This window comes from Paenibacillus oryzae, from assembly GCF_001675045.1.
GTDB classification, from domain to species: Bacteria; Bacillota; Bacilli; order Paenibacillales; family Paenibacillaceae; genus Pristimantibacillus; species Pristimantibacillus oryzae.
This window is the reverse complement of record NZ_LYPA01000079.1, coordinates 1-57,671: the sequence shown is the minus strand read 5'-3', so window position 1 is coordinate 57,671 and position 57,671 is coordinate 1. Positions and strand designations below refer to the sequence as shown.

The 57,671-nt window shown below is 50.4% G+C and carries 54 protein-coding genes and 1 rRNA gene (1 of these 55 running past the window's edge); 5 read left to right on the top strand and 50 right to left on the bottom strand.

The window, feature by feature from the left end:
* The 12 genes from yabQ to urtA all read right to left on the bottom strand — a co-directional run.
* Nucleotides 1-248: the start of a spore cortex biosynthesis protein YabQ gene (gene yabQ / locus A7K91_RS23990; protein ID WP_068687022.1), read on the bottom strand. It extends 370 nt beyond the left edge of the window; 248 of the gene's 618 nt are visible here — the first part of the coding sequence; the start codon lies at nucleotides 246-248; the stop codon falls past the left edge of the window.
* Nucleotides 245-529, bottom strand: a complete 285-nt coding sequence (gene yabP / locus A7K91_RS23985; RefSeq protein ID WP_068687021.1) for a sporulation protein YabP — start codon at nucleotides 527-529, stop codon at nucleotides 245-247. The genes yabQ and yabP overlap by 4 nt, the downstream gene beginning before the upstream one ends.
* A gap of 684 nt (nucleotides 530-1,213) precedes the next feature.
* Complete coding sequence (locus A7K91_RS23980; RefSeq protein WP_068687020.1) at nucleotides 1,214-1,492, bottom strand: RNA-binding S4 domain-containing protein; 279 nt, start codon at nucleotides 1,490-1,492, stop codon at nucleotides 1,214-1,216.
* A 4-nt stretch (nucleotides 1,493-1,496) separates the two neighbouring features.
* Nucleotides 1,497-1,769, bottom strand: coding sequence for an HU family DNA-binding protein (locus A7K91_RS23975; RefSeq protein WP_068687019.1), 273 nt, complete (start codon nucleotides 1,767-1,769; stop codon nucleotides 1,497-1,499).
* Nucleotides 1,770-2,069: 300 nt separating this feature from the next.
* The gene (gene yabN, locus A7K91_RS23970; RefSeq protein WP_068687018.1) at nucleotides 2,070-3,593 is read right to left on the bottom strand and encodes a bifunctional methyltransferase/pyrophosphohydrolase YabN; all 1,524 of its coding nucleotides are present in this window, start codon (nucleotides 3,591-3,593) and stop codon (nucleotides 2,070-2,072) included.
* A gap of 14 nt (nucleotides 3,594-3,607) precedes the next feature.
* Entirely contained in the window at nucleotides 3,608-5,740 is a 2,133-nt protein-coding gene (locus tag A7K91_RS23965) for an oligosaccharide flippase family protein (RefSeq protein ID WP_068687017.1), read from the bottom strand.
* Nucleotides 5,741-6,065: 325 nt separating this feature from the next.
* Nucleotides 6,066-6,608: a stage V sporulation protein T gene (gene spoVT, locus A7K91_RS23960; RefSeq protein ID WP_068687043.1), complete on the bottom strand. Its 543-nt coding sequence runs from the start codon at nucleotides 6,606-6,608 to the stop codon at nucleotides 6,066-6,068.
* A 358-nt stretch (nucleotides 6,609-6,966) separates the two neighbouring features.
* Nucleotides 6,967-7,662 carry an urea ABC transporter ATP-binding subunit UrtE gene (gene urtE, locus A7K91_RS23955; protein WP_068687016.1) on the bottom strand — a complete coding sequence of 232 codons (696 nt, stop codon included), beginning with the start codon at nucleotides 7,660-7,662 and terminating at the stop codon, nucleotides 6,967-6,969.
* Nucleotides 7,640-8,416, bottom strand: coding sequence for an urea ABC transporter ATP-binding protein UrtD (gene urtD, locus A7K91_RS23950; RefSeq protein WP_068687015.1), 777 nt, complete (start codon nucleotides 8,414-8,416; stop codon nucleotides 7,640-7,642). The genes urtE and urtD overlap by 23 nt, the downstream gene beginning before the upstream one ends.
* Nucleotides 8,413-9,576, bottom strand: a complete 1,164-nt coding sequence (gene urtC / locus A7K91_RS23945; protein WP_082967716.1) for an urea ABC transporter permease subunit UrtC — start codon at nucleotides 9,574-9,576, stop codon at nucleotides 8,413-8,415. Before urtC ends, urtD begins: the two co-directional genes overlap by 4 nt.
* 159 nt (nucleotides 9,577-9,735) lie before the next feature.
* Nucleotides 9,736-10,641: an urea ABC transporter permease subunit UrtB gene (urtB, locus tag A7K91_RS23940; RefSeq protein WP_068687014.1), complete on the bottom strand. Its 906-nt coding sequence runs from the start codon at nucleotides 10,639-10,641 to the stop codon at nucleotides 9,736-9,738.
* A gap of 672 nt (nucleotides 10,642-11,313) precedes the next feature.
* Entirely contained in the window at nucleotides 11,314-12,585 is a 1,272-nt protein-coding gene (gene urtA, locus A7K91_RS23935) for an urea ABC transporter substrate-binding protein (RefSeq protein ID WP_068687013.1), read from the bottom strand.
* Between the two features lie 340 nt (nucleotides 12,586-12,925).
* On the opposite strand from urtA, the gene ureA reads away from it, so the two are divergent.
* On the top strand, nucleotides 12,926-13,549 hold the full coding sequence (gene ureA, locus A7K91_RS23930; protein WP_068687012.1) for an urease subunit gamma: 624 nt from the start codon (nucleotides 12,926-12,928) through the stop codon (nucleotides 13,547-13,549).
* Nucleotides 13,546-15,258 (top strand): urease subunit alpha, encoded by a 1,713-nt coding sequence (ureC, locus tag A7K91_RS23925; protein ID WP_068687011.1) that lies wholly within the window; start codon nucleotides 13,546-13,548, stop codon nucleotides 15,256-15,258. The genes ureA and ureC overlap by 4 nt, the downstream gene beginning before the upstream one ends.
* Before the next feature lie 117 nt (nucleotides 15,259-15,375).
* On the opposite strand, the gene A7K91_RS23920 is transcribed toward ureC, so the two are convergent.
* The 5 genes from A7K91_RS23920 to A7K91_RS23900 all read right to left on the bottom strand — a co-directional run bounded on the left by A7K91_RS23920 (nucleotide 15,376) and on the right by A7K91_RS23900 (nucleotide 20,100).
* A complete protein-coding gene (locus A7K91_RS23920; RefSeq protein WP_068687010.1) occupies nucleotides 15,376-15,831 on the bottom strand; it encodes a DinB family protein in 456 nt (151 codons plus the stop codon).
* 110 nt (nucleotides 15,832-15,941) lie between these two features.
* A complete protein-coding gene (locus tag A7K91_RS23915; protein WP_068687009.1) occupies nucleotides 15,942-16,124 on the bottom strand; it encodes a type II toxin-antitoxin system antitoxin in 183 nt (60 codons plus the stop codon).
* 12 nt (nucleotides 16,125-16,136) lie between these two features.
* The gene (locus A7K91_RS23910; protein WP_068687008.1) at nucleotides 16,137-17,012 is read right to left on the bottom strand and encodes an SPFH domain-containing protein; all 876 of its coding nucleotides are present in this window, start codon (nucleotides 17,010-17,012) and stop codon (nucleotides 16,137-16,139) included.
* A gap of 179 nt (nucleotides 17,013-17,191) precedes the next feature.
* Nucleotides 17,192-18,961, bottom strand: coding sequence for a dihydroxyacetone kinase subunit DhaK (dhaK, locus tag A7K91_RS23905; protein WP_068687007.1), 1,770 nt, complete (start codon nucleotides 18,959-18,961; stop codon nucleotides 17,192-17,194).
* Nucleotides 18,958-20,100, bottom strand: a complete 1,143-nt coding sequence (locus tag A7K91_RS23900) for a glycerol dehydrogenase (protein ID WP_068687006.1) — start codon at nucleotides 20,098-20,100, stop codon at nucleotides 18,958-18,960. The genes dhaK and A7K91_RS23900 overlap by 4 nt, the downstream gene beginning before the upstream one ends.
* A 278-nt stretch (nucleotides 20,101-20,378) precedes the next feature.
* Here A7K91_RS23900 and A7K91_RS23895 point away from each other — a divergent pair, with 278 nt between their 5' ends.
* Nucleotides 20,379-21,416: a PocR ligand-binding domain-containing protein gene (locus tag A7K91_RS23895; RefSeq protein WP_068687005.1), complete on the top strand. Its 1,038-nt coding sequence runs from the start codon at nucleotides 20,379-20,381 to the stop codon at nucleotides 21,414-21,416.
* A 105-nt stretch (nucleotides 21,417-21,521) separates the two neighbouring features.
* Here A7K91_RS23895 and A7K91_RS23890 read toward each other — a convergent pair whose 3' ends face one another.
* The 22 genes from A7K91_RS23890 to A7K91_RS23780 form a co-directional block, all read right to left on the bottom strand.
* Nucleotides 21,522-22,631 carry a peptidylprolyl isomerase gene (locus A7K91_RS23890; RefSeq protein WP_068687004.1) on the bottom strand — a complete coding sequence of 370 codons (1,110 nt, stop codon included), beginning with the start codon at nucleotides 22,629-22,631 and terminating at the stop codon, nucleotides 21,522-21,524.
* Between the two features lie 217 nt (nucleotides 22,632-22,848).
* A complete protein-coding gene (locus A7K91_RS23885) occupies nucleotides 22,849-24,927 on the bottom strand; it encodes a serine hydrolase domain-containing protein (protein WP_068687003.1) in 2,079 nt (692 codons plus the stop codon).
* A gap of 116 nt (nucleotides 24,928-25,043) precedes the next feature.
* Nucleotides 25,044-27,116 (bottom strand): serine hydrolase domain-containing protein, encoded by a 2,073-nt coding sequence (locus tag A7K91_RS23880; RefSeq protein ID WP_068687042.1) that lies wholly within the window; start codon nucleotides 27,114-27,116, stop codon nucleotides 25,044-25,046.
* 239 nt (nucleotides 27,117-27,355) lie between these two features.
* Nucleotides 27,356-30,928: a transcription-repair coupling factor gene (gene mfd, locus A7K91_RS23875; protein WP_068687002.1), complete on the bottom strand. Its 3,573-nt coding sequence runs from the start codon at nucleotides 30,926-30,928 to the stop codon at nucleotides 27,356-27,358.
* A 118-nt stretch (nucleotides 30,929-31,046) separates the two neighbouring features.
* The gene (fin, locus tag A7K91_RS23870) at nucleotides 31,047-31,277 is read right to left on the bottom strand and encodes an anti-sigma-F factor Fin (RefSeq protein WP_068687001.1); all 231 of its coding nucleotides are present in this window, start codon (nucleotides 31,275-31,277) and stop codon (nucleotides 31,047-31,049) included.
* A 54-nt stretch (nucleotides 31,278-31,331) separates the two neighbouring features.
* On the bottom strand, nucleotides 31,332-31,892 hold the full coding sequence (gene pth, locus A7K91_RS23865) for an aminoacyl-tRNA hydrolase (protein WP_068687000.1): 561 nt from the start codon (nucleotides 31,890-31,892) through the stop codon (nucleotides 31,332-31,334).
* Nucleotides 31,893-32,827: 935 nt separating this feature from the next.
* Nucleotides 32,828-33,382, bottom strand: a complete 555-nt coding sequence (gene ssuE / locus A7K91_RS23855) for an NADPH-dependent FMN reductase (protein WP_068686998.1) — start codon at nucleotides 33,380-33,382, stop codon at nucleotides 32,828-32,830.
* A gap of 20 nt (nucleotides 33,383-33,402) precedes the next feature.
* Nucleotides 33,403-34,323, bottom strand: coding sequence for a cysteine synthase A (gene cysK, locus A7K91_RS23850; RefSeq protein WP_068686997.1), 921 nt, complete (start codon nucleotides 34,321-34,323; stop codon nucleotides 33,403-33,405).
* Between the two features lie 215 nt (nucleotides 34,324-34,538).
* Complete coding sequence (locus A7K91_RS23845) at nucleotides 34,539-35,192, bottom strand: 50S ribosomal protein L25 (protein WP_068686996.1); 654 nt, start codon at nucleotides 35,190-35,192, stop codon at nucleotides 34,539-34,541.
* A gap of 206 nt (nucleotides 35,193-35,398) precedes the next feature.
* Nucleotides 35,399-36,796 (bottom strand): bifunctional UDP-N-acetylglucosamine diphosphorylase/glucosamine-1-phosphate N-acetyltransferase GlmU, encoded by a 1,398-nt coding sequence (glmU, locus tag A7K91_RS23840; protein ID WP_068686995.1) that lies wholly within the window; start codon nucleotides 36,794-36,796, stop codon nucleotides 35,399-35,401.
* A 162-nt stretch (nucleotides 36,797-36,958) separates the two neighbouring features.
* Nucleotides 36,959-37,240 carry a septation regulator SpoVG gene (spoVG, locus tag A7K91_RS23835; RefSeq protein ID WP_068686994.1) on the bottom strand — a complete coding sequence of 94 codons (282 nt, stop codon included), beginning with the start codon at nucleotides 37,238-37,240 and terminating at the stop codon, nucleotides 36,959-36,961.
* Nucleotides 37,241-37,370: 130 nt separating this feature from the next.
* Nucleotides 37,371-37,772 carry a RidA family protein gene (locus tag A7K91_RS23830; protein WP_068686993.1) on the bottom strand — a complete coding sequence of 134 codons (402 nt, stop codon included), beginning with the start codon at nucleotides 37,770-37,772 and terminating at the stop codon, nucleotides 37,371-37,373.
* A gap of 654 nt (nucleotides 37,773-38,426) precedes the next feature.
* Nucleotides 38,427-39,254: a pur operon repressor gene (gene purR / locus A7K91_RS23825; RefSeq protein WP_068686992.1), complete on the bottom strand. Its 828-nt coding sequence runs from the start codon at nucleotides 39,252-39,254 to the stop codon at nucleotides 38,427-38,429.
* Between the two features lie 83 nt (nucleotides 39,255-39,337).
* Nucleotides 39,338-40,192 carry a 4-(cytidine 5'-diphospho)-2-C-methyl-D-erythritol kinase gene (ispE, locus tag A7K91_RS23820; RefSeq protein WP_068686991.1) on the bottom strand — a complete coding sequence of 285 codons (855 nt, stop codon included), beginning with the start codon at nucleotides 40,190-40,192 and terminating at the stop codon, nucleotides 39,338-39,340.
* A 139-nt stretch (nucleotides 40,193-40,331) separates the two neighbouring features.
* Nucleotides 40,332-40,517 carry a small, acid-soluble spore protein, alpha/beta type gene (locus A7K91_RS23815; RefSeq protein ID WP_068686990.1) on the bottom strand — a complete coding sequence of 62 codons (186 nt, stop codon included), beginning with the start codon at nucleotides 40,515-40,517 and terminating at the stop codon, nucleotides 40,332-40,334.
* A gap of 269 nt (nucleotides 40,518-40,786) precedes the next feature.
* Nucleotides 40,787-41,062, bottom strand: a complete 276-nt coding sequence (veg, locus tag A7K91_RS23810; RefSeq protein ID WP_068686989.1) for a biofilm formation stimulator Veg — start codon at nucleotides 41,060-41,062, stop codon at nucleotides 40,787-40,789.
* 177 nt (nucleotides 41,063-41,239) lie between these two features.
* Nucleotides 41,240-42,094: a sporulation peptidase YabG gene (yabG, locus tag A7K91_RS23805; RefSeq protein ID WP_068686988.1), complete on the bottom strand. Its 855-nt coding sequence runs from the start codon at nucleotides 42,092-42,094 to the stop codon at nucleotides 41,240-41,242.
* A gap of 72 nt (nucleotides 42,095-42,166) precedes the next feature.
* A complete protein-coding gene (rsmA, locus tag A7K91_RS23800; RefSeq protein WP_068686987.1) occupies nucleotides 42,167-43,087 on the bottom strand; it encodes a 16S rRNA (adenine(1518)-N(6)/adenine(1519)-N(6))-dimethyltransferase RsmA in 921 nt (306 codons plus the stop codon).
* Entirely contained in the window at nucleotides 43,088-43,642 is a 555-nt protein-coding gene (rnmV, locus tag A7K91_RS23795; RefSeq protein WP_068686986.1) for a ribonuclease M5, read from the bottom strand.
* Between the two features lie 284 nt (nucleotides 43,643-43,926).
* Complete coding sequence (locus A7K91_RS23790) at nucleotides 43,927-45,075, bottom strand: resuscitation-promoting factor (RefSeq protein WP_068686985.1); 1,149 nt, start codon at nucleotides 45,073-45,075, stop codon at nucleotides 43,927-43,929.
* A gap of 455 nt (nucleotides 45,076-45,530) precedes the next feature.
* The gene (locus A7K91_RS23785; RefSeq protein WP_068687041.1) at nucleotides 45,531-46,298 is read right to left on the bottom strand and encodes a TatD family hydrolase; all 768 of its coding nucleotides are present in this window, start codon (nucleotides 46,296-46,298) and stop codon (nucleotides 45,531-45,533) included.
* Nucleotides 46,299-46,319: 21 nt separating this feature from the next.
* Nucleotides 46,320-47,618 carry an HD domain-containing protein gene (locus A7K91_RS23780; RefSeq protein ID WP_068686984.1) on the bottom strand — a complete coding sequence of 433 codons (1,299 nt, stop codon included), beginning with the start codon at nucleotides 47,616-47,618 and terminating at the stop codon, nucleotides 46,320-46,322.
* A 265-nt stretch (nucleotides 47,619-47,883) separates the two neighbouring features.
* Here A7K91_RS23780 and A7K91_RS23775 point away from each other — a divergent pair, with 265 nt between their 5' ends.
* The gene (locus tag A7K91_RS23775) at nucleotides 47,884-48,138 is read left to right on the top strand and encodes an AbrB/MazE/SpoVT family DNA-binding domain-containing protein (protein ID WP_028609554.1); all 255 of its coding nucleotides are present in this window, start codon (nucleotides 47,884-47,886) and stop codon (nucleotides 48,136-48,138) included.
* A gap of 173 nt (nucleotides 48,139-48,311) precedes the next feature.
* On the opposite strand, the gene rsmI is transcribed toward A7K91_RS23775, so the two are convergent.
* From rsmI to A7K91_RS23725, 10 genes are all read right to left on the bottom strand, one after another.
* On the bottom strand, nucleotides 48,312-49,205 hold the full coding sequence (gene rsmI, locus A7K91_RS23770) for a 16S rRNA (cytidine(1402)-2'-O)-methyltransferase (RefSeq protein WP_068686983.1): 894 nt from the start codon (nucleotides 49,203-49,205) through the stop codon (nucleotides 48,312-48,314).
* Nucleotides 49,202-49,927 (bottom strand): tRNA1(Val) (adenine(37)-N6)-methyltransferase, encoded by a 726-nt coding sequence (locus A7K91_RS23765; RefSeq protein ID WP_068686982.1) that lies wholly within the window; start codon nucleotides 49,925-49,927, stop codon nucleotides 49,202-49,204. Before A7K91_RS23765 ends, rsmI begins: the two co-directional genes overlap by 4 nt.
* A 99-nt stretch (nucleotides 49,928-50,026) precedes the next feature.
* On the bottom strand, nucleotides 50,027-50,419 hold the full coding sequence (locus tag A7K91_RS23760) for an initiation-control protein YabA (RefSeq protein WP_068686981.1): 393 nt from the start codon (nucleotides 50,417-50,419) through the stop codon (nucleotides 50,027-50,029).
* A 32-nt stretch (nucleotides 50,420-50,451) separates the two neighbouring features.
* Nucleotides 50,452-51,255 carry a PSP1 domain-containing protein gene (locus A7K91_RS23755; protein WP_068686980.1) on the bottom strand — a complete coding sequence of 268 codons (804 nt, stop codon included), beginning with the start codon at nucleotides 51,253-51,255 and terminating at the stop codon, nucleotides 50,452-50,454.
* A gap of 3 nt (nucleotides 51,256-51,258) precedes the next feature.
* Nucleotides 51,259-52,245, bottom strand: a complete 987-nt coding sequence (gene holB / locus A7K91_RS23750; RefSeq protein WP_068687040.1) for a DNA polymerase III subunit delta' — start codon at nucleotides 52,243-52,245, stop codon at nucleotides 51,259-51,261.
* A 36-nt stretch (nucleotides 52,246-52,281) separates the two neighbouring features.
* Nucleotides 52,282-52,725 (bottom strand): YaaR family protein, encoded by a 444-nt coding sequence (locus tag A7K91_RS23745; RefSeq protein WP_068686979.1) that lies wholly within the window; start codon nucleotides 52,723-52,725, stop codon nucleotides 52,282-52,284.
* A 16-nt stretch (nucleotides 52,726-52,741) separates the two neighbouring features.
* Nucleotides 52,742-53,071: a cyclic-di-AMP receptor gene (locus A7K91_RS23740; RefSeq protein ID WP_068686978.1), complete on the bottom strand. Its 330-nt coding sequence runs from the start codon at nucleotides 53,069-53,071 to the stop codon at nucleotides 52,742-52,744.
* Nucleotides 53,072-53,126: 55 nt separating this feature from the next.
* Entirely contained in the window at nucleotides 53,127-53,816 is a 690-nt protein-coding gene (gene tmk, locus A7K91_RS23735; RefSeq protein ID WP_068686977.1) for a dTMP kinase, read from the bottom strand.
* 187 nt (nucleotides 53,817-54,003) lie between these two features.
* On the bottom strand, nucleotides 54,004-55,533 hold the full coding sequence (locus A7K91_RS23730; RefSeq protein ID WP_068686976.1) for an aminotransferase class I/II-fold pyridoxal phosphate-dependent enzyme: 1,530 nt from the start codon (nucleotides 55,531-55,533) through the stop codon (nucleotides 54,004-54,006).
* 97 nt (nucleotides 55,534-55,630) lie between these two features.
* Nucleotides 55,631-55,822: a sigma factor G inhibitor Gin gene (locus A7K91_RS23725; RefSeq protein WP_068687039.1), complete on the bottom strand. Its 192-nt coding sequence runs from the start codon at nucleotides 55,820-55,822 to the stop codon at nucleotides 55,631-55,633.
* Nucleotides 55,823-56,051: 229 nt separating this feature from the next.
* Between A7K91_RS23725 and A7K91_RS23720 the strand changes: the two genes are divergently transcribed.
* On the top strand, nucleotides 56,052-56,582 hold the full coding sequence (locus tag A7K91_RS23720) for a hypothetical protein (protein WP_068686975.1): 531 nt from the start codon (nucleotides 56,052-56,054) through the stop codon (nucleotides 56,580-56,582).
* A gap of 832 nt (nucleotides 56,583-57,414) precedes the next feature.
* Here the strand turns inward: A7K91_RS23720 and rrf are convergent.
* Nucleotides 57,415-57,531, bottom strand: a 5S ribosomal RNA gene (gene rrf, locus A7K91_RS23715).
* Between the last annotated feature and the right edge of the window lie 140 nt (nucleotides 57,532-57,671).

Here is a 57,671-nt window from a genome sequence, read left to right as displayed (position 1 = left end):
TGAAGAATAGCGCCAAGTGCCAGCCCCAGAAACACATAGGCCCTCACTTCACCGTTATTGCTGGCGTACAGCATACGGAAAACGACTACAGCGGCAAGCGCCCAGTAGGCCACATCCATCAACGGCAGCCACCAGCGCGGAAAACGCAGCTCGCTGGAAATAACGCGGTAACCGTCGAACACCGCCCCCATGCCGGCGCCGCAAGCCAGCATAAAGGCGACGGTGAGCCATTGAACCTCCAACGTCATTTGAACAGCTTCCCGAACAATCCTTTGGACTTGCTTGCGGCCGCGCCGTCCAGATAAGCGAGCGAATGCACGAGTCCTTCAATCGAAACCAGCCCTTGCTCCAGGCTAAGCAGCTTGATGTGCAAATTTTGCCCCGTTATGGTCAAAAAACCAAGCTCCGTTTCCAGCAAAAATTCCTCGCTGTCGAAGCTTTCCACGTTAATGACTCCCGTCAGCTCCAGCATTTTGCGATTAATCAGCTTGATGTCCCCGCTCTTGTGCCCTTTGCCCTGTTCCGCCATATGGCACTCCCCCGCTTCCCTAATATTCTCTACTAATCTATGGGGGCCGGACAAGGATTAGAACAACCGAACCGAAACGGAACTGGCTGCAAGCCTTGAGGCATAAGCTTGCAGGTTAAGCTTGAGTGTAGGTTTTGCGGCATGGGCTTGCTCGTTATGCGTGTGCATGAGCTTTGCGGCATGCGCTTGCTCGTTATGCGTGTGCATGAGCTTTGCGGCATCAGCTTGAAGAACGTTCCGGTCATCGGTGTCCGTTAGGAGCCATTTTAAAGGAGAACTATGTTTCTAAAGGACACCCGTGACCGTAACAGCAATTTTTTACCCGTTAAAAGCCAATTTCGAGCTTGTAAAGGACAGAAGTGACCGTTGTTTGGGGCAAAACCCGCTATTTGAGGCTCTGACGGTCATAAATGTCCGGCAAACTTTTGCCAAGGTGAAAAATAGCGAAAGATAAAGATGCTGGTGTTGGTGTTGGTGAAAGATACCTGTCAACGTTGATCTCCGAAATTCCAGAATTGCAAAGTTCGAGTGACTGGCATAAGCATCTGCTAAGCAGTTGTTTCGATCGATGTCAGATCGGCGTGCCTGAACACTTATACTTTCCCAAGGGATATAGAAAAAAACAGGCCAAAGACGGCATCTGCCTTCTTGGCCTGTTTTTATGCTTTTAGAAGGAAAGCTGCGTTACCAATCGAGATCGTTCTCGCGTGGGCGCTGCTCTTCCTTTACCAAGGTATACAGCTCGCCGGCTTCATCCTTACGGGTCGTTTCCGCGATGCGTTCAACGCGAACGGTAACGATTTTCTGGCCGTATTGGATTTGGAGCTCGTCCCCGACCTTAACGGAGCTGCTGGCTTTCGCCTCGCGGCCGTTAATCCAGACGCGCCCTTGCTCGGATACATCCTTTGCAACGGTGCGCCGTTTGATCAGTCGGGATACCTTAAGAAATTTATCAAGCCTCATTTTATTACTTAATAGCTTCTTTCAGCTTGTTGCCTGCTTTGAAAGCAGGAACTTTGGATTCAGGAATTTCGATTTCTTTGCCAGTTTGCGGGTTGCGACCGATACGGCCGGAACGTTTGCGAGTTTCAAAAGTACCGAAGCCGATCAATTGTACTTTGTCACCGCTGGCAAGAGCGTCAGTTACTTCGCCCAGAAAACCGTTCAGAACGGCTTCTACATCACGTTTAGTCAGGCCGCTCTTCTCTGCAATATTGTTGATCAGATCTGTTTTGTTCATTGTAATTTTCCTCCTATGTTATGGAAACATTATAGTGGCTGCAGCCCTGAGGCCGCATGCCCGTTGGCATTATTTGCTCTCACGAAGAATACTTATTCTGCTCGTGAGATGAAAATCCTGCCGGGAGTTTCAAATTTTTTTGGGATTTGTGTGGAATGAAGACGAACGGTGACGAATGCAAATTCACAAATGTTCAGAAATTGTTCAGAAGCATAAATCCCGTTCTACCATTCTAAGCGATACTAGGCGTCTGCGTCAAAGAAACAATTCCGGATTCTCCCAGCTGCCCTGCAACTAGCGCTATTCCTGACGTTTTGCCTCCTCCCACCAAGCATCCATTTCTATTAAATCAGTTTGGTCAAAGGTTTTGCCGTTTATACGAAGCTTCTCTTCTATATATTGAAATCTATGCTTGAATTTCCGGTTGGTTCGAGAGAGAGCCTCTTCGGGATCAGCATCAATAAAGCGCGAGGCGTTAACGACGGCGAACAACAAATCTCCCAATTCGTCCGCCCCCTTCTCCAGGTCATTCTCTGCTATCCGCTCTCTCAGCTCCGCTAGCTCCTCCTCGATTTTGGACAAAACGGGTTCAATTTCGCCCCAATCGAAGCCTACTTTAGCCGCTTTTTTCTGAATTTTATAAGCCTTCATCAAAGCAGGCAGGTCAGGCGGTATGCCATCCAGCATGGACGGCGCTTGTTCCGCGCCTTTTCTCCGTTTTTCCTCCGCCTTCATGGCCTCCCAATTGACAAGCGCTTCCTCCGAATTTCCGGCGTTGGAATCGCCGAACACATGCGGATGGCGAAAAATTAATTTTTCGTTAAGCGACTGAATTACGTCGAACACGGAGAAAGCGCCAACCTCCTCCTCCATCTGGCTATGCAGCATGACCTGCAAAATAACGTCTCCAAACTCCTCCTGCATGCCAACGGGATCATCATTGTCCAACGCTTCAAGCGCTTCATACAGCTCCTCGATAAAATTTTTGCGAATGGAGCTATGGGTTTGCTCGCGGTCCCAAGGACATCCCTCCGGGCTGCGAAGGATTGCCACGATTTCATGCAGCCGCTCGAAGGTCCGGTTCCGGAGCGCCGGGTCCAGATTACGCGGCACATAAATTAAGGACAAATTGCCGTAGCCATTGTCGCGGTCGAGCTCGTATAGCGGCATTCTTAATATTTTTTCCTGACCCTGAACGCCAAGCGCATGTCCAACCAGAACCTCGTAATCATCGGGATAAACCTCCATTAGCGCCAGCTTGACGTCGGAGGCGGTAAAGGCATCATAAACCTGTCCGATCAGTGTATGAAGCCGTGGCTGAAGCAGGGAGGCTGAAAGCTCGGCCGCATCCAGCAGAGCAAAACCTTCAATGGGGTCCATGCCAAAGGAAGAAAAAGCAGCATCCAGAAAGCTTTCCCCGCCCGTGATGCGCAGCTCCAATCCAGTGCCGGCGCAGCGCTCGCGAAGAAGCTGCACAGTACGCTCCGCAACCATGGGATGGCCTGGTAAAGCGTAAATCAAAAACTCGGAGGTCAGCGGACCTCCCTCCTGCCCATGCTCCTTTCCATCCGGGCCGGTAGCTGCGGCCTTCATCAGCTCGTCAACTATAGCCTCATAGACCTGAGGGAACGAATCGTATTTTTCGTACAGATGATCAAAGGTAGTGTAAGCAATTCCATTATTGTCCAATAGATCCATGACGGGATGTTGTTTGGTCCGGGTAATTATTTTGGATGCCTGCTGCAGCTTCCGCAAAACGCCAAGCGTTAGCTGGTCGGGATCGCCAGATCCAAGACCGACGACTTCAATGCCGCTATAGTACATGATAATTCCTCCCTTTATTGAGGCGGCAACAGCCGCCAACGTCTAAGGCGAGCGGCCAACGCCTCGCCGCCAGGCAGCGCGCGCCATTCGCGCGCGCCAATAACGCCGCAGCGCAGCACGCCTGCGGCAAACACACAAGCGCCGACAGCTACGCCCGTCAGCGCCAGCACAGCCGCTGCCATACGCGGCGGCAGCGAATGACTGAGCGCGGGAGCAAGCCCGCGCTCCAGCAGCCACAGCGCCGCCGCCATCGCTGCGAGCGCAAGAGCTGCGCCTGCGGCGGGGCGTATGCCGCTGCCCGCCCCCGCCTCAGGCCGAACATGAGGCGGCGCTCCGGCGCTTGCCGCCGCCCGGCGAAGGGCCGCGGCGCCAAGCATCGCCGCGGCACTCAGCGCAGCAACGCCGGAGATGGCCGCTCCCTGGATGCCCAGGGACGGGACTAGCGCGGCGTTGAGCACGCCCTTGAGCAAGGCGGCGAGCAGCAGCAGAGCCGCCGGAACCCGGGTTGCGCCCAGCGATTGCAGGGCGGGCGCGGATGCAGCGCTGACGCAGCCGGCCAGCGCGGTCAACCCAGTCAGCGCAAAGGCGACCGTGCCTTGTGCGTCCTTGTACAGCATAATGTTGATAGGCTCGGCCAACATCGCCAGCCCAAGAGCGGATGCCGCTCCGATGATCCAGGAGATGCGCATGAGCAGCGACAATCGCAAGCCTGCATCCAGAAACTGCCCCGACTGCTTGGCGGCCACAAAACCCGGTACCAGAGCAGCGGAAGCCGCCCCGGCGGCCATAATGACTAACTGAACCAGCGGCTGGGCGCGGCTGTAGATGCCAAACATCTCCATGGCAGAAGCTTCTGCATGTCCATCAAGCAGCAGAAAGCGCGGCACCGTAAACACATCCACGACGCCAAGCGCAGGCACAACGATAGCGGCAAGCGCTGCGGGCAGCGCCAGTCCCGCAAGCTCCTTGACCTCCAGCCAAAGACGGCCAAGCCTCTTCCGCAGGCTGCTTCCATTGGAACTGTTGGAAACAAGTCCTGATTTCGCTGTTCCTGCCAGCATTATCCCAGCACTGTCTTCACTTGATGCCTTGCCAGCTCTCGCAACTCTGTCTTGTCTTGCAGTTCTGTCTTCACTTGCAGCTCTTTCTTTGCTTATAGATATGCCAGCTCTTGCAGCTCTGTCTTGTCTTGCATTTCTGTCATCTCTTGCAGCTTTGTCTTTGCTTTCAGATATGCCTGCTCTTGCAGCTCTGTCTTGCCTTGCATTTCCGTCATCTCTTGCAGCTCTGTCTTGCCTTGCATTTCCGTCATCTCTTGCAGCTCTTTCTTTGCTTTCAGATATGCCTGCACTTGTAGCTATGTCTTGCCTTGCACTTCTGTTATCTCTTGCAGCTCTTTCTTCTCTCGCATTTCTGTCTTCTCTCGCAGAAGCAGCCTCTGCATCATGGACCGATCCGTCTCCAAGCGAGAGGCTGCCCTTCCGCAGCCTGCTCAACATCAAGCCAAGCAGCAGCAAGGCGGCTCCCGCTCCGGCAGCGGAGCCGCTCATTACGGCAGCGGCCAGCGCAGCCTCGCTCCAGCCCGCGACCAGGCCTGCGCCAAGCGCGGACAGCATCACCGCAACCCGAACCAATTGATCCGCCACCTGCGACAGGGCGGAATACGTCATAAGCCCCCGCCCCTGCATAAAGCCCCGAAGCGCCGCCGCCAACGGAGACAGCAGCAGCGCAATGGCAAGCATTCGGATCGCAGGCGCCGCAGAGGCATCTCCAATCCATGCCGCAATCCGGCTTGCGCCTGCCCACATCAGCAGAAACGAAACCGTTCCACTAACGCCAAGCAGCAGCAAGGCGGCCAATAGTGCCAGCCGCTCCCCGCGCGGCCCGCCGTCCTCCGCCGCTTGTGCGCGGCGCGCAATTACGATGGAAACAGCCGTTGGCAAACCCGCGGTTGCCAAAACAGCAACCAGCTGATACAGCGGGTATACGGCATTGTACAAGCCAAATACCCGGTCGCCCGCCATATTTTGCAGCGGTATTTTTTGCAAGGAGCCAATCAGCTTGGACAGCAGCGCCGCTCCTGTCATCGCCACCACGCCGTTCCTCCAAAACGCCGCCGGTTTGTTTCCGTCCATCCTCCGGCTCATTTCCCACGCTCCCGCATCTGGTGCACTATCAATATGTCATCCATAATGCATCCATTATAGCGCAAAAGCGGAAATCAGAACATTTTGCCATAGGGAGCTCCATTCGCATCATTGCTTGCACGGGGGCAGCAAGCATCATTCCAGCCCTAACACAAAGAGACCTCCTGGCGGGTTTGACTTGCCTTCCCCGCCGCAGAAGCCTCTGCTGCCTGTATTAAGCTACTCTGTTTTCTGATTGCTTGCTGGCCCAGGCTCAACCAGTTACTTAGTGTTACTTAATGTTCCCTGGCTTTGATGCCCTTTATACACGCTTTCCGCTGTACCTCTACTGCTCCATCTGCTTCGCCAGGAAGCCTGCGGCCGTTTCCGCCATTTTGGTTTCCATTTGCGCCATTTTGACGGCATCATCCTTGCTGAGGAGAACGACTGTGCCAATTGGATCGCCGCCCGCAATAATAGGCGCTGCAACAAAGGAGCTGAATGTGTCCTGCACATCCTTAACGATTTCATACGAGCCGCCGCTGGTTTCGGAAACCGTTTTGCGGCTATCCATGCAATTTTCCAGCGTTGCGCCAATCGGCTTGTCCATTAATTCCTTTTTGGACGCTCCGGCCACGGTAATGATCGTATCCCGGTCCGAGATAAGCGTCATATGGCCCGTGCTTTCAAATAGCGACTCCGCGTATTCCTTGGCAAAATCGCCAAGCTCGCCGATCGGCGAATATTTTTTCAGAATAACCTCGCCGTCGCGATCGACGAATATTTCCAGAGGGTCGCCTTCGCGAATACGCAATGTACGACGGATTTCCTTAGGAATGACCACTCGTCCGAGATCATCAATGCGACGAACTATTCCAGTTGCTTTCATTTCTTGTTGCCCCGCTTTCCCTAGAGGATTTTGAATACACTGGATGTAAAATGCTTCCTGTACACCTAATCTATTCGCATTGATTTTGCGCTTTGATGGGGTGGGTGCTTCCATGCGCCTTGCTGTAAAAATGGCTGCTGCTTCAATGCTGCTTTTGAATCTGACCATAGTATTCATCCGCTCCCATTTTCTTATACACAGCGCCAGCCCACCCAAATCATTCCTTGAGCAAAATAAATATCCTTCAAGCGGAGCGTCCCTTCGCGCAAAGGCATTCTTTAAACATGGACCTTCCGCCTTCCTGCCACGGGGCGCAGCAGAAAGGCGGAAGCCGCCGCAGATTTCACCGGAAACACGGCTATACCGTCAAGTATTGGCGCACGACCTCTTCCGTCAAAGCCTCCGGTTCCCCCTCCCAGGCAATACCGCCCTTGTCGATGACGTAAAAATAATCCCCGACATCCTTCACAAATTCCAGACTTTGCTCCACCAGCAAAATGGCAGTCCGGCCATCCCCTTTAATGGAGCGGATAACCTCGCGAATATCGTCGACAATGGAGGGCTGAATGCCCTCGCATGGCTCATCCAGGAGCAGCAGCTCCGGCTTTGAAACCAACGCTCTGGCAAAAGCAAGCTGCTGCTGCTGTCCTCCGCTGAGATCGCCGCCGCGCCGCCCGAACATGGCCGGCAGGACGGGAAAACGCCGGTGCGCTTCCTCCGGTAGTTGGACCGCTCCGTCACGTGATGCCTCAAGCCCCAGCAGCAAGTTTTCATATACGGTGAGCTGAGGAAAAATCTCTCTACCCTGCGGCACGTACCCTATACCCGCCCGCGCCCGCAAGCCAGGAGCCTTTCGGGTCATGTCGGCGCCGTTGTAGCGAACCTCCCCTTTTCTGACCTTCAGCAGCCCCATGACGGTTTTCATCAACGTTGTTTTCCCTACGCCGTTGCGGCCCAGCAGGCAGACGACCTGGCCCGCCCTTACGCGCAGACTGATATCCCGCAGTATGACGCTTTCGCCATAGCCCGACTCAAGCTGTTGAACGGCTAGCATAGTCATCCCGCCTTTTGCCCAAATAAACCTCCGCCACCCGCTCGTCGCCCTGCACATCCTCCATAGAGCCTTCCTTCAGCAGCTTGCCCTCGTGCATAACCGTCACCTTGCTGGCAAAATTGCGCACAAACTCCATGTCATGCTCCACAACCACCACGGAGCGTTTAAGCGCAATTTCATGCAGCAGCTCGCCCGTTTTGTCGGTTTCCTTGTCCGTCATGCCCGCCACCGGCTCATCCAGCAGCAGCACCTCTGGCTCCTGCAGCAGCATCATGCCGATTTCCAGCCATTGCTTCTCGCCATGCGACAAGCCGCCTGCCCGATGCCCGCTTTTGTCCCCCAACCCGATCATGTCTAGCTGATGATGCAGCCGGTCCTTGGCCTCACTGGATAGCCGCGCAAACAGGGTAGCTGCTACCGAGCGCTTTTGCCGCATCGCAATTTCGAGATTTTCCAGCACCGTCATGGACGAAAAAATGGACGGGGCCTGAAATTTGCGCCCGATACCCATCTCCGCGATTTGATGCTCCGGCTTTTTCGTAATATCCACCTTTTCCCCGAAGGTGACCCTGCCGGAGGACGGCTTTACCTTGCCGCAGATGACATCCAGCATCGTCGTTTTGCCCGCCCCGTTAGGGCCGATCAGAAACCGCAGCTCCCCTTTGTGCAAATCCAGATTCATGCCTTGAACCGCCTTGAAGCCGTCAAACTCCACCGTTACGTCCCGACATTGCAGGATTTCATTTTGACTCATTCCGCTTGCCTCCTTACGGACTGGATTGACTTGCCGTTATCCTTCTTTCGCAGCAGGCGAAGGAGAGGGCCGCCGCGCGTCCCGCTTCCTCCGTTCCTTACGCGGTCCAGCAGCTTGCCGGGATTCAGCCAGGGAGGCGGAGACTGGAACAATCCCGCCACCCCCTTCGGCAGAAACACAACAACAATCACAAACAACGCGCCCATAAAAAACAGCCAGCCCTCCGGATACGCGGTACTGAATTCACTTTTGGCCCAGTTCATCAAAATTGCGCCAAGCGCAGCTCCGATCAAAGTCCCCCTGCCGCCAATAGCCACCCACAGCACCATTTCAATAGAAGGCACGATGCCAAGCATAGACGGGGAAATGATGCCGACATGCAGGACAAACAGCATACCGGCCAATCCCGCTATACCCGCAGATACCGTAAAAATGACCGTCTGATATAATGCCGGATTGTATCCGATAAACCGAACCCGGTTTTCACCGTCCCGAATAGCCCGCAGCACCTTTCCGAACCGGCTGCCCGTCAAAAAGCGGCAGAACAGGAAAACGCCCAGCAGCGCCGCCGCCGTAACCCAGTACAGAACCCGCTTGGTATCGGGTGAAGCCAGCGAATAGCCTAACAACGTAGAATATCCCGTCACCCCGTTTGTTCCCCCGGTAAAAGCCTGCTGCCCCACCAGCAGCGTAGTGACTATAATAACCAGCGCCTGGGTCAAAATCGTAAAATAAACGCCCCTGATTCGGTTGCGGAAGGTAAAAAAACCAAGCCCCAAGGCCAGAAGCGCCGGAATCAGAAGCCCCAGCGCCACGGCCGCGCCAAACGGCTCAAACAGCTTCCAGAACAAGGGCAGCTCCTTCAACCCGCTCCAGCTCATAAAGTCGGGCAGTTTTCCGCCGCTGGCCTCCAGCTTGAGATACATGGCCATGGCATACGCGCCAAGTCCAAAAAAGATGCCGTGTCCCAGGCTCAAAATGCCCGTATAGCCCCAAATCAAATCCAGTCCCAGCGCCACGATGGCGAAGGCCAGAAATTTTGCCAGCAGATTGAGGCGAAAATCGCTAACAAACAGCGGGGCAGCGAACAAAACCGCCGTCGCGACCGCATATCCCCCCAAAATCCACCATTGCCTGGGCGTCCACTGTCTCCACGCCATGCTTGCACCCCCTCTGTCCTTGCTTGCCCGCACCTGCTCAACTGATCTTGCCTTTGCTTGCATCATGCATCTGCGCTTTTGCCCTTGTGTCTCTACATCTGTACTTTTACGATCGCACTCTCGCCTCTATATTGCATCCGTCTCTGACAATTCCCCTGCTTAATCCAGCGACCTTGTGCGCATAGCGACAAAACCGGAGGGCTTCCATTGCAGGAACGCTACGATACAGACAAACACCAGCACCTTGCCGAGCGATGCGTTCGTCCAGTATTCAAACATCGTATTGAACATACCGATGCCCGTTGCTCCCAATATGGTTCCGACAAGCTTGCCGACGCCACCCAGCACAACGACCATAAAGGCATCCACGATATAATAAGTGCCAAGCGACGGGCCGATTGGCCCCAGCAGGGTCAAGGCGCATCCCGCAATACCCGCAATGCCGGAGCCAATAGCGAAGGTCATCCGGTCGACTCTTCTCGTGGAGATACCGAGACAAGCAGCCATTTCCCGGTTTTGCATAACGGCCCGCATCCGCCTTCCTTCGTTGCTTCTGTAAATATAGAGATACATCGCAACAAGACAGGCGATAACCAGCGCGATAATAAACAGCCGTTTGTAGGGCAGCAAGGTGCCGCCCATCACAACCATGCCGCCATCCAGCCAGGCTGGACTTTTGACCGCAACATTAGGCGCTCCAAAAATCGTTCTCGCCAATTGCTGAAGAACCAAACCCACGCCCCAGGTAGCCAGCAGACTATCCAATGGCCGGCCGTACAGGAAGCGGATCAGGCCCGCCTCCAGCACCATACCGATTAGAAAAGCAATACCGAAGCTAACCGGCACCGCCAGTACAAAATACCAGTCAAAAAGCTCCGCTGGCATATAAGAGATAAACAGATTTTGCGTTAAATACGTGGCATAAGCCCCAATCATAATCAGCTCGCCGTGAGCCATATTGATAACCTTCATAAGTCCAAAAGTAATCGCCAGTCCAAGCGCAACCAGCAGCAGAATTGAACTGATGCTCAGCCCATTGAATAATTGCAGAACAAAAAGCTCCATAGGAACGCTCCCAACTTTGACTTTTTGAACAGACCGGAAGTTTCGGTTGAATTTCATATTCGACGCCAGCCATGCCCCCAGGCATGTTCTGTAATGGGAAGCGGACCTTTTGAGCATCCTCTTTAAATGAAAGTTCAAAAAGTCCGGTTTCCAGTACCAAGAAGATGGAAAGAAGCTAGAAATAGAGGACCGGAGCGTAGTGATAGCTACGTGAGGACCGGATATTTCGGCTGAATTCCATATTCGACGCCAGCCATGCCCCCAGGCATGTTCCGCAATGGGAAGCGGACTTTTTGAGCATCCTCTTTAAATGAAAGTTCAAAAAGTCCGGTTTCCAGTACCAAGAAGATGGAAAGAAGCTAGAAATAGAGGACCGGAGCGTAGTGATAGCTACGTGAGGACCGGATATTTCGGCTGAATTCCATATTCGACGCCAGCCATGCCCCCAGGCATGTTCCGCAATGGGAAGCGGACTTTTTGAGCATCCTCTTTAAATGAAAGTTCAAAAAGTCCGGTTTCCAGTACCAAGAAGATGGAAAGAAGCTAGAAATAGAGGACCGGAGCGTAGTGATAGCTACGTGAGGACCGGATATTTCGGCTGAATTCCATATTCGACGCCAGCCATGCCCCCAGGCATGTTCTGTAATGGGAAGCGGACTTTTTGAGCTACCGCTAAGGTTGGATGGAGGTTGCCCAGTCGTAGTTTTTCAAAAACGGATCCGGCTTGACGGCTTCTCCCGAGTTCCAGAGCTCCTTGAACTGGCCATCGCTTTGCACCTCGCCGATCCGGACCGTTTTGTAAATATGCTGGGTTTCGCCGTCGATCTTGACCTTGCCGCTTGGGGCTTCCCACTCCAATTCCTTAGCCGCTTCCTTAACTTTGTCCACGTCGGTGGAGCCTGCCTTCTCCACAGCCGCTGCCCACAAATAAACGGCGGTATAGCCAGCCTCGATGGGGTCAGCCGTTACTCGATCTGCTCCGTATTTCGCCTTGTAGCTTTCCACGAAGGCCGGATTGGTTGGCGTTTCCGTCGTCTGGTAATAGTTCCAGGAAGCCAGATGGCCTTCCAGCACCGATACGCCGATGCCGCGAATCTCCTCCTCCGCAACCGATACCGACAGCGTTGTTATGTCCTTTGCGGTAATGCCTGCATCCTTCAATTGCTTGAAAAAGGCAACGTTGCTGTCGCCGTTAAGGGTGTTGTACACGATATCGGGGTCGGCAGCTTTTATTTTGCTAATAATAGTGCTGTAATCCGTATGTCCAAGCGGGGTATATTCCTCTCCAACCAGCTCGCCGCCCTCCGCCTTCAGCTGCTCCTTAATGATCAGATTGGCTGTGCGGGGGAAAACATAATCGGAGCCAAGGAGGTAAAATGTTTTGCCGCGATTTTCGAGCAGCCATGTGACGGAAGGCACGATTTGCTGGTTAGTGGTTGCGCCCGTGTAGAATATGTTTGGGGAGGACTCCAGTCCTTCATATTGGACCGGATACCATAAAAGACCGTTTAGCTCCTCGAATACAGGAAGCATTGCTTTGCGGCTGGCGGATGTCCATCCGCCAAATACCGTCGCAACTTTGTCCTCCGATATCAGCTTGCGCGCCTTTTCTGCAAAGGTCGGCCAGTCGGAAGCGCCGTCCTCCAGCACCGGAACGATTTTTTTGCCCAATACGCCGCCGGCTGCATTGATTTCTTCAATCGCCATCAGCTCGGAATCAATAACCGACATTTCGCTGATCGCCATCGTTCCGCTCTGCGAATGAAGAATGCCAACCTTGATTTCGCCCTCCGTATTGCCTGCGCCGCCAGCTTCGGTTGAAGCCCCTGGTGTTGCCGTGCCGCCGGAAGCCGGCTCTGCTCCCTTTCCGCCACAGCCTGCCAGTGCCAGACATATGGCAATCATCAATAACCCCCACATGCTTAATAAACCCTTCCTTTTCATCCCACCACTCCCCGCCTCTATTTTTCTGCCGAACATTTCCATGGATTGTGTTTCCAATGTTCGTGGTTACAGTATATTCGCACAGCTTTTTACATGTCAATATATATTACATAAAACAACGATTTCGAACCGATTGATGAATTATACGTTATTTTTATTAACTCGTTATTGACATGAAATTTAGGCTGATGCTACAGTTGTGACATGAGATTTACAGAAAGATCCTGTTTTATGATGGTTAGCCGCTATTTCAAGGAGATTTCTGTCGAATGATGTTGTTTTTTGTATATTGTATTCAAATCCACTATTTCATTATGGTCCCGAGAGGAGAGAGTGCATCATGCATCTTACGTATCAGGAACGTGACAAGCTGCTGCTATATGTGGCTGCTGATCTTGCCCAGAAGAGGCTGGCGCGGGGAGTAAAGCTCAATTATCCGGAGGCGGTGGCCCTTATTTCCGGGTATGTCATGGAGGGGGCAAGGGACGGCAAGTCCGTTGCGGCGCTTATGGAGGAAGCCCGTCACCTTCTAACACCGGACCAGGTAATGGACGGGATCTCTTCCCTATTGTCCGAGGTACAGGTGGAAGCTACCTTTCCCGACGGCACCAAGCTTGTATCGGTACATGATCCTATTGGGGATAACAGCGGCTTGATTGCGGGCGAATATGATTTGCTGGAAGAGCCGATTCAGCTATTGCCGAATCGTCCCCGCATCAACCGGGAGGTCACCAATACCGGAGACAGGCCGATTCAGGTTGGTTCCCATTTTCACTTTTACGAGAGCAACCCGGCGCTTTCTTTCCACCGTGAAGGCACTCAGGGGTATCGGCTTGATATCGCTTCGGGGCTTTCCATAAGATTTGAGCCCGGTGAAACCAAAAGCATCGGTCTGGTTCAGATTGGCGGTAGCAAGGAAATTTATGGATTTGCAGGATTAACAAACGGGGAGGTTAAACCATGAGCACAATTGATCGCGCAACCTATGCCAGCATGTACGGCCCAACGACGGGCGATCGCGTCCGCCTGGGAGACACCTCTCTCTGGATAGAAATCGAAAAGGACTATACGGTTTATGGCGATGAATGCGTGTTTGGCGGAGGCAAGGTCGTCCGGGACGGCATGGGACAACATCCGCTGGCTACAAGAGATGAAGGCGTGCTGGATCTGGTTATTACCAATGCCATCATCATTGATACATGGGGAATTGTAAAAGCAGATATCGGCGTAAAGGACGGCAAAATTGCAGGTATCGGCAAAGCGGGCAATCCCATGGTGATGGACGGGGTTACGCCGGGGATGATTATCGGGGTCGGAACCGAGGTTATTTCTGCGGAAAATATGATCGTTACGGCCGGGGGCGTTGATTCCCACGTGCATTATATCAGTCCCCAGCAGGTCGAAATCGCACTGCAAAGCGGGGTTACTACATTTGTTGGAGGCGGCACGGGACCTGCTACCGGAACGCTTGCAACCAACTGCACCTCAGGCGTCTGGAATTTGCAAAGAATGCTGAAGGCGACCGACGCTTTGCCGATCAACATGGTATTTCTGGGCAGGGGCAACAGCTCCAGGCCGGAAGCTCTGATCGAGCAGGTCCAGGCAGGGGCCGCAGGACTCAAAATTCACGAGGATTGGGGCAGCACTCCTTATGTCATCGACAAATGCATGGATGTAGCGGAAGGACTGGATGTCCAGGTTAATATTCATACGGATACGCTTAATGAGGCAGGGTTTGTTGAAGATAGTCTTCGTTCCTTCAAAAATCGCACCATTCACACCTACCATACGGAAGGAGCTGGAGGCGGACATGCGCCCGATTTGCTGCGCGTAGCGTCCATGCCGAATGTGCTGCCTTCCTCCACCAGCCCGACAATGCCTTATACCGTCAACACCATTGACGAGCATCTGGATATGCTGATGATTTGCCATCATCTTGATCCCCGCATACCCGAAGATGTAGCCTTTGCCGCTTCCCGCATCCGTTCCGAAACCATCGGGGCCGAGGATATTCTGCATGATATTGGCGCAATTAGCATGACAAGCTCAGACTCCCAGGCTATGGGAAGGGTTGGAGAGGTTGCTATCCGCACCTGGCAAACAGCCGACAAAATGAAGCAGCAGCGCGGTCCGCTTGGCTCTGACACACGATCTGACAACTTCCGCGTCAAACGATACATTGCCAAATATACAATCAATCCCGCCATTACACACGGCATATCGACCTATGTCGGTTCTATCGAGGTTGGCAAAATTGCCGATTTGGCATTATGGAAACCTGCGTTTTTTGGAGCCAAGCCGGAAATGGTGCTTAAAAGCGGTTTTATTGTCCATGCCGGCATGGGCGATCCCAACGCGTCGATTTCAACGCCTCAGCCCTATATGTACCGGCCTATGTTCGGCAGCTATGGCGGCGCGCAGGCCGAGCTCAGCATAACCTTTGTATCCAAGGCGTCGCTGGAGAGCGGATCGCTTGCGCCGCTTGGCTTGCGCAAGCAGCTCCTGCCCGCATTCAACTGCCGCAATTTGACCAAATCGCAGATGGTGCTTAATGGTGAAATGCCTGACATTATGGTTGATCCCAAAACCTATGCCGTTAGTGTCAATGGCGAGCGCCTGACGTCGGCCCCTGTAGATTTTCTTCCGCTGGCTCAGCGATATTTTTTGACTTAATCATTTAATCAGTAATAAGCAGCAGCCATGGACGAAATATACAAAGTCCTTGACTGCTGCTTTTAATGGTAATGAAGTGCGGAATACTTGAACCCCTGCATCCAGGTACTGTTACTGTTAGAGCCTCGCAAATTTGATGTAATCAACCGGGGCAGGCTCTGCCGACTCGCTCCGAAGCGCCCGGTTAATTTGCCCCCGGTGGTATTGACCATGCAAGAGCACCTGCAGAAGGATGTCCCGGACGGAAGTTCGGAACGGAACACCGCTTTGGTTGGCATAATTGATCATCTCGTCCAACTGAGATTGATCGAGCCCTTCGATGTAAAGCTGATATTGCTTGGCGTTCTCTTCAAACATCGTCCGGAGAGCGGTCGGGTCTTCCGCTTCCTCCCACAGCGAATATTTCGCGCTGCCCTTGCCGTTCAGTCGCAAGAGCCAGACTCTTTCCGCAATCGCAACATGCCGAACCAGCTTAAGAAGCTCCTTGTTCTTCGTCCCACTCCGCTCAAGCGCATCCAAGATTACCCCATCAGCCCAGTACATGTGATCCATCATGCTTTTGATTGTCTTCATTTTGATTTCCCCCTCTTCTCTGCAACTCGTTTATTCAATTATATAGGTTCTAAAAAACCTGCCAAAGCAACATTGGCAGGTCCTTTTGGTACAGAGTGCTGTCTGCACATTTACTCTTCATCAGTAGGGGGGCGTCCTGGCCTCTTTAATCTGCCTGCCTTGCTTAAAGCTTCTCTGAGCAAATATTCAATATGGCTGTTGACGCTGCGGAATTCGTCACCTGCCCATTGCTCCAGCGCCTTATGAATCTCGGGGTCAAGACGCAATGGAAATGCTTTTTTTTCTTTAGCCATACCGGCTTACCCTCAGCTATACAGCGATCCTGTATTAATAACCGGCTGGGCAGCGCGATCAGATACAATAGAAACCATCAGGTTATTGATCATAGCCGCCTTCCGCTCCGCATCAAGCTCAATTCCGGCACCCTCCAGCTGCTTCAAAGCGGCATCCACCATGCCTACAGCGCCTTCTACAATTTTCTGACGGGCCGATACAATTGCCGTGGCCTGCTGCCGCTGGAGCATTGCGCTGGCAATTTCCGGCGCATACGCCAAATGGGTAATGCGGGTTTCACGCAGCTCCACGCCAGCTACATCCAGACGATCCTGCAGCTCTCTTAGCAATTCTGCAGCCACTTCATCCGCATTGCCTCGAAGCGATGCCACGGTATCATCCTCAAAGGTGTCATAGGGGTATTTGGCCGCAATATGACGGATAGCCGTTTCACTCTGAATTTCGACAAACCGCTCGTATTGATCAACGTCAAAGCTTGCCTTGGCCGTATCCACCACTTTAAATACGATAACGGCGCCGATTTCAACCGGATTGCCCCCCGCATCGTTTACCTTCAGCTTCTGGCTATTGAAGTTCCGAACCTTCAGCGAAACCGTTGCTTTTACCGTAAGCGGCAATACCATCCACAATCCGCTTTGAATAACCGTACCGACATAGGTACCAAAAAAGGTAATAACCTTTGCTTCATTCGGCTGCACAATAGTGAGGGAGGAAGCGATAATTGCCGCGAGTCCTACCAGTACCACACCGACTACAAACTTGGAAATCGATGGATCATCGGATATTTTCAATTCCGTCGCAATCATCGCCACTCCGCCGATGGTTGCGGCAAACCCTATCAGCAGGGCCAGATAACCATTTAGATGAAAAGCTTTTTTTTCATTCATGCTGGATCATCTCCTATATCTCTTTGATATTTTTATGATATCACTTTTTACAAATATAAGCAATCTCCTTTTTTGCCTAAAATACATAGCTATGGCTTATTAACAACAACAAAAAGACCCACCCTCCGCCTAATCGGGAGGATGGGCCATAGATGGGCCGTTGTTGCTGTAGAATGGAATTACTTCAACGACTCCGACAGCTCGGTGAAAATAACGCCAAGCGCATAAGCGCCCGCATCGGGATGGCCCAGGCTGCGTTCCCCAACCGTTCCCGCACGGCCCATGCGCGCCACAATTTTTTCTGTCGCTTTAGCGCCTTCGACGGCTGCCGCCGCGCCTTTGGCAAAGGCGGCTTTAATGTCCAGCCCGGACTTAGCGCTCTCCGACCATGCGTCGGCGCATGGCACAAGCGCGTCAATCAGCGTCTTGTCTCCTACAACCGCACCGCGGCCAAAGGAGCGTTCGCCCGTGGCCTGAATGCCTTTGACAGCGGCCTGGATCATTTCTGCAAATTGCGAAACATTCAGCTCCAGCTTATCTCCGGCAGATTTACCCGCTGCGCGGAACGCCGAGCCCCAGATGGGACCGGAGGCTCCGCCGCAATGCTCCATAATGATAAGGGAGCATGCGTCCAGAAATGAACCGATCGTTCCTTTTTCCTCGTTGACGATATGATTCCATTCCCGCTTGAGCTGGCGGAAGCCTTTGGCTACGCTCATGCCGAAATCGCCATCACCCGCATGGGAGTCCAGCTCGCAAAACGGTACTTCGTTGCGGATAATGATCTCGCTCATCTTATCTACCAGATAAACGACATTATCCAGAGTCACGGCATCGCCCTGGATAACCGCCGCTTCCGTTGATGTCTGCACGTCATAGGAGACAGCAACATCCTCCTGAACCGATGCCTCTATCGCTTCCGAATAACTAATTGCAGCGGCCGGCGGACCGGATATTTTGAATGCCGGCGTATCGCTTTCCCGGAACAACAGCTCCTTCAGCTCGTCATCCAGCTTCAGAATGGTCAAGGAGGCTCCCGACATATCAATGCTGGTCATATAGTTGCCAACAAAGGTGACTGCAATGGACAAGCCCGTCCGTTTTGCCAGCTCGCGCTGGACCGAATTGTTCAGCACATACAGCTCCTGCTGCGGGGTTGCGCCAAAGCCATTGACCAAAACGGCAATTTCCGCCGTCTCTCCGTCTGCCAGCCTCAGATCGGCCAGCAAGGATTGCGTCATGCGCGCGGCAAGCTCATCCGCCGTTGCGATTTTTTCACGCCGGATGCCCGGTTCGCCATGAATGCCTACGCCGTATTCCATCTCGTCTTCGGCAATGGCGAAGGTTGGCGTTCCTTTTGCAGGCACGGTGCAGGAGGTAAAAGCAAATCCGATGCTGCGCACATTCTGCGCCGCTTTTTCCGCGGCGGCCTTGACATCGGCAAGGCTCCGTCCCTCTTCGGCTGCGGCTCCGGCAATTTTGTGAACCAGCACCGTTCCCGCCACGCCGCGGCGGCCTACCGTGTACAAGCTGTCCTGAACAGCGATATCGTCCTCAACCTTCACATATTGCACCTGAATGCCGTCTTCTTCTGCGAGATGCGCCGCGTTTTTAAAATTCATCATATCGCCGCTATAGTTTTTAATAATGAGCAATGTGCCTTTGGTGCTAGCCGTCGCTTTAATCGCCTGGTACACTTGGATTTGCGAAGGGGATGCAAACACATCGCCGCATACGGCGGCATCCAGCATGCCTTTGCCGACATAGCCCGCATGAGCGGGCTCATGCCCGCTTCCGCCGCCGCTAATCAAGCTCACCTTGTCCGCACGAATAGCTCTGCGCTTGATTACTTTATATTTTTTTAGAAATTCCAGCTCCGGATGCGCTAACGCAATCCCGTTGCACATCTCCATAACAACGTTTTCGGCCCCGTTGATGATTTTTTTCATGACTTCGCACCTCGGCTGGCTTTATAAGCACGGCCGATCCGGTCAGCCGTTGCGATCGCTCCCGCAACCTCGGCTACTGTAAACGGGAATGGCATCGCATGAATGGACTCCTCCGGAATACACGCTTTTTCCGCTACCTCCAGCAGCTCCTCCTGCGTAATGGCTTCTACGCCGATATCGGCAAGACAAACGGGCAAACCGACATCAAGGCAGAAGTCCAGCACCTGATTCAACTCCTCCGTCGGCGCATTTTCAAGCACAAGCTGGGCGATTGTTCCAAAAGCAACCTTTTCGCCATGGAAATAATGATGCGTGCCCTCCAGAATCGTCAGACCGTCATGAATAGCATGCGCTGCCGCCAGGCCGCCGCTTTCAAAACCAAGGCCGGACAGCAAAATGTTTGTCTCCACTATGTTTTCAAGCGCCTGCGTGACCATGTTGCTATCACTTGCAGCCTTAGCCTTTACGCCGTCGCGCAGCAGCATCTCGTAGCACAGCTTGGCAAGCGCAAATGCCGCGTTTGTGCCAAATGCAGGAGGCGTAAGGCCTTCGCGGGCGCCCATCGGCAAGCTTGCATTTACGCGCGAATAGGAACGGGACGTTGCTCTCGCTTCAAAATAAGTAGACAAAGCGTCTCCCATGCCGGATACAAGAAAACGGGTTGGCGCGTTGGCAATAACAGTCGTGTCGATCAGCACCACGCTTGGGCTTTGCTTGAAATAAGCGTAGTCATCGAACGCGCCGTCCGGCGTATACAAAACGGCAGAATGGCTGGTCGGCGCATCTGTCGCCGCAATGGTCGGGCAAATAATAAGCGCTTCGCCTTCCGCGACGCATTTGGCCGCATCAATAGCTTTGCCGCCGCCAAGCCCGATTGTACAGTCGCATTTATTATTACGGGCGATTTCCTGCAAGCGCGCAACCTCCTCGCGCGAGCATTCTCCTTTAAAACCGCTTTCAACAAATGTAATTTGGAAGGTCTCTGCTGTTGCATCAAGCTTTGCTTTTACACGCTCAACATCATCAGGATGGGCAATAAGGAGAGCGGATTGACCAAAGGAACGGACGAAATAACCCAGATTCAGCAATTCATCCTCGCCTTGCACATATTTCGTTGGGCTAATAAACGCTTTTCTCATTTGTAAAACCTCCTAGAATGGTTTGGAGCATTTACTATCAATATATAACAGGTCTATGGGGCAAGCAGTGGACAATGATAACAAATTATTATAATTTTCAATCGTAATTTTTTGCTTTTTAACTGAAACATGGTATCTTATTGTCATGCGGTCCCCATAACCGGACTTCTTCAACTCCTATAGATTACCCAGCACGGCATGATTTTACTAAAACGCCAGGAATGGAATCATCGCTTTTAAAAGCATAACTTGATATTGCTTCAGAGGAGGCGGCCGGCTTGTTCAGGGAATATTTACAGCTCAACAAAATACTGGATTTGCAAAAGTGGAAACGGCTGCAGGATTCCCTTGCCAGCGTCACCAAGCTGGCTATTCTCACCGTCGATTACAAAGGCAATCCCGTCACCAGCCACAGCAGCTGCCAGTCATTCTGCAATAGCGTACGCAAGGACCCCGAGCTTCTTCCCTATTGTCAAAAATGCGATTCGCGGGGCGGTCTGGAGGCGGTTCGCCTTAATGAGCCTTATATTTATCTTTGCCATTTCAATATTATTGACATCGCGATCCCCATTACTATTGATGGCAAGTACATTGGAGCAGTCATGGCCGGCCAGGTCAAGCTATCGGATTCCGATAAATCACGCGGGCTGGAGCAAATCGTTGTTTCCCAGGACCCGCACATGCATGAAACCAAGCTGGAGATGCTGCGGAGTTCTTATGACCAGCTTCCTGTCATGACTTATGAAGAGATCGTAACCATCTCCAACATGCTGTCGCTGCTTTGCAACTACATCGTAGAAGAAGCGCTGGACAAAAATCTGCTGATCGAGATGTTTAGCCAATCGTCCGGCTCCGACCAGAACGGCAAGCTCAACTTATCCGCCATTCTTCCCGGTTATTCCATCCGCAATATCGAGTCCATCAAAAGGGAAATGACCAACGCCATTGCCGACGCCTATCTCAGCAGCAGCCCGGAGGAGAGAGAAATTACGAATCCCGTGCTTCAACCGGCCCTGGATTACATTCATACTCACAAAAGCGAGCAGGTTACGCTCAAGCAAGCGGCTGAGCTATGCCATCTTAGTCCGAGCTATTTCAGCAGATTATTTGCCAAGGAAACGAGCGAAAACTTCACGGTTTATCTGGCGCGTTTGAAAATCAAATGGGCCAAAAAGCTGCTGGAGGCAACCGATATGCCGATTTCCCAAATCAGCGATGAGCTTGGCTTTAATGAATCGGGCTATTTTATAAAAACTTTCAAAAAATACGAAGATATCACGCCTGCTGTTTACCGAAAATATATGCAGAAGCAATAACCGGGGCAATCCAAACAAACCTCTATTTATAATAAAAACACCTTGCGTACCAGATCGAGAAAGCTTTTGCCCGTCTCGCTGCTGTTCGCAAGGTGTTTTTTCTTATTATTCAGTTGTGCTTTCAGTGCTTTCAGGCGATGGAGTTGGGCTTGCTTCTCCTGTTGCTTCGCCTTCACCCGAGCCTTCAGCTGTTGGCGATGGCTGCGGAAGGGTAACCTTCAGCTCCTGCTTAGGCATCTCATCCTTCATAAAAGCTTCCAGGTATTTGTACGCCGCCGCTTGTTTAATTTGTTCCTTTTGCTCGTCCGTAATTTGATCATACGTTTTCACTTCACGCTTGTCGACCTGAATGATGTGGTAGCCAAAATCGGATTTCACCGGCTCGCCAACGACGCCGATTTCCTGTTCAAAGGCTGCGAGTCTAAAGGGCTCAACAAAGGTGCTGCCCGCTTTGTCCTTATAGAGGCCGCCGTCCTCCTTGGAGCCCGGATCATCGGAATATTGCTTGGCAAGCTCCGTCCAGTCGCCTCCGGCCTTCAGCTTGTCCTTCACTTCATTGGCGCGGGCCAACGCTTCCTCATCCGTACGGATGTCTTTGGATTCGCCTGTTTTTTCATCCTTTTCCTTTGTAGCCACCAGAATATGACGCACATCGAAAACGGCAAAGTTAGATTCGGCATCCTTAAACGCCGCAGCAGTATCGGTGTCCGTTACCAGGGAGTTCACATAAGCCACAACAGCGGATTGAAGCAGCAGGAACGTAGCCATATCCTCGTCGCGGATATTTTTTTCCTTCACCTTAGCGGCTATGCTTTCGTCGGAATTCACATAGTCCTTATAATCCTTCAGCTGCTTATCCACTTCCCCACGAGCCTTCTCCAGGTCATCCTCTGATGCTCGGGAAGCCAGCACCTTATATGAAACATATTGTTCCACGATCATTTCCTGGAACTGTGGAATAGATAAAACTTGCTCGTAAGCAGGCTGCGTAATCCCGATGATCGCCAAATATTTGTCCAGTTCCTTCTGCGTGACCTGGCCATCCTTGTAGGTAGCGACCACCTCGCCTCCATTCACATCTTTAAATTCAAGCGAATGCTTGCCGCCCTTGCCGTTGCCTCCGCCGCACGCGGCAAGCAAGGTCATTGCAAGCACGGCTGCAATAACAAGCAAAACGCTTTTGCGCCATACCGGCTTGCGTGTTGAGTAAAACATGCCAAATCCCCTTTCAGAATATAAACTTGCTTACATTGTAGCAGAAATGATTCCACAAAAGCGAATCGTGCATACCTGTGAGCAAAAAGACTGCTCTCTCACCCTGTACAACAAAAAGCCTTCACCCGCAGCGACATGCAGGGAAGGCCTCCTTGTTTAATTTATGGTTTTAAAAAAACTTCCTGCTGTAAGCTAATTATAACGCCCTTTATCCCGCTTATTTCAAAGAAAGCTGGAAGACAGTGCCCGGCTCTCCAACAAAAACAACCTTTCCGTTTGGCGGCAGCTCTATGGCACGGTCCTCATCAACCTGTGAAAAAAACACGCATATGCCGGATGCGTCATAAACGGCAAAGGAGCTTTGAGCCGGGCGGCTGACGGTTAACCTTTTCCCTGCAGCGGCTTCGGGAATGGCGAACCATCTGGCGAGCCCATCCTCAAGAATAGTCGCTTTTGATTTTTGTCCCCCGTATATTGATTTGATTCCGTCTTCATGTATAAAAAGAAAGCTCTGTACTTTCAGATATTCCGTACCGTTGTCCTGATAGAACTGGTATGGCATATGATCGCGGCCATTCAGGCCCGGAATTTGAATATCGTTTTTGGAGCTATTTGGTCCCGTTATTTTTTGAGAAGCATTATATCCCGGGACATCCTCCATTAATTGAACGGTGGTAGCCATGTTTGCAAAATATAAGGCGGACGTAAACTTCTCATTCAAAATATAATAGATCTTTCCGTCCCGCTCCGCCCATTTTTCCGCCGTTTCACTGGAAATTTCATTTTTATCCAGCTTTTCCGCATCATAATATGTTGCAACGGTTTGACCCAGACCAGGGAGGGAGATATACTGGCTAATCCACAAATATACCCTGTCGTTTGTCTCTTCAACAAAACGGACCTTTGTCGTTCCGTCCTGGCTTATATAATCGCCACTCTCCGTAAAGACATATTCAGCTGCCCCTGTTCCCGGCTGCAAGGCGTTCGACAATAGCAGCTTGCCTTCCGGTGTGATCCCGATCTGGTAAACCGTTTGAAAATTCCCATAAACGCCTGCATAGTCTAGCTGCTTCTGCGGCGGAGCTGCCGCAATCGGTTCGCCAAAAGATTTTGGAGACGGCAAATGCTGAATATCTCCCCGTTCCTTAAGTGCTTGCAGCAGGAGGTCGGAAGCAAAAACTGAATTAAAAATACTCGATCCTCCCGAAGAGAGTACAGCAGCTGTCATTCCTTGCTCCGGCAGTACGATCAGCTGTGCATGATAAAAGAGCGTATCTCCGCCTTTGGTAAGCGCCTTGATTCCGTAATCGCCAAAGGGAGCCAGATGAACCGAATCCCACCCCAGCCCATAGTTGAACATGTCGCTTCCTTGCTCAGGCCATAATCCGCGCTTATATTCCTCTTGCGCCATTTGGGTGACGGCTGTATCCGATAAAAGCCCCTGTCCATAACCTGCAAATAATCCGCCAAAAAGAGCCAGTTCCTCTGCCGTAGAATAGATGCCCCCGCTGCCGATAGCATTGTCTATTCCCAGCGGCATTTGCCCCTCCCGCATCGGAGAATAGAGCGCAGCAGCCGCTTCCTCGTTCAGCTCCTCGCTGGCTGTATAGGTTCGGGATAAAGCCAATGGCTCAAAAAAAGCATGTTGAATGAATTCGGTAAAGCTCATGCCGCTCACTTCCTCTACCAGCAGCTCAGCCAATGTGAAGCTGTCATTGCTGTAGACCGAATAAGCGCCGGGATCGGCTTTAAGCTCCTGCTGCGCCAAATCCTCCAGAAAATGATCATGCGCATAAGTGTCATTGTCGCGATACAAAATACTATTCGTTAACGTCGAGCCGTTCAAGCCGGAGGAATGGTTGAGCAGCATTCGGGGCGTAATCTGCTTGTAGCGGCTATCCTTCATCGTAAAAGCCGGAAGGTAGCTGACTACCGGTTCGTCGAGCTTCAGCTTGCCTTCATCAACAAGCCTCATAACGGCGGCAGCAGCATAGACTTTGGCAACGGAGCCAATGCCGTATACCGTATTGTTGTTTAACGGAATGATGCCTTGCTCGTCGTTTATTCCAGCCTGTCCCGACACGGCAATCCGGCCGTTATCGAATAATGCGTATTGCACGCTGGTTACTCCATAGTCTTCCGTCAGCAAAGCTGCTTTTTTCGCTGCGGACTGCCTGGTCGCCGAATAGGATTGTGTTCCTCCCGATTCCTCTTTGGCCAAAACCGCTGCTGAAGGAATAAGCAGCGCAATAGCCAGTATCGCGGTTGCGGATCTTTTAAACAATTTAATCCCCATCGTTTTCACCTCAACATTCAGATTAATAGAGGCTGCCCAGCCCAAAAAGCCGGTCAGTAGCTTTCTTTTCCAAGTGTAATACCTGACGTTGCGTCATGAGCAAGCGCTATTATCAATCAACGAAGGGAAATTTGGAAAACGGAACCAGGATCTCCGGCAAAAACAATCTTTCCGTTAACCGGCAGCTCGACTTCACGGTTATCTTCAACCTGCGAGAAATATACGCATGTTCCAGCAGCGTCATATACGGCAAAGGAGCTTTGAGCCGGGCGGCTGACAGTCAACATTTTTCCAGCAGCGGCTTCCGGAATTTTAAACCATCTGGCAAAGCCGTTGTCCGCTATTGTAACTCTGGACTTTTTACCCGCATAGATAGCTGATACGCCATCCTCGCTTATCATCACAGAGCCTTGCGACTTCCCGTATTCAATCCCGTTTTCGGAATAGAATTGTAACGGAGAGTGGTCGCGGCCGCTCATGGCAGGAATGCTGATATCGCTTCTGGAGCTATTGGGGCCCGTTATTTTTTGGTCCATAACATAGCCGGGTGCTTCATCCAGAAGGTGAATGGCCATACCCGTATTTTGCAAGTATAAGACGGACGAAAATTTTTCACTAACGACATAATACAACTTGCCATCCCGTTTTTCCCACGCTTTGGCTGTTGCATCGGTAATCGCATTAGGACCAAGCTTCTCCATGGCATAATGGCTCAGCTTAGTTTGACCAATGCCCGGAAGCTGCAAATAATCACTGGTCCACAAATAAACGTTTCCGTTTTTTTCTTCCACAAAACGGGCTTTCATCATGCCGTCGGCGCTAATATAGTCACCGTTTTCGGTATAAATATATTCCACCGATCCTGCGGCAGGCTGACTAGCGCTGGACAAAAGCAGCTTGCCCTCAGAGTCAAGGTCAATCTTGTATACTTGCGAGGTTCCGGCATAAAGGCCGCCATATTTAAGCTGCTCCTGCGGCAGTTGGGCCGCTTTTGGTTCGCCAAACGACTTAGGCGCCGGCAGCTCGTCGATTTTGCCGCGCTCCTTGAGCGCCTGTAGAAGAAGATCCGCCGCAAACACGCCATTGTAGGTGCTTGCGCCGCCTGACGAGAGGACAGCCGCCGCCATCCCTTGCTCCGGCAGCACAATCAGCTGCGCATGATAGAACAAGGTGTCTCCGCCCTTGGAGAGGGCCTTCATATCATAATCGCCAAACGGAAACAACGATACGGAATCCCAGCCCAGACCATACGCGAACATGTCGCTTCCTTCCTCCGGCCAAAGGCCCCGCTTGTATTCCTCTTCTCCCATAAGGGAAACCGATTTTTTCGATAAAACAGTTCCTTCATAACCGGCAAACACCCCGCCAAAAATGGCAAGCTCCTCGGCTGTGGAATAAATGCCCCCGGTGCCGATGACATTAACAACCTCTGACGGCATTTGACCTTTCTTCAATGGCGAATAAAGAGCAGCCATCTTATCGTTGTCAAGTCCATCGCCTGATGTTTGGGTATGGGAAAGTCCAAGCGGCTTCGTAATATATTGATGAATATAGTCCGTAAAGCTCATGCCGCTTACTTCCTCAACCAGCAGCTCGGCCAGTGTAAAGCTGTCATTGCTATATACGGAATACGCCCCCGGATCAGCCTTCAATTCCTGCTGCGCCAGAGAGTCCAGCAGCTGGTCATGCGGGTAGGAGTCATTGTCTTCAAACAAAAAGGCGTTGGTCAACGATGAGCCGTTCAACCCGGAGGAATGATTAAGCAGCATCCTTGGCGTAATTTGCTTGTAACGGCTATCCTTCATCGTAAATTCGGGCAAATAATTAACCAGAGGCTTGTCCAGCTCCAGCTTGCCTTCATCCACAAGCGTCATCACCGCGGCAGCGGTGTACACCTTGCTTACCGAACCAATGCCATAAACCGTCTCGTTCGTCAACGGGAGTTGGCCCTGCTCGTCATTAATGCCCGCTTGACCGGAAACGACAATCCGGCCTTGATCAAACAGAGCATATTGCACGCTAGACACTCCGTAGCTGCTCGTCAGCAACGCCGCTTTCGCTTCCGCAGCCTGCTTGGTTACCGAGTAGGATAACTCGGCTTTTGATTCCGCTGCCGACACAGCAGCCGCAGGAATCAGCATAGCAACCGTCAAAACGGCAGCAAGTGATCGCTTGTACCATCTTTTCATCATTTTGTCAGCTCACCTCTTCTATTGGAATGGGCAATATCCAAATATCGCCAAATCTATCTTCTCCTCTAGCATACCAGTTGACGCTGCGTCATGGGCAACCTTTTTAGGAGATTTTAGGTGAAAAATAATCGACAGAGCTGTTACAGCAGTTAAAATTAGGGAGTTAAACAGAAAAAACCTCCCTGATCCGGATAATCCAGAGTCAGGGAGGCTGTTGTAAAAATGTTCGATATCAATCAGGCTTGCGAGGTTGCGTTCTGAAGCTCCTGCTTCTCTGCTACTGCTTCGCGGTAGCCGTCCAGAAACCGTTCCGACAAATGCAGCTTTTGCTCCATGTTAAGCCCTTTGCCCCGCAGCATAATGGTTGGCGGAGCTTCATGCTCGCTGCCTTGCTTGAAGCGGTTTTCGAATTTCAGGCATAAGCCGTCTACCCGCTTGCGGGCCATCTTGCCAGTCAGCGGAGCTGCCAGCTTGAAGATCAGATCGTCGCCTTTTTGACTGATAGATTCAATTCCGCAAAGGGATCCGTATATTTTGAGCCGGGCCACGGATAAGAGATTGCTGACCGCTTGAGGCAAGTCGCCGAAGCGATCCACCAGCTCATCAATCAAATCGTCAGTTTCTTCAAAGGTGCGAACGGCTGCGACCTTTTTGTAAATTTCTATTTTTTGAATGCTGTCGTAAATATAATCGGATGGCAGGTAGGCATCCACGCTAAGATCAATCAGCGTTGTTACTATCTTCTCGACAGCTACTGGTTCGCCAGTCATCTCCGCTTTACGTTTGCCGATTTCCTCGGCAAGCATCTGGGAGTACATATCGAATCCGACGGACGCGATAAAGCCATGCTGCTCCGCGCCCAGCAAATTGCCTGCTCCCCGGATAGCCAGGTCTCGCATCGCAATTTTGAAGCCGGAACCAAGCTCAGTAAACTCCTTGATGGATTGCAGCCGCTTCTCCGCCACTTCCGTCAGCACCTTGTCCCGCTGATAGGTAAAGTAGGCGTACGCGATCCGATTGGAGCGTCCTACTCGACCGCGCAGCTGGTACAGCTGGGAAAGTCCCATTTTGTCTGCGTCATGGACGATCAGCGTATTGACGTTGGGAATATCGACCCCGGTTTCAATAATGCTGGTGCTGACAAGCACATCGGATTCGCCGTCGAGGAAATCCAGAATCGTTTTCTCCAGCTCCTGCTCCGACATCTGCCCATGGCCTACCGTCACCCGGGCATCCGGCACCAGCGCATTAATCGCTTCCGCCATCTGATAGATTCCCTGAACGCGGTTGTAGAGATAATAGACCTGTCCGCCGCGCGCAAGCTCGCGCTCGATCGCTTCACGCACCAGCGCCGGGCTATATTCCACAACGTAGGTTTGCACCGGAAAGCGGTTTTCCGGCGGCGTCTCGATAACCGACAAATCCCGCACGCCAAGCATAGACATATGAAGCGTTCGCGGAATCGGAGTTGCGGTCAGCGTCAGCACATCGACGTTATTTTTCAGCTTTTTCAGCTTTTCCTTGTGGGATACGCCAAAACGCTGCTCCTCGTCGACGATAAGCAAACCTAGCGATTTAAAAATCATATCCTGCGACAAAAGCCGATGAGTACCGATGACAACATCTACTGTACCGTTTTTTAGTCCCTTGATCGTTTCATTCTGCTCCTTGCGGGAACGGAAGCGGCTCATAACCTGAACATTGATTGGATATCCCGAAAAACGCTCGCGGAAGGTTTCGTAGTGCTGCTGCGCCAGAATCGTGGTGGGCACAAGCACGGCCACCTGCTTGCTGTCCATAGCCGCCTTGAAAGCAGCACGAACCGCCACCTCGGTTTTGCCGTAGCCCACATCGCCGCAAAGCAGCCGGTCCATCGGCTGGGTTTTCTCCATATCTTTTTTGATTTCTTCAATGGCCCGCAGCTGATCCCGCGTCTCATCATAAGGAAACATTGCTTCAAATTCCTGCTGATAGCTGGTATCCGCTCCAAATGCATAACCGGGGCTGGACTGCCTCTGCGCATACAGCTTGATCAGGTCCTCTGCAATATCCTGCACCGAAGCCCTTGCTTTGGTTTTGGCTTTTGTCCATTCCGTACCGCCAAGCTTGTTAACCTTAGGCTCCTTCTCCTCCGAGCCGACATATTTCTGAATCATATCGATCTGCTCGATCGGCACGGACAATTTGTCCCCGCCCGAATAGAGAATATGCATGTAGTCGCGATGGATGCCGCCTATTTCCAACGTGCCGATGCCGACGTATTTGCCGATGCCATGGTTGTGGTGAACGACAAAATCGCCGATTTTCAGCTCGGTATAGCTTTTGATCCGCTCCGCATTGTCCAGCTTCCGGTCAACCCGGCGCTGCTTGCGCTGCTTCTGCGAAAACATCTCGCCTTCCGTAATGACCACCAGATGGGAGGATGGCAGCTCAAAGCCCTGCTGCAAATTGCCCTCCAGCAGATTTGGCGGCTCGATGCCGTAATCGTCCAGCACCCGTCTCATCCGCTCAATGCGCTCCGCATTGCCGGCCAGCATAATGACCGTAGCGCCGATCTTTTTCCAACGCTCCATCTCGGACTTGAGCACGTTCATTTGTCCATGGAAATTTTGCATGGTGCGGCTGGTCATGTTCAAAATATTTTGCGGCTGAGAATGAGGAATCTGCCTTAAGAACAAGGAAAGGAACAAGGTCGGGAAGGGACGGTGATGCAAAATTTCTTCCGTATCTTTCGCCAGCACAAAGCCGGGCAATGACTTTCCGTTCTGAAGCAGATGTATGGCCCATTCCGCTTCATCCCGCTCCAATTGCTTGGCCGTTTCCAGCAAGCGGGTCGGTTCGTCCAGAATAAGAAGCGTATCCTCCGGCATGTAGTCCATAATCGTTTGGCGCTCAGGGTAGAGCAATGAAATATATTTATAGATTTCCGGAAAATAAAAGCCTTCTCGCAGCTTCTCCAGTTCGCCGCCGATTTCTGCTCGCAGTCGTTCCTTTGCCGTCCGGTCCGTCATTTTCTCCAGCTGCCGCTCCAGCAGCCCATTGCCTTGATCCGCTGCGGACGACATCCTCGTCCGATCCGCGATAATCTCCTGACAAGGAGGAATGATGCATTCCTGCATCACATCGCTGGAACGCTGCTCCGCCGGATCAAAGGCCCGAATGGAATCAATTTCGTCGCCGAACCATTCAATGCGGCAAGCCTGGTTCCAGGTTAACGGAAAAAAATCAATAATGCCGCCACGTACGCTCATCTCGCCGCGCGATTCTACACGGTCAACGCGCACATAACCCAGCGCCGTCATGCGGCGCAGGAAATCCTCCAGAGCTAATGTATCGCCTACCTTGACGGCTATTTGCGCTTCTGCCATCACTTGGCCAATAGGCAAATATCGGCGAACGCCGGAAAAGGGCACAACAATAATCCCGCGATAGCCGCGGGACAGCTGTATGAGCACATCCATTCGCTGCGCCAGCGTCTCGGGGCTCGAAATTGCCGCTTCCGCTGCCATTAGCTCGTTTGCAGGATAGAGCAGCACCTTTTCGGGGGACAAACATTCCTGCAGGTCCTCCGCTATCTTCTGGGCAGAGAACATATTATGCGTCACAACAAGCATCGGACGCTCCACCGCTTCCTCCAGCGCAGCAATCAATACCTGGCGGGAGGAGCCCGCGAGCCCGGATATCATCTGCTCTCGCATTCCTTTGCGGATTCCAGACAGGATCGACTGGACATCGTTATCCGCTGCAAAGCTTTGAATTAGCGCTTTCAACGTTTGCGGCACCTCATTTCTATATGACAATCTATACATACTAGCGTAGTTCTCGATCAACCTTGAGCCAACTGCACAATCAAGCCCACGCAAAAACAGCTACCGCCATCATCCTCTGGCATAGCCTGCTCCTGCATCATCCTATTATCGTCTTCATTCATTGAAGCGGATTTCCAACCATCATCAAATCAGGGTTGCTTTGCAGCGCTTCATTGCAATAATCACAGACGATTTTTACCGTTACATCGCCGTTTGAGTCATACGCTATTATATCGCTGCGCTCCTCAAGGGTCAAGGAATGAAAGCCTAGCTGCTGCTCGGTTACAGCAGCCGCATTTATAGAGCCAATGGACGTTTTGCAATGTCTGCAGATATAGTTTACAGCCATATGTATGCCTCCCGGGGATAGGTTATACACCCAGTATGCCCACATCGGCGGCTTTTAATGATTAAACTTTGCCATCGTTTGCTCAAACGGCGATTTCAGTCCAAATTCCACTGCGTCAGCAGCCTTTTCGATCATCTCGGCCAGCTTGTCCCTGTCTTTCTTGGGAAAGGTCGACAACACATAATCCGAAATGACCATTCCAGGCTCAGGGCGGGAAATGCCCATCCGAATCCGGTTAAAGGTCTGCGTATTCAAATGCTGAATCAGCGATTTAATGCCGTTATGGCCGCCCGCGCTCCCTTGATACCTCAATCTCAGCTTGCCGATCTCCGTATCCAGATCATCGTAAACAACAATGCCGTCCTCCAGCTCCGCTTTAAAATAATCCATAAACGCACGCACCGACTCGCCGGATAAATTCATATAGGTCATCGGCTTAATAAGGACAACCTTGACGCCCCCCACATTGCCTTCGCCAATCAACGCCTTGCATTTGCTGGTTGTGACGGAGATCCCCCAACGCTTCGCAAGCTCATCCACCACCATAAAGCCTACATTATGCCGTGTATCTTTATAAGCAGGGCCGGGATTTCCCAACCCGACAATCCATTTCATCCTTATTCCACTCCCTTTCTTACTGCGGTTCCTGTGCTTACTTTTTAATGTCTGTTTCAGTGACTGCAGCAATGCTCTACGTCGATTCTATCCTTTTTTCAGTTATTTTCATAGCACGCCCATAGCAATCCCATACCACGCCTATACAAATGCCATACTACGCACATACCACACCCCTACCAATGCCATTCTACGCCCAAAAAAGCCGTCCCCAGCAGCATATTGAATTTTCCATAAAATTTTAATTTCCGATAGGCAGTCACGGACAAAAATGTCCGTTAAAGGCAAGTTTTGACCTTTTATCCTTTTGTAACGGAAACAAATGTCCATTACAGCCAAAATCATACGATATTTCGCTTTTTATTAAGCGTTAACGGACAAAGATTTCCGTTAAAATTGAACATAGCGGCTTTTTCCCAGTCTAACGGACATTTATGTCTGCGAGCCTCTGTAAGCCAATCATACCGCTATGTCTGTACGCCAATCATACTGCAATCGATGCTTGTATACCTTGTGGTGCATGGCATCAATGCGTGACTTGAAGCCTTTTTGATCTCTTTGGCATCTTTGGCCTTTTTAGCCACTCTGCCTATTTACATATAGCACGCAAAAAAGTCGGAATGGCCACACCGATGATATGCTCCCATCATGGTAGAAGTAGAAGTTTTGTTTTCTACTATCTACTTGAAGGGACCACTTCACAAGCGGTTCCATCCAACTTTTCACGATTTCCATGTATTGAAATTATTTATGACTACCTTTCGGTGTTCCACCACTAGCTCCGATTTCCTTATTCCCATATCGGGTACTCTAACCCGATGCCCGCATCTCATCATTAGCAAAGTCTCCAACGTTCGCAAAATTGGCTGCGATGTGTTCGCAACATTTGCAATGTCCATGCTTACAATGCCTGCAATGGTTGTTACAAATAGTTGTTAAACCTGGCTGTTTCTTACCGCCTGCCAATGCAGCTCCTCGTTTAGCTGCTCCAATGAAGCGTCGAGGCGGATTGTAATCTCTTCAGCCAACTTGTAGCCGCCCTCAGGCAGCCGATCGACCAGTTGGTCCGTCGCATAAACTCCGCCCATAATATGGCGGGCGCCCAGCGCTGTCAGCACAGGCTTCAACGAATAGTCGACAGCCAGCAAATGCGCAATCGTGCCGCCAATAAACAACGGAAGAGAAAGCTTGCCATGCAGGCCCCGCTCCGGAACCAGGTCCAGAAAGGTTTTGAGAATGCCGGTATAGGAAGCTTTATATACAGGACTTGCCACGATAACAGCATCTGCCTCGGCAACCAGCCCTTGCGCAGCTTTAATTTCGGGACTCCCGAAATTGGCGCGGATTAGATCCTCAGGCGGCAGCTCCGCCACATGAATAAAGGAAACCTCATGGCCGTATTCGCGCAATTTTGCCTCGCTATAATGAATCAGACCGTACAGTCTTGAATTTCGGTTAGGAGTTCCCGATACAATAACGATTTTTGCCATTGCCCCAATCCTTCTTTCCTCTAAAATAAATTCGCGCTTAAATAACGTTCGCCATTATCCGGCGCAATGCACAATATGCGTTTGCCCTTGCCCAGTCTTTTGGCTTCCTGGAGGGCCGTCCAAACGGTTGCGCCTGAAGAAGGACCTACAAGGATACCCTCCTGCGTTGCCAGCAGCTTTGCCGTATGCAATGCATCATGGTCCTCTACCTGAACAATTTTATCATAGATTTCCTGGTTTAGAATGGAAGGAATAAATCCTGGGCTCGTGCCAATGAGTTTGTGCGGGCCTGGCACGCCTCCGGAAAGCACTGGCGAGCCTTTGGGCTCCACCACCACCACCTTAATCTCCGGCAGCTCCTTGCGCAACGTTTCTCCCGTGCCCGTTATCGTGCCTCCCGTACCCGCAGAGGCTACAAAAACATCCAATCTGCGGTCCATCTGCTCCAAAATCTCAAGAGCCGTCGTGCTGCGATGAATATCGGGATTGGCGGGGTTTTCAAATTGCTGCGGGATAAAGCTGCCCGGTATGGTCGCTTGCAGCTCCTGCGCCTTGCGGATAGCTCCAGGCATTCTCTCTTCCGCCGGACTCAAAACCACCTCAGCCCCGTAGGCTTGAAGGATTTGGATGCGTTCTTTGTTCATATTGGACGGCATCGTTATAATGAGCCGGTATCCTTTTGCTGCCGCATTCATTGCCAGTCCAATACCCGTATTGCCGCTGGTGGGCTCAATAATGGTGCCGCCCGGCTGAAGCTTCCCGTCCAGCTCCGCCTGGCGGATTAAATTGTAAGCCGCGCGATCCTTCACGCTGCCGCTGGGGTTGAAATATTCCAGCTTTACAAATACATCCGCATCCTCGGGTCCTGTCAGTCTTCTAAGGCGGACAGCAGGGGTACAGCCAATCAAATCCGTTATACTATCTACAACAATGGATGCCATGGGCGAGCACTCCTTAATCAGGATTAGTATGAATATTTATTTCTTAGTAAACATCTAGGTTTTGTTGTCAACTCTTTTAATGTACCTTATCACCGCTATCCCCTTCTGTCAATAACTTCAACGCCTTGCAGCAACGACGCAGCGCCTCCCTATTTCATCACAAAAAAAATCTCTATAACCGCTCTGTGAGCGGCATAGAGATTTTTGCCCTGCTATTATGTGCTTGTGGAAATCTCCTTATGCTGCGCATGATCGGATCTGGATTCCGCTTCCATGCTTTCTACATCCTGAGCTTCCTTTTCTTCCTCCGTCAATTCCTTTTGAGGCGCCAGTACGGTTAGCACAACCGACGTTGGCTCCGCCACAACCTCGATGCCCTTGGGCAGTACAAGATCCTGAATCAGCAAATTTTCACCAATGCCAAGGCTCGACACATCCGCTTCCAAAGCATCCGGAATATCGCCAGGCAAACACTGCACCTCTACCTCATGCAAAATGGTTTGCAGAATGCCGCCTTCCCTGACGCCGGAAGAATCTCCGATTGCTTCGATTCGCACATTGGCGCGAACCTTCTCATTCATATTGATGCCTTGAAAATCGATATGCAGCAGAGTTTGATACAGGGGATCGCGCTGAACCTCAGCAATCATGACCGTCTGTTTGCCATGGGCTGGAATATCAAGCTCCAACACAGCATTGGGTGTTGTACGCAGCAATGCGGAAAGCTCTCTCTCCTCAACGCTGAGCGCTATCGGCGCCTGCAGCTGTTTACCGTATACCACACCCGGAATTCGTCCGGCGAGACGCAATTGACGAAGCTCGCCTTTTGTTTTACCGGGACGCTGATCTCCCTTGATCGCAATAGCCATATGGAAAACCTCCTGTCAAAAATGATTTTCCATATAGCTTTACCCGTTACAGCCTTACTTTAAACACAAAACCGATTTTACCCCTTTATATTAAGCGGGTTTACTCACAGCCTTGCGGGGTGCAGTCAGAGCAGCCTTAGCGGGTGCAATCAGAGCTGTAACCTTGGCAGGTACAGTGGGAGCAGGCTTGACGGGTGCAGCCGGAATTACTTGGAGCTGCGTTCCTTCTTGGCTTTAGCGCGCGACCTGATTTTATCCGCATAACCAGGCTTATTGACCTGACGTTCGCGGGCTATAGCCAAATCGCCTGCAGGCACATCGTGGGTAATGGTGGTTCCTGCCACCACATAGGCTCCGTCGCCAACCTTGACAGGGGCAATCAAATTGACATTGCTGCCGATAAAAGCATTGTCGCCAATTTCCGTAATGGCTTTGTTAAAGCCGTCGTAGTTGACGGTAATGGCTCCGCAGCCTATATTAACCTCTTTGCCCACCTTGGCATCGCCAACATAGCTGAGATGGGAAACCTTGCTGCCATCATCCAGCTGCGCATTTTTAAGCTCGACAAAATCGCCTATTTTGCAATTTTGTCCCAGAGTTGTGCCTGGACGCAGGTTGGCATACGGGCCAACGGTGCTTCCATCCCCAAGAACGGAATCGGCAGCAACGGAATATTTAACGGCAACGCCATTGCCGATTGTGCAATTAACGATATCGGCTTGAGGACCAATCAGGCAATCCTCGCCGATAACCGTACCGCCTCGCAATACCGTGCCAGGATAAAGAACGGTGTCGCTCCCGATTTTTACGTCTGCCTCTATATAAGTGTTGGCAGGGTCGATAATCGTTACGCCCTCCAATAGGTGGCGCTTATTGATCCGCTCGCGCATGAAGCGCTCCGCATCCGCGAGCGCAATCCGGTCATTCACGCCGATAGCTTCGGCAAGATCGTCCGTGCAGTAGCGTTGAACAGCTTCTCCCGACTCCTTGAAAACCCCGATTACATCCGTCAAATAAAATTCGCCTTGAGCATTGCCATTGGTCACTTTGGCAAGCGCACTGAACAGCTTGCGATTATCAAAGCAATAGGTGCCTGTATTGATTTCCTTAACCGCTGCTTCCTCCGGCGTACAGTCCTTATGCTCAACGATGCGCTGTACAATGCCGTTGGCATCGGTAATGACGCGTCCATAGCCCGTTGGATTCTCGAAGGAAGCCGTCAGGACGGTCGCCGCTGCGCCGCTGGAAGCATGAACCTCCAGCATCGCTTGCAGCGTTTCGGCTTTAACAAGCGGCGTATCGCCGCAAATCACGATGGTTGTGCCTTCTTCGGCGCCCAGCAAAGGCTCCGCCTGGCGCGCGGCATGGCCTGTGCCCAATTGCTGCTCCTGCAGCACGTATTCAACTCTATCGCCCAAATATTGTTTTACGGCTTCCGCCCCGTGTCCTACGACAACAACCGTCCTGTCGCTGGAAACCGTCTGTACGGTATCCATGACATGCCCGACCATCGGTTTTCCGCAGACGGGATGCAGCACTTTATATAATTTGGATTTCATTCGCTTGCCTTTTCCTGCCGCAAGCACAATAGCCATCACTTTCATTCCCATTTTCCTCCCTGTTCCTCTCAATCCTGTTCTGACTATATAGTATAACGGCGCAAACATCAATAAAACCCAGTACTCCAGACAAAAAGAAAAGAGAGCCTCAGCTCTCTTCTCAGTGGCAATACCGTAATCCAAAAATCAAACCTGGCAAAGCATTTTTTAAGCGCCTTCCTCGATTACAACCTCTTCAGCGGCACGCTCGTACTCAGCCAAAACGGCTGCCTGAATCTTCTCACGTGTCGTGGAAGAAATCGGGTGAGCGATGTCGCGGAATTCACCATCCGGAGTCCGTTTGCTTGGCATCGCAACAAACATGCCATTGTTTCCATCGATAACGCGAATATCGTGAACCACGAATTCGTTGTCAATAGTGATGGAAGCGATTGCCTTCATGCGACCTTCGGAATTCACACGGCGGAGTCTGACATCAGTAATTTGCACTTGTGTTCACCACCTTTGCCTATCGGAGACTTGGTGTATAATTCCACAAAGTTAACCAAATTCCTGCTCGTTTTTTGGAAAAAACATGCTTATTTAAAAATATTTTTTGTACTATGAAAAGATTTCGTTATCATTCGACATTTGTCGATGCGATCACTTCTATTTCGACAAAAACATCCTTTGGCAGTCTAGCTACTTCAACGGCGGAACGAGCCGGTTTGTGGTCGCCAAAGTAGGAAGAGTAGATTCCGTTGACGATTGCAAACTGATTCATATCCTTCAGAAATACAGTAGCTTTTACCACATCCTGGAATGTTGCGCCTGCTTCCGCAAGTACAGCTTGTAAATTACGGAAAACTTGATGCGTTTGTTCCTCGATACCGCCTTCTACCAAATTTCCAGCTGGATCGAGCGGAATTTGGCCAGAGGTAAACAGGAGTCCGCCCAGCTTGATCGCTTGCGAATAAGGCCCGATTGCAGCAGGCGCCCCTTCTGTGGAAATAACCTGGAGATTCGGATTAGACTTCGTCATTAATATCCCGCCTTTTTTTAGAGGTTGTTCTATATAAGTTGAACGATATGCTTTTTACCAAAACCATTCACCCACTGGCCTACAGCTTGCTTATCTTTTTCTATTTATATAGATATATATAAAGTATTGCTATTTCGGATCATAATTTTGAAGCAAAGTTTTTTTCAATCCACTAACCTATAGCCTGGCGGTCATTTTTGACCGTTAGATCCTCAAATGGATAGGTTTGCTTCATGTACCGGACATCCATGTCCTTTATCCGCTCAAAACCAGCTAAAAAGAGGCGAAACGGAGCTCTAGCGGTCACGGATGTCCTTTAGAAGCTGATTAACTGCAAAACGAGCACCCTAATGGCCATCCATGTCCGTAAACGAACAAACCAAACGGTATAGGCACGAACATTTCTACGAGCATTCCCGAACAAGCGTTTTTTAATCAATTTTCTTTTCATCAATTCACTTTTCAAAATCGCTTTTTAAAACGACCAGTATTCAAACGAACGCTTTTCCAGCAAGCCGATTGAAGCATATCGCAATACAAAAAAACGAGAGCAATAAAAAGCACCCCGAGTCTTGTAATGACTAACATCCGTTGACTGTCAAATGGTTTATTTCAGGTCTTTTATCTCAAGACCTTTATTTTCAAGTCCGCTTTTTAAGATGTAAAATAATTACCCGGGATGATTGTTGTTTGTTTCGTTTTCATATCGACGGCGGTGAGCTTGGCGAGCGAAATATAATCCTCAAGCAGACGCTCCTCCATCTCTACCTCGCCGGACTCCACAAATACCCCGACGCCTGCGACCGTGGCCTTGAATTCATAGAGCAAATCCATCATGCCTTGAATCGTTCCGCCCGCCTTCATGAAATCGTCGATGATAAGGACGCGCGATTGCTCCTTAAGCGCTCGTCGAGCAAGCGACATCGTCTGAATGCGCTTAGTGGAGCCGGAAACGTAATTGATGCTTACGGCAGAGCCTTCTGTTACCTTGTTATCTCTGCGCACAATGACAACAGGGATGTTCAGGCATGCGGCCGTTGCATAAGCAAGCGGAATGCCTTTGGTCTCAACGGTCATAATGACATCGATTTTCCGGTCGGCGAATGCGGTTGCAAACATTCTTCCTACATCAGCCAGCAAATCCGGCTGTCCAAGCATGTCGGTCATATACAGGTATCCGCCCGGAAGGACCCGGTCCGGCTGCTCCAGCTTCTTGCAAATTTCCTTCATGATTTCAAGAGCCAGCGACTCTCTCATCATTGGCATATATTTGACTCCACCCGCCGCACCCGCCAGCGTATGCAGTTCCCCTATTCCCTCTTCCTCAAATACTTCCTTAATGATCGCGAGGTCCTCGCTAATCGAAGATTTGGCCGATTGATAGCGGTCTGCAAATGCTGTTAGCGAAATTAACGTGTGGGGACGGGCCAAAAGGTACTGTGTCATTTCCACTAGCCTGGAACTCCGCTTCAATTTCTTCAACGCTTTTATCCCCCCACTAAATCCGAATAATATAATCCCAATATAACATTTTTATACGGATTTAATCAAGGGAAACGTCAGAACTATGTAAGCATTCTTACCACGTACACTTCTTTGCAGAATCCGCGTAATCCATTATATATGCGCGCAAGCTTGGCTTGCTTGGAAACAAGGCCAAAGACGGTCGGTCCGCTTCCTGACATCAACACGCCATCCGCGCCAAGCTTAAGCATGCTTTCCTTGAGCTGAAGCACCTCCGGGTAAGCTTTAAGCGTCACCGTTTCCAGTACATTGCCAAGCTGCCTGCACATTTCATTAAAAGAGCCCTGCGCCAAAGCCTCCGTCATGCCGGCCATGCTGGGATGCGAGTGAAGCTCGTTTGCCCTCAGCTTCCCGTATACATCCGCCGTAGACACATTGATCGGCGGCTTGGCCAATACAACCCAGCATTGGGGCGGCGGCTGGATATGCTCCAGCTTTTCGCCTCGGCCTCTTGCGATGGCGGTTCCGCCAGTCACGCAAAACGGGACGTCGGAGCCAAGCTCCGCGCCAAGCTCGCACAGCTCGTCCTGCGGAATGCCAAGCCCCCACAGCCGGTTCAAGCCGCGCAGCGCAGCAGCCGCGTCACTGCTGCCGCCCGCTAATCCTGCGGCAACAGGTATTTTTTTATCCAAATGGATATAGACGCCTTTCCTGACGTCGTAGCGCTCCTTGATCAGCCGTGCTGCCTGGAACGCCAAGTTTTTCTCATCGAGAGGGATGTATCCTACCTGGCTCGATATAATAATGGTGTCGCGCGGCAGCTCGGACATTTCAAGCCGATCCGCCAAATCCACCATTGTCATGATCATTTCAACTTCATGAAAGCCATCTTCCCGCTTGCGCAGCACGTCAAGCAGCAGATTTATTTTGGCAGGAGCCTTCTCGTATATTTTCATTCCGCTTGTTCACCCGTTCATCAGAGGTATCAAGCCCCATTATAACAAAGGAATAGAAGAAAAGCGAAGAGAAGACAGCCTGCGGGTTGCAAAGCTGCCTTCTGGACGTGGATCTATCGGTCAAATTATTTCTAGCCCGTTAAGACTGGCCAGGCTTCGACGCGGACTGCTCCGCAATCTGGATAGCCCGCTTCACCATGTTGCCCGCATCCTTCGCCTTTATGCCGCCCCAGCCCTCCTGCTGCACCGTATCGATGAAGCCAAGGTCCTTCGCCAGCTCGTATTTCAAATCCTCGGACATAATGCCCCGACGTCTGCGACCCATTTGACATGACCTCCTGTCCAAAAGCGATTGTTGTGTCCCCAGATTAACCTGTACCGGACTGCATCCGTAGTATGCGCCCCCTGCGCTCCTATCATTCCGCCGCCTGCCATTCCCAAGTCCGCGAACAAATGCTAAAGAGCTCAAAAAAAAGACGCAGATCCCGTTGATCTGCGCCAGCTTGCCCCATTGCGAAGGCTTACTTATAGGTTTTTCATCCCTTATTGCTAAAGGTTGTTCAAAACCATTCCTTATATGAAGCTTACGTCCATCTAATGTTGAAGATAAGCGATACGAACTTGGCCCTCATCATTGCATACGGTCACTTCAACCGATTCCGTTAAAATATCCGCATAGCTGTAGGAGACGCGCTTGAAGGCGTGCTGCTCCTCATCCAGCTTGACAATGAAGACAGAAGGGTAGGTTTCCTCCAACGTGCCGGTGCGTTCAATGGTTTTACGACGACCGCCGTTTGCTCTCAAACGAATTCTGGAACCAACATGAGCTTCCAAACTGCGTTTTATATCCAATAGCGCATTTTTTGCCATTGTCGACTACCACCTCTTTCCTTGTCCATTATAACCAAAGGAAGAGGATTTGTCAAACAAACAAAATATTATATCAGTCCGCTATTTAATTTGTCAACGGTGATTTGGTCCTTTTTTTAAAAACCTATGCCAATGACGGTAGTTTTCTGCAATTATGCGAAAATTATGCATGATTTGTTACGTTATTTTTGGCTTCGGCAAGCCTACACGGAACCTTCCCAGGGATTCAATCCCTCCAACCCCATCAATTCCGCTGATGGTTCCATGAATCACCTCGGGCAAATTGATGGTATCGCGTATAGGCGTCAGGCTCGCCTTGATGGCGATATAGACGGGGTCCAATGCATGGATCAGAATACGGCCCGGCGAGCTTGCAAAATTGGAGCCTGCCTGCAGCAGCGCTTCAAAATGCGACTGGCATGCGCCGGCAACTACAATAAGGCCATCCCTGTTTTTTTCATATTGGCGGGCAACCCGAACAGCATTCACAAAATTTTGCGAATTTTTGTAGTTGGTCAAGTTGTAGACCTCGCTTTGCGTGCGATGCTTCAACACTCCGTCATGTCCCGTAATGACCACAATATCCGGCCTGGTTTGGGGAAGCAGACGATAAAGCACATCCGCCATCTGCGACTCGTGCAAATAGAGACCCTGCGCCGGTACGCCCATGGTGCCGTAGAGCTGCATACTTTTTTTGAGATAGTTGTTGTCTCCGTCCAGATGCAATACCCGTCCCGGCATTTCAAAATAGGACGCATCGGTCTGCGGCCGCATGCGCTCATTGGCCGATACGGCCATACGTTGTTTTAACGTGTTCATTTTTTCAAGTGAATCTTTAACCTTGATCCGCACCTGCTGCGCCGCTCTCGTTGATTCCGGGTCGCTAACGGTGGACAGATCAGGAAGCGGAGCATCCGCCAGCAGACGGTAGTCCGTGCCTTTCAGAAGGGCAGATTGAGTTAGAATGGCTTCAACACGGAACAATACGTCACCGCCATAGGATTTGCGGACGACCAGGTCCCCTTGCTTCATACGTCTATCACCTCTTCGTTTATCCTATGGGCAGATTGCACGAATGGTGAGACATTTTACTTTAGCAAGCTGTTATCTGCCCCAGCCTTTCTCCAGCAGACTCCGGCTGAGCAGGGCAAACTCCTCTAGCGACAAGGTTTCGCCACGCCGAACAGGATCAATTCCGATACTATGCAGCAGCGCCGTCAGCGCTTCGCGGTTTTCCTTGCCGCACAGAGCGGTCAGGTTGTTGGCAAGCGTCTTGCGGCGCTGTGCAAAGCTGGCCTGAACCACGTTAAAGAAATGCGGCTCATCCTCAACCTCGACTGCGGGCTTCTCCCGAAGTGTCAGCTTGATGACCGCCGAATCCACATTAGGCTGAGGGATAAAGACCGTGTGCGGCACGGTACAAACAAGCTGCGGCACGCAATAATACTGTACAGCAACGCTAAGACTGCCGTATTCCTTGCCTCCCGGCTTCGCAGCCATGCGCTGCGCCACCTCCTTCTGGATCATGACAACAATATGCTGAAGCGGAAGCCGCTCCTCCAGAAGCTTCATCAAAATAGGGGTGGTGACGTAATACGGCAGATTCGCAACAACGCTAACCCCGTCCACGCCTTGAAAATGCTCGCGGAACAACTCCGCCAGATCCAGCTTCAACACGTCGCCATGCAGAACATCCACATGCGGCTCATCCGACAGAACATCGTTCAGAATCGGCAAAAGGCGCTGATCGATTTCAACCGCCACTACGCGGCCTGCCGCATCGGCCAGCCTTCCCGTCAATGCGCCAATGCCGGGGCCGATTTCAAGCGCGCCTTTGGTTTTGTCCAGCTCCGCAGCCGCAACGATATTGTTCAGCACATTGCCGTCGATCAAAAAATTTTGCCCCAAGCTTTTTTTGAAGGAAAATCCGTATTTTGCAATAATTTCTTTGGTTCTCTTAGGCGTACCCACTTCCGCCGCCGACCTTTGCGGCGACTGGCCCGCTTTTTCTGCATCGCCCTTCATCTATGCCTGATCCTCCCATGCCGCATCCATCTCATGAAGTGCAGCCAAAAATTCATCCTTTGAAATGCGGAAGCTTGTACATCGCTTAAAAAATTGCTTCCCGTTGCAATAGCCGATGCCCAGCAGCTTGCCCATGCGCAGCCGGCGCTCCGCCGCTTGCTCATGTACGATCAGCCCCGCATCCATCAAATCGCTCCAGTCCACCTCGCCGGCCACCTCGGCCGTTTCCGTCCGCAGCTCGGAGAGAGCCTTTCGAATCGCCTCCGGACTTGCATTCTCTATGCCAATGTCTCCCTTGTATTCCGCGAGCTCCTGAGGCAGAAACGCATGCTTGCAGCCAGGCGCATGCCGCGCAACAATTTTACGTATTCTTTCGCCGGCATGATCGGGGTCCGTAAAAATAATGATTCCCCGTCTTTCATTCGCCAAAGCTATCCGGCGCAGCACCGATTCGCCGATAGCGGACCCGTTTGTTTCGATTGTATCAGCATCGACAGCGCGTTTAATTGCCGCAGTATCGTCCTTGCCTTCCACCACAATAATTTCCTTGATCATGGCGCATTATCCTCCATTCCGGCCTTTGAACAAGCAAAAAGAAGAGGCGGCGCCTCTTCTTGAATCTAGGGCGTGTCTGAAAACTCGATCAAGGGCATCTATCACCGCCTTTTCGCCCCCTGCTGCGTTACTTTTCCTTGACTTACCCCCGGTAAGCCTTCGAAAAAGCGCCTTGCATGGAACAAAAATTCGGAAATATCTGCTCCTTGCGGAGTCTTCAGACACACCCTACCATATTCTGCTGCTGATTGCGAACGCAGCTATCCTGGGACATGCATGCAAACCTAACTCGACGTTGGTTTGTTTGGACCAAGAATGTATACGGTATAACCGGACTTCTTGCCAAATTTGTTCGCTTTGCTTTCGCTGTCGAAATAAACATCTATTTTATTGCCTTTAATCGCACTGCCTGTGTCCTCTGCCCGACGGAATCCAATGCCTTCAATGTAAACCCACCAGCCCATGGGTACGACCTTAGGGTCGACCGCAATTGTCCTGCCCTCCTGAACCTTTGTTCCGGAAGCCGTAATGCCGTATTGCGGATGATCCTCGTCTTTGCCCGTAGAAGCGACTCCAGCGGAATAAGCCGTCAGAGTTACACTTTCGAGCACCTTTTTCGCCTTAAAGGTTACATCGCCCTTCGTAACCGTCGCAACGCTCGGACTGTTGCTGGACAGCACCGTCACTTTTGGCTCGGGCTTTTTTGTGCCAACCGCTACAATCTGGTCGACAACTGCTGTTTCAACAACCTCGCTGATGCTTTGGCTGGCAACAAGCACGCCATTTTCATATTTCTGCTCAAAGCTTTCAATCACGACGCCTTCTTTTCCTGACTGGACCACCTTTTCCTTGCCTTGCTCCAGATTAGGGTCGTTTTTCTTCACGATAGAGAAGGGTACGTTTTTCTCCTGCTTTGATACCTTGGTATCTACGCGGACAACCGTTACCGTGTCGTTTGCCTCAAGGCTTTCGGTAAGCGGAGGTGTTACTTTATCATCATTGCGCAGGGATAGATTCACTTCGCCTATCGCCGCTTGTACTGTCTTCTCTGTCGTGTACACCGTTAAGGTCTTGCCGTCTGCTTTTACAATTACGGGTATCGCTTGATCCACTACGATTCGGTCACCATTCTTAATTGGGGAATTAAGCGGAACGGATATCTCGTCGTGTGGTCCTATTGTAATAGCTTGTTCATCCAGTAGGCGTTGCAGAACCCATTGCTTTGTTTTCACAACGGTTTCTTGTCCGTTCACTACTACGGATACGCTTTTCACCGCGGTTCCGTACAACAACACCAAAAACATGAAAGTCATAGCGATTGAGATTACTGCACTCAAAATAATCAAACGCAAGTTTCCATGCTTCCATCGCATTGCGAAAGTCATGCTGGATGATCGTTGCCCATGGGTGTCCTTAAATTGGATTAAGCCCACTACTTCGGTCCTCCTTCATAGCCCCGCCGCCAAGTGTTACGCATGTTACAACTGACGCGACTATAATCATTATTGGCGCGCAAGCGCGCTCTTCCCTACAGCAGAATCCTCCCACCCCCCTGTTCCATCCCTATGACGACGATTGACTGTTTATTCAAGCTTGGGGGCTGGTCGTCATTCGGGAGGGGTGCTCAGGCGACATCCCAATGGGCAGCATCGGGAAGCAATCAGGGGGGAGGGGAAAGGGGTTAAACCAGTCTGCTATACTGGAAATGGAATACAAAAGGTAAAGCTCTGATTTGAATCATACCTTCATCAGAGCCTTGTTGTAAAGAAGCGATAAAATGCGATTTAAACGAAAAAAGCGGGTAAACTTTGAAAAAATCAAGGAATTGGCCGATAAAAATCAGTTTTTTTGCGCGAAAGGTCTTTATTTCTCCCTCTTTGACCGACTTTTATACAATCCCAAAACATTTTTTTCCGTTTTCGGTCGTAATCCGGCCTAATTCTTCGACCGATATCCCCTTAATTTCAGCTGCCGCCTCTGCAACAAACGAGACATAAGAGGACTCATTTCTCTTCCCTCGATATGGGTGTGGTGTCAAATAAGGGGAATCCGTTTCAATCAAAAGACGGTCCAAGGGAACGCTTGCAAGGGCTTCCTTTGGTACCCTTGCATTTTTGTAAGTAACTGGTCCACCAAACGAAATATAGAAATTCATATCCAGACAAATTTGGGCCGTTTCCGGGCTTCCGGAGAAGCAATGCATAACGCCCCCCACTTCCCCCGCTTTTTCCTCCCGCAAAATCGTCAAAATATCTTCATGAGCGTCCCGGTTATGAATGACGATTGGTTTGCCTACTTTACGGGCCAGCCGGATTTGCTCCCGGAATACAGCATGCTGCACCTCTTTTGGTGAAGTATCCCAATAATAATCCAGTCCAATTTCGCCGATTGCAACTACTTTTGGATGCTTGCAAAGCTCCTCGATCCAGACCAGATCCTGGGGCGTCATATGAATGCTTTCTACCGGATGCCACCCAACCGCCGCATAAATAAAATCATACGTCTCCGCCAATTTCATCGTTGTAGGAATCGTTTCCCTGTCAAAGCCGATATTAACCATCAGCTCTACACCCGCCTCCCGGGCGCGCATAATGACAGCTTCTCTGTCATCGTCAAATTTATGGGAATCCAGGTGAGTATGTGTGTCGAACAGCACAGCCATTTTTAATGCTCTCCTTTAGGTCAGGTGTAATGCCTGAATGATTTTTTCGGATAAAAGGTGTTTATGCAGCAATAACGGCTCCTCTGGAAAATACAGCCGGTATTCCCCTTGATGCAGCCCTGTAATGGAACGAACAATGTCGGATTTGACGGAAATTTCGCTAATGCCGCCTTCATGATCCAGTAACAAAATCGGAGCTTTTCCACCCTTTTCTCCCTTTTTCTGATCCAGTCTGTACACATCGTAGGGGAGGTCAAAGGGATAATCGATCTCCATATGATAGACCGGATCAAGCCCGATCGACGGCATCAGCTCCGCGAGCTCAGACAGCCACGTTTCATCGGGGTGATCAATGGTTACATATTTATATAGCTTTCGGTTCAGGAAGCGCCAGCACAGATTGCTGAGCAAACCGTCCTCCTCCTGGCACCATTCGGCAAACGCGGTTTGGGCCAAAGCCTCATCCAGCTTCAAATATGCCTGTAAATCGAGACTATTGTCCAGCAGCTGTTTAAGCGGCGTCGACATCCAGGAAAAGGTGTAGCCTGCCTGGTTAAGCTGTTGCGCACGACGGAAAATTTGCCTCAATATAATTTCCGAGCTGCGCGTCACCGGATGGAAATAAATTTGCCAATACATTTGATAACGCGACATCAAATAATGCTCCACCGCATGCATGCCGCTTTCCTTTACGACAATCCGGTCACGGCTCGGGCGAAGGACGCGAAGTATCCGTTCCAGATCGAATGTACCGTAGTTTACGCCGGTAAAATAAGCATCCCTTAACAAATAATCCATACGATCGGCATCCATCTGGCTGGAGATCAGACTGACCACAATCGGTTTTGGATAGGTTTTGGAGATAACAGCCGCTACCTGGCCAGGGAAATCGGGGGACACTTTTTTCAGCACAGCATTAATTTCTGTATCTCCAAGCAAAATATTGCATGTCCACTGCTCATGATCCGTGTCGAAAATATCCTCCAGAGAATGAGAGAAGGGACCATGCCCAACATCATGAAGAAGCGCTGCGCATAAGGAAACAAGCCGCTCTTCGACAGGCCAATCGGGATATTCATTTCTTTCGAACTGTGAAATAATGCGACGCGTTATTTCATAAACGCCGAGTGAATGTGAAAACCGGCTGTGTTCAGCCCCATGAAAGGTGAGATAAGTGGTTCCAAGCTGCCGGATTCGGCGCAGACGTTGAAATTCCTTTGTATTAATAAGATTCCAGATCGTTTCGTCCCGCACATAGACGTAGTGGTGAACAGGATCCTTGAATACTTTTTCTTCCGATAATGGTTTTTTCATTCTATCATCTCCTTTGTTCATATTTTCGACACATTTCTCAAAACTAGTGTCGAATAATGTCGCAATTTAGTTTCCAAATTGTCGAAGCTGTTGTATTCTATTACAGAGCAATTTAAGCTTGATTTACTCAAAAGCGTATAACCACGCTGTTTTATGAGAATTTTCTAGGTTGACTGTTTTGGGAAGAGTTGGTATTATAGTAACATAGAATCTACAAAGAATGTCGAATCGTGACGAATCATATTTTTGAGAGGATTGATAAACAATGATGAAATCCACCGGTATTGTCCGTAAAGTTGATGAGCTTGGCCGCGTTGTTATTCCAATTGAATTGCGCCGTACACTGGGCATCGGCGAAAAGGATGCTCTTGAGATTTATGTAGACGGCGAGCGCATCATGTTGAAGAAATATGAGCCTGCATGCATCTTCTGCGGCAATGCGGAGAACGTTTCCTACTTTAAAGGAAAAATTGTTTGCCATATTTGTTTATCAGAAATGCCTACTCCTGTGACAAAATAAAAAAAATCGGTTATAATCATTTTATACCTACTTGTTAATTCTAACCTTTTTATACTCCTTGACGCCTTCCTAGCTAAAACCCGGCCAGGAAGGTCCTTTTTTTATTAGCGGTTATTCAAAAAGTCCGCCTTTCATTACGAAACATGCCTGATGGCATAAGCAGCAGTTTCGCATTAGCGGTTTACTTCATTATAAACATCCCGCTTCGACAGGCCGCGATCCATAGCCGTTTGCTTGATGGCTTCCTTGCGGCTCATCGTGTTTTCATAATGAGCAACATGCGACTCCAGATCAAGCGTTTCCCACCAATCGCTTCCTCCCGTATCCTGATTCGCCTCATCTTCTCCAGCGCCCTCCATTACGATGCAAAATTCGCCCTTAGGCTCATGCTGCCCAAACCATTCCATCGCTTCTGTTATCGTGCCGCGGAGCACTTCTTCATGCCGCTTGGTTAATTCGCGCGCCACAGCAATTCGCCGATTCCCTACAGCATCCAGCATATAGGCGAGTGTCTTGGCAATACGATGAGGAGATTCATACAGCAAAATAGTTGCCCGCTGTCGTCCAAGCTGCTCCAGCATCCTCTGAGCCGACTTTTTATCCCGGGGCAAAAAACCCGCAAACAGGAATTGGTCCGTCGGCAAACCGGACATGATAAGCGCAGATAAAGCAGCATTGGCTCCCGGAACAGCAATGACTGCGATTCCCGCCGCTACCGCATCGGAAACGAGATCGGCGCCAGGATCGGAAATCGCCGGTAAACCGGCGTCGCTGACCAGCGCAATATTTTTTCCTTCTATTAATAAGCGTATCAGTTCAGGTCCGCTCGCCGACTTGTTATGCTCGTGATAACTGACCAGCCGGGTATGGATATCAAAATGCGTTAATAGCTTTCGGGTTTGCCTAGTATCTTCTGCCGCGATTAGATCGGCTTCTTTCAACATACGGATAGCCCGAAAGGTCATATCCTCCAAATTCCCGATAGGTGTTGCCACAAGGTACAGCTTGCCCGCTTCACCCTCATGGCTTCCTCCTATAGTACCAGCATAGCTTTTTTGTACGTTCATACAATCTGCACTCCTTCATCGTTATACACCATAATCGGGGGCAGGAGCCTGATATCCGGTTTTCCATCGCGGCTTGCTTCAATTAAGATCATATTGGCCTCCGAACGGGCATTGGGGTGAACAAACTGAATGCGCTTCGGCTCCAGTCTCCACTTTCGCATCGTTTCCACGATGTCCAGCATTCGGGAAGGACGGTGCACCATAAACAACTTGCCCCCCGGCCGAAGTAAACGGCTGCATGCTTGAACCAGCTCTTCCAGACTGCAATGTATTTCATGCCTTGCGATGGCATAATGCTGGTTTTCATTTTTGTCCCCGCTAGTGACAGGCATATAAGGCGGATTAACGGTAATCGCATCATACGCTCCATTTCCGGCAACGGCGGGATATTGGCGCAAATCCTGCTCCACCACATGAATTTGTCCCTGAAGGCCGTTCAACTCCACGCTCCGCCTGGCCATATCCGCTAGACGAGGCTGGATTTCCACCGCATCAATCCGGGCGTTTGTTTTTGCTGTAAGCAGAATGGGAATCACTCCATTGCCTGTACATAAATCGGCAATACGGCCTTGTCTGGGCACGCTTGCGAAACGGGAAAGCAATACCGCATCCAATGAAAAACTGAACACCTCTCTGCTTTGAATAATGCGAAAGCCGGTATCCATCAACAAATCGTCGATTCGTTCTCCCGGTACAAGGATATGCTGCGACTCCTGCGACATTATTAATCTCTCCTTTTGACAATAAACGATAATGAAAAAACCTCTATCCTCGGCCTCTCGGAGATGAGCGGCCGCGTTTAGAGGTTGGTGTAAATCGTCTTACTTATTTAAGAAAGACAGACAAAACAGACAATCCCCTTCTGTTCGAAGATGCCCGTAGTACACATTGCAAATATGGAAGCCTTCATGATACAACCGGGTCAGGTTATCATGTCCTTCACCAAGGGCTACAGATTCATCATCATGAACTAGCGGTTCATCAGCAACAGCCTTCTCCGTATCCATGTGATGATTAGCAGCCAACTGAATTTCACGCTCGGCTGCCGTTTCACGTTTGAATACTTGTCGAAGCTGATGATTCTCAATGCTGAGCCGTTTATTTTCCTCCAACAGCTCTTTCACCTTCTGCTTGAGTGCGCTAAACTCGGCATGAAATGATCCAACCCGATTATCCAACTCATCCATCTGAACAAAAATATCTCTCTTCTCCAAGTCCCCACCCCAGAGCTTCAGCCCTGCCGCCGCTACTTGATTACAACATCATCCAGCGGCAGTTCTTTTGGTTTGCCCGGCACATCGAACAATTGTACATAAACCGATTTTGAAGAGGCATTAATGCCCGTCACTTTTCCTTCACCATATGAGGTAATGACAATTTTACCAATGGCCGGAAGTTCCTCGCGTACACTTTCATAATTGTCATGCTCATATTTTAAGCAGCACATCAGACGCCCGCATAAACCCGATATTTTGGTCGGATTGAGCGACAGGTTCTGGTCCTTCGCCATCTTGATGGATACAGGCTCAAAGTCGCCTAACCATGAAGAACAGCAGAGCACCCGGCCGCAAGGCCCGATGCCGCCAAGCATCTTCGCTTCATCCCTAACGCCGATCTGACGAAGCTCGATTCGGGTCCGGAACACGCTGGCCAAATCCTTTACCAGCTCACGAAAGTCAACCCGGCCCTCCGCCGTAAAATAAAAGATGATTTTGTTGCGGTCAAACGTAAATTCGACATCAACCAGCTTCATCCGCAGCTGATGAGTTTTAATCTTCTCCAGACAAGTCGTAAATGCCCCCTTGGCAGCAGAACGATTCTCTTCAACCACCTGGGCATCGCTATCGCTGGCAATGCGTATCACTTTCTTGAGAGGGAGAACAACATCCGATTCACCGACTTGCTTCTGTCCCACCACCACTTTACCGTATTCGATTCCGCGGGCAGTCTCAACAATAACATGCTGCTCTTTGTCCACGGGATGTTCGACCGGATCAAAGTAATAGATCTTGCCCGCTTTCTTGAAGCGGACACCGATGACATTATACAAGGATTAGCCCTCCTGTAGATTTACCATTAATTGCTCAATCGCCAGCTGGGGCGCTACATTGCTCCGTATGCGCTTGCCGGCTTCCAGCACATGCTCCATACAGGAGACCCAGCCCCCGAACGAGCGATTGTATGCATGACTGCTTATCCATTCCAACTGATCTATAAAAACAATCTTGTCCCGCCTTCCGGCTTGGAACTGTGTCAAATCCTTAAACCAAAGCATTAAAAGCGAAAGCAGCAGACCGACATGTTGCCCCATGTCTTTTTTGGATAGCTGCTGCTGGATGGTGACCATCGCCGCGGTGAATCGGGTTATGCTCTCCTTGCCTAATTGTATCACTAGGCTTCGGATTTCTGCAAACTCATTCTGTCCAATGATTTCTCTTGCCCCGGTTATTCCCGAGGATAAGTGAACCGCCGCTCTGGCCAGCAGGGGAGGCGCTCCTTCCTGCACAAGCTGCTCCAGAATTTTTTCGGGAGGAAGCGGCAGAAACGGCACCCACTGCGTTCTGGAGCGAATGGTAGGCAATACAGCTTGTCCGTTGTCTGTAATCAGAATACCGACGATTTGGGCAACGGGTTCTTCCAGAAATTTCAGCAGGCTGTTAGCTGCCTGCAAGGTCATCTTTTCCGCGCCTTCCATAATATACACAGCCCGCTCCGATTGTGCGCTTCTGTAGGATAGCTTGCGCTGGAGCTCCCGTATCTGGTCGATCTTGATGCTTTGCCCGTCCGGAACGATCTTGATCAAATTAGTTTGGTTGCCATGTTGAAACTTGCGGCATTCCAGGCATTCTCCGCATGCCTCCCAACCTCCGGCCGTACAAAACAGCGATTCTGCAAAAGCTTCTGCAATCGCCATTCTCCCGCTTCCCGCCGGTCCATTAAACAAATAGGCATGAGATATTTTGTCATTGCGTAGCGCATGCTCCAATATGCGAAGCGCTTTCCATTGGCCGCCGGATTGTGCCAGTTGCTCCAAGCCCATAACCATGATCCTTACCTTTCTTCTCCGTCTTGCGCGTCAAAACAGCAAATTAATGAGAATGCCGCGTATTTCTCCAATTTTATGAAGAAGATCAATTCGACCTTGCTCGCTATCCAGAAGCTCGTCGGCCATTGCCAAAAGCTGATCGTCGATTTCATCAAGCAGCTTATAGCGTTTGACTCGGCCGCGACGGTCGAAGCCCCTTACTTCCTTAAGGCCTACGCCGCGCCTCATGGTATCCTCCAGAAACTTTTTCACCATCTGGCGATATAGCTTCAATTCCCGGACCGTCATCAGCTTGGAGAGCTTCTCTCCTTGCTTCTGTATATCCATCAGCTTCTGCTGCAGCTCCACCTGGGTCCGCTGGGCGTCCTGATGCACCATCACATCGGCAAAGCTGACCGGCTGAATCGGCTTTGCCGCCTGATCCGTTGATGTCCTATTTTGCCCCAATAGTCTCGGGCCTTGATCTACTCTCATCTTTGCTCACGCCCAATCAGAAATGTTCAAAGCGCTCAACAGGAACCACGAATACGGCAGCGCCGCCTATCTGAACCTCAACAGGGAACGGGATGTAGGAGTCTGTCGAACCGCCCATTGGCGAAACAGGTGTAACCAGCTGATCCCTCACCTTGCAGTTTGCACCGATCACTTGAAGCACCTCATGCACGCGCTCGTCCTCGATCCCGATCAAAAACGTTGTATTGCCTGCCCTCAGGAAACCGCCTGTACTTGCAAGTTTTGTAGCCCGGAAGCCTTCGCGCACAAGCGCGTTTGACAAACGATTGCTGTCCTTGTCCTGGATCACCGCAATTACTAATTTCATGGTCGTTTCCTCCTATGGTTTGGTATGGCTGTTACCTGTTATTGACTGGTATCGACTATTCAGGCCCTGTCTTAAGATTGTTTATTGTAAAAGATTTTGACGTTGAATCTGTAATTCCTTCCAATCGGGCTTCGAGAAGGCGTAAAACCTCGTGATACACCTCTTCCTTGCTGCGCTCGGCATTCACTTCTACGATCCGCTCCGGATAACGCTTCAGCAGAATTTTATATCCTTCGCGAACACGTTCGTGGAATGTCATTTTCTCCAGATCAAGACGATTAATTTCCCGCTCTTCCGATTCCTGGATTCTTCTAAGTCCAACCTCAGGGGAAATATCCATATAAATCGTTAAATCCGGCATAACATTATTTATTGCAAAATGATTAATGCTCCAGATCTCATCCATGCCGATACCGCGTGCATGTCCCTGGTAGGCCAGTGAGCTGTCGACGAAGCGATCGCACAACACGACCTCTCCCCGCTGCAAAGCCGGAATCACCTTCTCTACCAGATGTTGTCTTCGCGACGCCGCATAAAGCAAAGCTTCGGTACGCGCATCCATCTCCACATGCTCGCGGTCGAGTATAACGGAACGAATTTTCTCCGCGATGGGAATTCCGCCAGGCTCTCGCGTAAGCATTACACTCCTGCCCGCTTCCTGCAGCTTATGCGCCAGCTTTTCAAAAAGTGAGGTTTTGCCCGCGCCTTCGCCGCCTTCTATTGTAATAAACCATCCTCTGTTCAATCCTCGGATCTCCTAACTTATAGAGACTGTTGATAAAACTACAATAATTACTGTTGAGCTATGCGACCGAAGGTCAAAGGTCGTTTTTATCGCCAAGTCTTAGGATTATGCTTGTTCTTATTGTAGCAAAGGCCTACCGTCACGACAATGACAGTTTGACAGGATAACGCTGCTTTTGAGGTATATTTCATTTTTTTTCTTCTATTAAAATAGATATCGTTCTCATCGTATCGTCAACTGACCCTTGGAATTTTGCCCCAGCTGCTGCCAGCTTCATTATTTCTCCGATCACCGCTTCGGAAATCGCTTCTCCCTGGTACAGCAACGGGATGCCCGGCGGGTAGGGAACAACCATTTCTGCAGCTATGCAGCCAGCCGCCTCCTTCAACGCAATTCGGGTTGCATGAGGCCCCTCGGCGTCAATCATTTGCCGCGAAAATTGCACCGGGTTGCTTATACCTAAACCAGCTCCAGTAGTATGACCTTCCATCAAAGCTGAATCTGAGTTGAGCGCCCCGATTTTTTTATCCGGCATGTAACGTGAATGGATATCTGTTATAGCCTCTTTCAAACAACGCAGATTCTCTTCATTGGCGCCAATGCCAAAGATAAGCAGCGTGTAGGTTGAGTTAGACATTTCCGCCCAGCATTGTCTTTGTTCCAATTGGCGCTGCAGCTCAAAGCCGGACAATCTGCCAGACCTATCGTATAGCAAAACCCTTAAGGGATCATATTGCAGATCGCTCACGGCAGGCTCGTAAGCTTGGATTATTCCCTCTTGTTCCCGGAGCCAGCGATTAAATGCTCGCGCCCCATCCAGTGCGCTTTGGAACAAAGCGGGCCCTGCTGCATCGATCATAGCCCGGGAAATATCCAAGGTGGCCATAATGGGAAATGAAGGGCTGGAGCTTTGAATCATGGACAAATAGTTCTTTATTTTCCCGCGGTTCAAGCGATTTCCCTGTACATGCAGCATGGCGCCCATCGTTAAAGCCGGCAGTGTTTTGTGAGCGGACTGAACGACCGCATCAGCGCCTGCTGAAATAGCAGAGCTAGGGAGCTCAGGATGGAGCCCATAATGAGCTCCGTGTGCTTCATCCACCAGCAACGGTATGCCCTGGCTGTGGCATATGGCGGCATAAGCGGCAAGATCAGCTCCCAGCCCGTAATAATTGGGATTGCTCAAAAATACCGCTTTGGCATCAGGATATTGCCCAATTGCAGCTGAAACCAATTCAGCCGATGGAACGGTGGCAAGCGAGCCTGTCCCATCATACTCTGGCGCAAGGAATACAGCCTTTGCCCCTGCAAGCTTTAGTCCATGAATAACGGATTTATGTACATTCCTCTGCACTATAACAACATCGCCCGGTTCGCATACAGCGAGCAGCACGCCAATGTTTCCTGCAGTGCTTCCTCCTACTAGAAAAAAAGTCTCTTCTGATCCAAAAGTAGCTGCAGCAAGCTGTTGTGACTCCGCAATACAAGCCTCAGGATGATGAAGATCATCCGTAGAGGCCAGCTCAGTCAAATCCATTTCCATCAGAGGCAAAAATGTTTCCTTAAGCCCTTCCACCGAACTTAGCCATTCCTCGACGCCATATTGAAATGACCGGCCTCCGTGATGACCAGGCACATGAAAGCTCGAAGGTTGGCCGCTTCTATGACGAACCAATGCTTCATACAGCGGAGCTTGTATTTTTATCTTGTTTTCCATAACTGTACAGTTCCTTTCAGCTTATGCTTAACTACATTGTATCGAATCACATTCTTCCCCGTAAACGAAAAAAGAGCAGCCTTTGCTCCAAGGCCGCTCAAGCATTCTTTTCCATAAAAAGCTGCTTCATCTGATGAATAAAAAATGGATATTTGGCATCCTTCACATCAGTATGAACCATTTCTGTTTCACAGCCGTTGCAGATAAAACCAAGCACGATTCGGATACCTTCGCCCTCCGTCTTATGCTCTCCGCAAATGCTGCATCGGTAAACATGATGATCTTCCATCATCATCACCCGCCTTCTGCTGCCGTATTCCTATACCTACTATTATGACATTTATTCTAGCGAAATATACTTGTTTCATAATCAATTTCAAATATTTATATATGGTATGCGCCGTATAGGCAAAAGGTGTATCCGTTAACCCCGAAAATTTCGTCATTCAAAATCATTTCATCAAATTTCTCTTTTTGCCGATATACATAGTGGAACAAACAAGCAGGGGGACACTTTCATGAAGCAATCCTTATCCGATCAAAAAAATGCTACGATTTATCAATATCAGCTGATCAAGCGTGTCCTAATAAAGCCTGAGCTCGTGATTAGCCATTCCATTATTGCGCTTATTTTTTTGGGCGCTCAATATCTTGTTTATGATATGAGTGGCATATTTTCCTGGTTATTTGGCTTTGCAGCTATTCAATTACTTCACCTTATTATCATTCTATTAACCTTTATATCCGTAACCGAAGCAACCGACCGCCAATGGTCTTGGCGTATCAGCCCTCCTTGGATTGGGTTCAAGCCTATCAATGACATTACCTTACTCATTTTTAGACGAGTTCACCGGCATTTATTCTGGCTTGGGATTTGCGTCATTTCCGCACTTTATCCCTGGATCAATTCATCGCTTTTTATAAGCCTGGTTTGCTGGCACTTCTGGGTCATAGTACCAAGATTAATGATTTCCGTCGCCTTCCGCAAGCAACGAAAAGACGGCGTATTACGCTTGCAAATGCGCGAAGCTTCATATTACCACCGCTAGTAGTGTTTATACACCAGGTAAACCACGATAGCAGCTGTGAGCTTGCAGATGAGCTTGCAGATGAGCTTGCATACTGCTTTCGTGGGCATTTCCTCTACGTAAAATGGAACTAGTCTCGACACAGGCAGGTGGTTAGAATTAAACTGGTTTCAGTAATTTCGGTAATTTCAGTAATTTCAGTAATTTGGGTAATCCTATAGTATCCGGACATTTTTGTCCGTTAGCGCATCAAAAAGTACAATTATCACATTGTAAAGGACACCGCTGTCCGTAAGAAGTAAAAATTAGGACAAATAACATATTATTTACGGGCTAACGGTCAAATCTGACCGTCAAAGTGTCTAAAACCTCGAAATTGCCCTTCTAACACTCACCGATGACCGTTACACTAGAAACTAACCTTTACAGGCTGTTTGTGCTTGGCGATGGCCATTCCGCACCGGGATGCATATGCTTCGCAGCATACACATCCCGGTCGGCGTCTGAACCTACCACTAAAGCCGGGCCAACTTCATCGACTTACTTCGATCCAATAGGTTCAGACACTCTCCCCTTGGGAGAGAGGACGTACCCGCACAATCAACAAAAAACCTACCGTCTCATACGTACGGTAGGCTGTTTGTGCTTGGCGATGGCCATTCCGCACCGGGATGCATGTGCTCCGCAGCATACACATCCCGGTCGGCGTCTGAACCTACCACTAAAGCCGGGCCCACTTCATCGACTTACTTCGATACAATCGGTTCAGACACTCTCCCACCAAGGGAGAGGGGGACGTACCCGCACAAACAACAAAAAACCTACCGTCTCATACGTACGGTAGGCTGTTTGTGCTTGGCGACGTCCTACTCTCCCAGGACCCTGCGGTCCAAGTACCATCGGCGCTGGAGGGCTTAACGGTCGTGTTCGGGATGGGAACGCGTGGTTCCCCTCCGCCGTCATCACCAAACGTAGCGTTTGCACGCTGAAAACCGGATACGAAAGAATGCTTAACGTTACTTTAGCTGATTGCTTGATGTCTGTATGAACAATCAAGACAATAGGATAAGCCCTCGACCGATTAGTATTCGTCAGCTCCACACATTGCTG

Coding starts and splice junctions, on each gene's coding strand:
- A7K91_RS23975 (WP_068687019.1), bottom strand. CDS start 1,769: ATGAACAAAACAGATCTGATCAACAATATTGCAGAGAAGAGCGGCCTG.
- glmU (WP_068686995.1), bottom strand. CDS start 36,796: ATGAAAGTGATGGCTATTGTGCTTGCGGCAGGAAAAGGCAAGCGAATG.
- A7K91_RS23745 (WP_068686979.1), bottom strand. CDS start 52,725: ATGAGAGTAGATCAAGGCCCGAGACTATTGGGGCAAAATAGGACATCA.
- A7K91_RS23885 (WP_068687003.1), bottom strand. CDS start 24,927: ATGGGGATTAAATTGTTTAAAAGATCCGCAACCGCGATACTGGCTATT.
- A7K91_RS23920 (WP_068687010.1), bottom strand. CDS start 15,831: ATGAAGACAATCAAAAGCATGATGGATCACATGTACTGGGCTGATGGG.
- yabN (WP_068687018.1), bottom strand. CDS start 3,593: ATGTACTATAGCGGCATTGAAGTCGTCGGTCTTGGATCTGGCGATCCC.
- A7K91_RS23740 (WP_068686978.1), bottom strand. CDS start 53,071: ATGAAATTAGTAATTGCGGTGATCCAGGACAAGGACAGCAATCGTTTG.
- ispE (WP_068686991.1), bottom strand. CDS start 40,192: ATGAAAATATACGAGAAGGCTCCTGCCAAAATAAATCTGCTGCTTGAC.
- ureC (WP_068687011.1), top strand. CDS start 13,546: ATGAGCACAATTGATCGCGCAACCTATGCCAGCATGTACGGCCCAACG.
- cysK (WP_068686997.1), bottom strand. CDS start 34,323: ATGGCATCCATTGTTGTAGATAGTATAACGGATTTGATTGGCTGTACC.
- mfd (WP_068687002.1), bottom strand. CDS start 30,928: ATGTATAGATTGTCATATAGAAATGAGGTGCCGCAAACGTTGAAAGCG.
- A7K91_RS23980 (WP_068687020.1), bottom strand. CDS start 1,492: ATGAGGCTTGATAAATTTCTTAAGGTATCCCGACTGATCAAACGGCGC.
- A7K91_RS23730 (WP_068686976.1), bottom strand. CDS start 55,533: ATGGAAAACAAGATAAAAATACAAGCTCCGCTGTATGAAGCATTGGTT.
- A7K91_RS23965 (WP_068687017.1), bottom strand. CDS start 5,740: ATGAGCCGGAGGATGGACGGAAACAAACCGGCGGCGTTTTGGAGGAAC.
- rsmI (WP_068686983.1), bottom strand. CDS start 49,205: ATGAACGTACAAAAAAGCTATGCTGGTACTATAGGAGGAAGCCATGAG.
- A7K91_RS23765 (WP_068686982.1), bottom strand. CDS start 49,927: ATGTCGCAGGAGTCGCAGCATATCCTTGTACCGGGAGAACGAATCGAC.
- A7K91_RS23720 (WP_068686975.1), top strand. CDS start 56,052: ATGAAGCAATCCTTATCCGATCAAAAAAATGCTACGATTTATCAATAT.
- A7K91_RS23845 (WP_068686996.1), bottom strand. CDS start 35,192: ATGGCTATTGCGATCAAGGGAGATCAGCGTCCCGGTAAAACAAAAGGC.
- A7K91_RS23890 (WP_068687004.1), bottom strand. CDS start 22,631: ATGTTTTACTCAACACGCAAGCCGGTATGGCGCAAAAGCGTTTTGCTT.
- dhaK (WP_068687007.1), bottom strand. CDS start 18,961: ATGAAAAAAATCATCAACGGGGCCGAAAACGTTGTTATGGAGATGTGC.
- A7K91_RS23910 (WP_068687008.1), bottom strand. CDS start 17,012: ATGAATGAAAAAAAAGCTTTTCATCTAAATGGTTATCTGGCCCTGCTG.
- ureA (WP_068687012.1), top strand. CDS start 12,926: ATGCATCTTACGTATCAGGAACGTGACAAGCTGCTGCTATATGTGGCT.
- A7K91_RS23815 (WP_068686990.1), bottom strand. CDS start 40,517: ATGGGTCGCAGACGTCGGGGCATTATGTCCGAGGATTTGAAATACGAG.
- urtD (WP_068687015.1), bottom strand. CDS start 8,416: ATGAGTCAAAATGAAATCCTGCAATGTCGGGACGTAACGGTGGAGTTT.
- urtA (WP_068687013.1), bottom strand. CDS start 12,585: ATGAAAAGGAAGGGTTTATTAAGCATGTGGGGGTTATTGATGATTGCC.
- yabP (WP_068687021.1), bottom strand. CDS start 529: ATGGCGGAACAGGGCAAAGGGCACAAGAGCGGGGACATCAAGCTGATT.
- A7K91_RS23880 (WP_068687042.1), bottom strand. CDS start 27,116: ATGAAAAGATGGTACAAGCGATCACTTGCTGCCGTTTTGACGGTTGCT.
- holB (WP_068687040.1), bottom strand. CDS start 52,245: ATGGGCTTGGAGCAACTGGCACAATCCGGCGGCCAATGGAAAGCGCTT.
- urtC (WP_082967716.1), bottom strand. CDS start 9,576: ATGGCGTGGAGACAGTGGACGCCCAGGCAATGGTGGATTTTGGGGGGA.
- yabG (WP_068686988.1), bottom strand. CDS start 42,094: ATGAAGCAAGGGGACCTGGTCGTCCGCAAATCCTATGGCGGTGACGTA.
- spoVT (WP_068687043.1), bottom strand. CDS start 6,608: ATGAAAGCAACTGGAATAGTTCGTCGCATTGATGATCTCGGACGAGTG.
- A7K91_RS23780 (WP_068686984.1), bottom strand. CDS start 47,618: ATGAAAAAACCATTATCGGAAGAAAAAGTATTCAAGGATCCTGTTCAC.
- A7K91_RS23830 (WP_068686993.1), bottom strand. CDS start 37,772: ATGACGAAGTCTAATCCGAATCTCCAGGTTATTTCCACAGAAGGGGCG.
- A7K91_RS23915 (WP_068687009.1), bottom strand. CDS start 16,124: ATGGCTAAAGAAAAAAAAGCATTTCCATTGCGTCTTGACCCCGAGATT.
- urtE (WP_068687016.1), bottom strand. CDS start 7,662: ATGCTAGCCGTTCAACAGCTTGAGTCGGGCTATGGCGAAAGCGTCATA.
- fin (WP_068687001.1), bottom strand. CDS start 31,277: ATGGCTGTAAACTATATCTGCAGACATTGCAAAACGTCCATTGGCTCT.
- veg (WP_068686989.1), bottom strand. CDS start 41,062: ATGGCAAAAAATGCGCTATTGGATATAAAACGCAGTTTGGAAGCTCAT.
- A7K91_RS23900 (WP_068687006.1), bottom strand. CDS start 20,100: ATGAGAAAAGCGTTTATTAGCCCAACGAAATATGTGCAAGGCGAGGAT.
- pth (WP_068687000.1), bottom strand. CDS start 31,892: ATGAAATGGATTGTCGGGTTGGGAAATCCCGGCCCTGCTTATAAAGAT.
- rnmV (WP_068686986.1), bottom strand. CDS start 43,642: ATGATCAAGGAAATTATTGTGGTGGAAGGCAAGGACGATACTGCGGCA.
- rsmA (WP_068686987.1), bottom strand. CDS start 43,087: ATGAAGGGCGATGCAGAAAAAGCGGGCCAGTCGCCGCAAAGGTCGGCG.
- ssuE (WP_068686998.1), bottom strand. CDS start 33,382: ATGGCAAAAATCGTTATTGTATCGGGAACTCCTAACCGAAATTCAAGA.
- urtB (WP_068687014.1), bottom strand. CDS start 10,641: ATGGAGCTTTTTGTTCTGCAATTATTCAATGGGCTGAGCATCAGTTCA.
- A7K91_RS23725 (WP_068687039.1), bottom strand. CDS start 55,822: ATGGAAGATCATCATGTTTACCGATGCAGCATTTGCGGAGAGCATAAG.
- A7K91_RS23775 (WP_028609554.1), top strand. CDS start 47,884: ATGATGAAATCCACCGGTATTGTCCGTAAAGTTGATGAGCTTGGCCGC.